55 protein-coding genes and 1 other RNA gene are annotated in these 57671 nt (G+C 33.9%); 42 read left to right on the top strand and 14 right to left on the bottom strand.

The window, feature by feature from the left end; all coding sequences use genetic code 11:
• Positions 1-243 precede the first annotated feature (243 nt).
• Together rnr and smpB are read left to right on the top strand one after the other, a co-directional pair.
• Positions 244-2391 carry a ribonuclease R gene (gene rnr, locus BM183_RS08085; RefSeq protein WP_091685968.1) on the top strand — a complete coding sequence of 716 codons (2148 nt, stop codon included), beginning with the start codon at positions 244-246 and terminating at the stop codon, positions 2389-2391.
• A 197-nt stretch (positions 2392-2588) separates the two neighbouring features.
• Positions 2589-3056 (top strand): SsrA-binding protein SmpB, encoded by a 468-nt coding sequence (smpB, locus tag BM183_RS08080; protein ID WP_091685966.1) that lies wholly within the window; start codon positions 2589-2591, stop codon positions 3054-3056.
• Between the two features lie 710 nt (positions 3057-3766).
• Here smpB and BM183_RS08075 read toward each other — a convergent pair.
• Positions 3767-4099, bottom strand: coding sequence for a hypothetical protein (locus BM183_RS08075; protein WP_091685965.1), 333 nt, complete (start codon positions 4097-4099; stop codon positions 3767-3769).
• Between the two features lie 172 nt (positions 4100-4271).
• Positions 4272-4856 carry a hypothetical protein gene (locus tag BM183_RS08070; RefSeq protein WP_091685963.1) on the bottom strand — a complete coding sequence of 195 codons (585 nt, stop codon included), beginning with the start codon at positions 4854-4856 and terminating at the stop codon, positions 4272-4274.
• A gap of 316 nt (positions 4857-5172) precedes the next feature.
• On the opposite strand from BM183_RS08070, the gene BM183_RS08065 reads away from it, so the two are divergent.
• The 22 genes from BM183_RS08065 to BM183_RS07965 all read left to right on the top strand — a co-directional run bounded on the left by BM183_RS08065 (position 5173) and on the right by BM183_RS07965 (position 26798).
• Positions 5173-5424 carry a hypothetical protein gene (locus BM183_RS08065; RefSeq protein ID WP_091685961.1) on the top strand — a complete coding sequence of 84 codons (252 nt, stop codon included), beginning with the start codon at positions 5173-5175 and terminating at the stop codon, positions 5422-5424.
• A gap of 130 nt (positions 5425-5554) precedes the next feature.
• Positions 5555-5901: a transfer-messenger RNA gene (gene ssrA, locus BM183_RS08060) on the top strand.
• A gap of 300 nt (positions 5902-6201) precedes the next feature.
• Entirely contained in the window at positions 6202-6324 is a 123-nt protein-coding gene (locus BM183_RS21235) for a hypothetical protein (RefSeq protein WP_276326324.1), read from the top strand.
• Between the two features lie 318 nt (positions 6325-6642).
• Positions 6643-7716, top strand: a complete 1074-nt coding sequence (locus BM183_RS08055; RefSeq protein ID WP_091685959.1) for a galactose ABC transporter substrate-binding protein — start codon at positions 6643-6645, stop codon at positions 7714-7716.
• A 182-nt stretch (positions 7717-7898) separates the two neighbouring features.
• Positions 7899-9395: a sugar ABC transporter ATP-binding protein gene (locus BM183_RS08050; RefSeq protein ID WP_091685958.1), complete on the top strand. Its 1497-nt coding sequence runs from the start codon at positions 7899-7901 to the stop codon at positions 9393-9395.
• A gap of 12 nt (positions 9396-9407) precedes the next feature.
• Positions 9408-10406, top strand: coding sequence for a galactose/methyl galactoside ABC transporter permease MglC (locus BM183_RS08045; RefSeq protein WP_091685956.1), 999 nt, complete (start codon positions 9408-9410; stop codon positions 10404-10406).
• A gap of 318 nt (positions 10407-10724) precedes the next feature.
• Positions 10725-12338: a response regulator gene (locus tag BM183_RS08040; protein ID WP_091685954.1), complete on the top strand. Its 1614-nt coding sequence runs from the start codon at positions 10725-10727 to the stop codon at positions 12336-12338.
• A gap of 83 nt (positions 12339-12421) precedes the next feature.
• Positions 12422-14233, top strand: coding sequence for a sensor histidine kinase (locus BM183_RS08035; protein WP_091685952.1), 1812 nt, complete (start codon positions 12422-12424; stop codon positions 14231-14233).
• Entirely contained in the window at positions 14230-15195 is a 966-nt protein-coding gene (locus BM183_RS08030) for a substrate-binding domain-containing protein (RefSeq protein WP_091685950.1), read from the top strand. The genes BM183_RS08035 and BM183_RS08030 overlap by 4 nt, the downstream gene beginning before the upstream one ends.
• A gap of 10 nt (positions 15196-15205) precedes the next feature.
• Complete coding sequence (locus BM183_RS08025; RefSeq protein WP_091685948.1) at positions 15206-16258, top strand: galactose ABC transporter substrate-binding protein; 1053 nt, start codon at positions 15206-15208, stop codon at positions 16256-16258.
• 304 nt (positions 16259-16562) lie between these two features.
• Positions 16563-17123, top strand: coding sequence for a hypothetical protein (locus BM183_RS08020; protein ID WP_091685946.1), 561 nt, complete (start codon positions 16563-16565; stop codon positions 17121-17123).
• A gap of 307 nt (positions 17124-17430) precedes the next feature.
• Positions 17431-18102 carry a response regulator transcription factor gene (locus BM183_RS08015; protein ID WP_091685945.1) on the top strand — a complete coding sequence of 224 codons (672 nt, stop codon included), beginning with the start codon at positions 17431-17433 and terminating at the stop codon, positions 18100-18102.
• A 20-nt stretch (positions 18103-18122) separates the two neighbouring features.
• Positions 18123-19670 (top strand): sensor histidine kinase, encoded by a 1548-nt coding sequence (locus tag BM183_RS08010; protein ID WP_091685943.1) that lies wholly within the window; start codon positions 18123-18125, stop codon positions 19668-19670.
• Positions 19671-19752: 82 nt separating this feature from the next.
• Positions 19753-20505, top strand: a complete 753-nt coding sequence (locus BM183_RS08005) for a hypothetical protein (RefSeq protein WP_091685942.1) — start codon at positions 19753-19755, stop codon at positions 20503-20505.
• A gap of 19 nt (positions 20506-20524) precedes the next feature.
• Complete coding sequence (locus tag BM183_RS08000; RefSeq protein ID WP_091685940.1) at positions 20525-20890, top strand: PH domain-containing protein; 366 nt, start codon at positions 20525-20527, stop codon at positions 20888-20890.
• A gap of 433 nt (positions 20891-21323) precedes the next feature.
• A complete protein-coding gene (locus BM183_RS07995) occupies positions 21324-22100 on the top strand; it encodes a threonine/serine exporter family protein (protein WP_091685939.1) in 777 nt (258 codons plus the stop codon).
• Positions 22097-22516, top strand: a complete 420-nt coding sequence (locus tag BM183_RS07990) for a threonine/serine exporter family protein (RefSeq protein WP_091685937.1) — start codon at positions 22097-22099, stop codon at positions 22514-22516. The genes BM183_RS07995 and BM183_RS07990 overlap by 4 nt, the downstream gene beginning before the upstream one ends.
• A 235-nt stretch (positions 22517-22751) precedes the next feature.
• Complete coding sequence (locus BM183_RS07985; RefSeq protein ID WP_091685935.1) at positions 22752-23303, top strand: histidine phosphatase family protein; 552 nt, start codon at positions 22752-22754, stop codon at positions 23301-23303.
• Positions 23300-23779 (top strand): 23S rRNA (pseudouridine(1915)-N(3))-methyltransferase RlmH, encoded by a 480-nt coding sequence (gene rlmH, locus BM183_RS07980; protein WP_091685933.1) that lies wholly within the window; start codon positions 23300-23302, stop codon positions 23777-23779. Before BM183_RS07985 ends, rlmH begins: the two co-directional genes overlap by 4 nt.
• 15 nt (positions 23780-23794) lie before the next feature.
• Positions 23795-24805 carry an aspartate--ammonia ligase gene (asnA, locus tag BM183_RS07975; RefSeq protein ID WP_091685931.1) on the top strand — a complete coding sequence of 337 codons (1011 nt, stop codon included), beginning with the start codon at positions 23795-23797 and terminating at the stop codon, positions 24803-24805.
• Between the two features lie 141 nt (positions 24806-24946).
• Positions 24947-25573 carry a histidine phosphatase family protein gene (locus tag BM183_RS07970; protein WP_091685929.1) on the top strand — a complete coding sequence of 209 codons (627 nt, stop codon included), beginning with the start codon at positions 24947-24949 and terminating at the stop codon, positions 25571-25573.
• Between the two features lie 235 nt (positions 25574-25808).
• The gene (locus BM183_RS07965; RefSeq protein WP_091685927.1) at positions 25809-26798 is read left to right on the top strand and encodes a DUF4349 domain-containing protein; all 990 of its coding nucleotides are present in this window, start codon (positions 25809-25811) and stop codon (positions 26796-26798) included.
• 139 nt (positions 26799-26937) lie between these two features.
• On the opposite strand, the gene BM183_RS07960 is transcribed toward BM183_RS07965, so the two are convergent.
• Positions 26938-27210, bottom strand: coding sequence for a hypothetical protein (locus tag BM183_RS07960; protein ID WP_091685925.1), 273 nt, complete (start codon positions 27208-27210; stop codon positions 26938-26940).
• On the bottom strand, positions 27203-28252 hold the full coding sequence (locus BM183_RS07955; protein ID WP_091685923.1) for an alpha/beta hydrolase: 1050 nt from the start codon (positions 28250-28252) through the stop codon (positions 27203-27205). The genes BM183_RS07960 and BM183_RS07955 overlap by 8 nt, the downstream gene beginning before the upstream one ends.
• Positions 28253-28463: 211 nt before the next feature.
• Between BM183_RS07955 and BM183_RS07950 the strand changes: the two genes are divergently transcribed.
• The 10 genes from BM183_RS07950 (at position 28464) to pflA (ending at position 40908) form a co-directional block, all read left to right on the top strand.
• Positions 28464-29249: a DUF4004 family protein gene (locus BM183_RS07950; RefSeq protein ID WP_091685921.1), complete on the top strand. Its 786-nt coding sequence runs from the start codon at positions 28464-28466 to the stop codon at positions 29247-29249.
• Complete coding sequence (locus BM183_RS07945) at positions 29246-30262, top strand: hypothetical protein (RefSeq protein WP_091685919.1); 1017 nt, start codon at positions 29246-29248, stop codon at positions 30260-30262. Before BM183_RS07950 ends, BM183_RS07945 begins: the two co-directional genes overlap by 4 nt.
• Positions 30263-30354: 92 nt before the next feature.
• On the top strand, positions 30355-31134 hold the full coding sequence (locus BM183_RS07940) for a hypothetical protein (protein ID WP_091685917.1): 780 nt from the start codon (positions 30355-30357) through the stop codon (positions 31132-31134).
• Complete coding sequence (locus BM183_RS07935) at positions 31118-32977, top strand: ABC transporter ATP-binding protein (protein ID WP_091685915.1); 1860 nt, start codon at positions 31118-31120, stop codon at positions 32975-32977. The genes BM183_RS07940 and BM183_RS07935 overlap by 17 nt, the downstream gene beginning before the upstream one ends.
• 17 nt (positions 32978-32994) lie before the next feature.
• Positions 32995-34848, top strand: coding sequence for an ABC transporter ATP-binding protein (locus BM183_RS07930; RefSeq protein WP_091685913.1), 1854 nt, complete (start codon positions 32995-32997; stop codon positions 34846-34848).
• Between the two features lie 120 nt (positions 34849-34968).
• The gene (locus BM183_RS07925) at positions 34969-35787 is read left to right on the top strand and encodes an ABC transporter substrate-binding protein (protein ID WP_242960919.1); all 819 of its coding nucleotides are present in this window, start codon (positions 34969-34971) and stop codon (positions 35785-35787) included.
• 308 nt (positions 35788-36095) lie between these two features.
• Positions 36096-36809, top strand: coding sequence for an amino acid ABC transporter permease (locus BM183_RS07920; protein WP_091685911.1), 714 nt, complete (start codon positions 36096-36098; stop codon positions 36807-36809).
• Entirely contained in the window at positions 36796-37518 is a 723-nt protein-coding gene (locus BM183_RS07915; protein ID WP_091685910.1) for an amino acid ABC transporter ATP-binding protein, read from the top strand. Before BM183_RS07920 ends, BM183_RS07915 begins: the two co-directional genes overlap by 14 nt.
• 375 nt (positions 37519-37893) lie before the next feature.
• A complete protein-coding gene (gene pflB / locus BM183_RS07910; RefSeq protein WP_091685908.1) occupies positions 37894-40119 on the top strand; it encodes a formate C-acetyltransferase in 2226 nt (741 codons plus the stop codon).
• Between the two features lie 36 nt (positions 40120-40155).
• The gene (pflA, locus tag BM183_RS07905) at positions 40156-40908 is read left to right on the top strand and encodes a pyruvate formate-lyase-activating protein (protein WP_091685906.1); all 753 of its coding nucleotides are present in this window, start codon (positions 40156-40158) and stop codon (positions 40906-40908) included.
• A gap of 231 nt (positions 40909-41139) precedes the next feature.
• Here the strand turns inward: pflA and BM183_RS07900 are convergent, their stop codons facing one another.
• The 6 genes from BM183_RS07900 to hflK all read right to left on the bottom strand — a co-directional run bounded on the left by BM183_RS07900 (position 41140) and on the right by hflK (position 45886).
• Entirely contained in the window at positions 41140-41661 is a 522-nt protein-coding gene (locus tag BM183_RS07900) for a flavodoxin family protein (protein ID WP_091685904.1), read from the bottom strand.
• A gap of 11 nt (positions 41662-41672) precedes the next feature.
• Complete coding sequence (locus tag BM183_RS07895) at positions 41673-42140, bottom strand: FMN-binding protein (protein WP_091685902.1); 468 nt, start codon at positions 42138-42140, stop codon at positions 41673-41675.
• Between the two features lie 146 nt (positions 42141-42286).
• Entirely contained in the window at positions 42287-42868 is a 582-nt protein-coding gene (locus BM183_RS07890; protein WP_091685901.1) for a TetR/AcrR family transcriptional regulator, read from the bottom strand.
• Positions 42869-43052: 184 nt separating this feature from the next.
• Positions 43053-43946, bottom strand: a complete 894-nt coding sequence (locus BM183_RS07885; protein WP_091685899.1) for a diguanylate cyclase — start codon at positions 43944-43946, stop codon at positions 43053-43055.
• 89 nt (positions 43947-44035) lie between these two features.
• A complete protein-coding gene (gene hflC, locus BM183_RS07880; protein ID WP_091685897.1) occupies positions 44036-44899 on the bottom strand; it encodes a protease modulator HflC in 864 nt (287 codons plus the stop codon).
• Entirely contained in the window at positions 44900-45886 is a 987-nt protein-coding gene (gene hflK, locus BM183_RS07875) for an FtsH protease activity modulator HflK (protein ID WP_308742536.1), read from the bottom strand. It lies immediately after the preceding gene.
• 296 nt (positions 45887-46182) lie between these two features.
• On the opposite strand from hflK, the gene BM183_RS07870 reads away from it, so the two are divergent.
• Both BM183_RS07870 and BM183_RS07865 read left to right on the top strand, forming a co-directional pair.
• Positions 46183-46788 (top strand): FMN-dependent NADH-azoreductase, encoded by a 606-nt coding sequence (locus tag BM183_RS07870; protein ID WP_091685895.1) that lies wholly within the window; start codon positions 46183-46185, stop codon positions 46786-46788.
• Between the two features lie 62 nt (positions 46789-46850).
• Entirely contained in the window at positions 46851-47795 is a 945-nt protein-coding gene (locus BM183_RS07865; RefSeq protein WP_091685893.1) for an alpha/beta hydrolase, read from the top strand.
• 331 nt (positions 47796-48126) lie between these two features.
• On the opposite strand, the gene BM183_RS07860 is transcribed toward BM183_RS07865, so the two are convergent.
• The 4 genes from BM183_RS07860 to BM183_RS07845 all read right to left on the bottom strand — a co-directional run bounded on the left by BM183_RS07860 (position 48127) and on the right by BM183_RS07845 (position 51394).
• Positions 48127-48447 (bottom strand): putative heavy metal-binding protein, encoded by a 321-nt coding sequence (locus BM183_RS07860; protein ID WP_091685891.1) that lies wholly within the window; start codon positions 48445-48447, stop codon positions 48127-48129.
• Between the two features lie 581 nt (positions 48448-49028).
• Complete coding sequence (locus BM183_RS07855; RefSeq protein WP_170847932.1) at positions 49029-50243, bottom strand: argininosuccinate synthase; 1215 nt, start codon at positions 50241-50243, stop codon at positions 49029-49031.
• Between the two features lie 193 nt (positions 50244-50436).
• A complete protein-coding gene (locus tag BM183_RS07850) occupies positions 50437-50886 on the bottom strand; it encodes a hypothetical protein (RefSeq protein ID WP_091685888.1) in 450 nt (149 codons plus the stop codon).
• A gap of 16 nt (positions 50887-50902) precedes the next feature.
• A complete protein-coding gene (locus BM183_RS07845) occupies positions 50903-51394 on the bottom strand; it encodes a hypothetical protein (RefSeq protein ID WP_091685886.1) in 492 nt (163 codons plus the stop codon).
• A 348-nt stretch (positions 51395-51742) separates the two neighbouring features.
• Between BM183_RS07845 and BM183_RS07840 the strand changes: the two genes are divergently transcribed.
• From BM183_RS07840 to BM183_RS07815, 6 genes are all read left to right on the top strand, one after another.
• Positions 51743-52336, top strand: a complete 594-nt coding sequence (locus BM183_RS07840) for a Maf family protein (protein WP_091685885.1) — start codon at positions 51743-51745, stop codon at positions 52334-52336.
• Between the two features lie 366 nt (positions 52337-52702).
• Positions 52703-53743 (top strand): N-acetyl-gamma-glutamyl-phosphate reductase, encoded by a 1041-nt coding sequence (argC, locus tag BM183_RS07835; protein WP_091685883.1) that lies wholly within the window; start codon positions 52703-52705, stop codon positions 53741-53743.
• A gap of 140 nt (positions 53744-53883) precedes the next feature.
• Complete coding sequence (argJ, locus tag BM183_RS07830) at positions 53884-55104, top strand: bifunctional glutamate N-acetyltransferase/amino-acid acetyltransferase ArgJ (RefSeq protein ID WP_091685881.1); 1221 nt, start codon at positions 53884-53886, stop codon at positions 55102-55104.
• A 95-nt stretch (positions 55105-55199) separates the two neighbouring features.
• Positions 55200-56084 (top strand): acetylglutamate kinase, encoded by an 885-nt coding sequence (argB, locus tag BM183_RS07825; protein WP_091686057.1) that lies wholly within the window; start codon positions 55200-55202, stop codon positions 56082-56084.
• An 11-nt stretch (positions 56085-56095) separates the two neighbouring features.
• Positions 56096-57280 carry an aspartate aminotransferase family protein gene (locus BM183_RS07820; RefSeq protein ID WP_091685880.1) on the top strand — a complete coding sequence of 395 codons (1185 nt, stop codon included), beginning with the start codon at positions 56096-56098 and terminating at the stop codon, positions 57278-57280.
• 195 nt (positions 57281-57475) lie between these two features.
• Positions 57476-57671 (top strand): hypothetical protein (locus BM183_RS07815; protein ID WP_422664685.1); only part of this gene is annotated, 196 nt, incomplete at its 3' end.

Raw genomic sequence — 57671 nt, 5'->3', positions numbered from 1 at the left:
GGAGTGCTTTTATTAATGGCTTTTAACCACTTATGAGGTGAAGTAGGAAGTAAAAAACATCACACCTGTTTAGTGACGGATGGTACTGATTACTTTAGAGTGGCTTTGGAAACTCTTTTTAAAATGGTTTAAAATATACTAAAGTATTTGTATTATTTATAGGAGAATTATGGTATACTACACTATAAACCTATAATTTTAAGAATATTTTTAAGTGTAACAACTTAAAGATTTGGAGGCTTTATGGACAGTTTCATACTTAACGAGAAAAAAAAGATTCTTTTAGAATTTATAAATAGCAAAGAGTACCAGCCTATGAAATTTAAAGAACTATGTAATATTTTGCAGGTACCTCGTTCGGAAAAGCAGGATTTAAAAGAAGTGCTGTTATCTTTACAAGATGAGGGTAAAATACTGGTGGATGTAAAAGGTAGATATAAGGCAGCAGAAGAGAATACCAAAACAGGAATATTCTCCGGCACCCAGAGAGGTTATGGATTTGTTATTGTGGAAGGGGAGGAAGATGATATATTTATTCCAGAAAACAGTACAAAAGGTGCACTTCACAATGACAAGGTAATGGTCAGTATAAAAGAAGAAAAAACAGGGAAAAGAAGAGAAGGAGAAATTATTCGTATAATTGAGAGGGGACATGCAACAATTGTTGGAACCTTTGAAAAAAGCAAGAACTTCGGCTTTGTAATTGCAGATAATCAAAAGTTGGGTAAAGATATATTTATTCCCATAGAACATACAAAAGGTGCAGTTACCGGCCATAAGGTGGTTGTTAAGATAACTGATTTTGGAAATCAGGAGAAGAATCCGGAAGGGAAAATAGTTGAAATTCTTGGACATATGAATGATCCTGGAGTAGATATTTTATCAGTAATTATGGCTTATGATCTGCCCGTTGAATTTCCGGAAGGAGTTATGAAGCAGGTGGAATCCGTTCCTGATGAAATTGATTCCAAGGATATGGCCGGAAGAAAAGATATCCGCCATCTGCAGACCGTTACCATTGATGGCGAAGATGCTAAAGATTTGGATGATGCCATAACCATATCCAAGGAAGGGAATCTATATCGGTTAGGAGTCCATATTGCTGATGTTACCAATTATGTTACGGAAGATTCTCCTATGGATAAAGAAGCCCTGAAACGAGGAACCAGTGTATACCTGGTAGATCGGGTAATTCCTATGCTTCCTCATAAATTATCCAACGGTATATGTTCTTTAAATCAAGGAACAGACCGTTTAGCCCTTAGTTGCTTTATGGATATTGATGAAAAGGGAAATGTCCTTGGTCATGAAATAGCAGAAACCGTTATCAACGTAGATAGAAGAATGACTTACACCAGCGTAAAGAAAATCTTGGAAGATCACGATGAAGAAGAAATGAAAGAATACGAAGAACTGGTTCCTATGTTCCTATTAATGAAAGAATTGGCGGATATTCTTCGTGAAAAAAGAAGAAAACGAGGCTCTATAGATTTTGATTTTCCGGAAAGTAAAATCCTACTAGATAAGAAGGGGCATCCAATTGAGATAAAGCCCTATGAAAGGAATACGGCAACTAAAATAATTGAAGATTTTATGCTGCTTGCAAATGAAACCATAGCAGAAAATTTCTTTTGGCAGGAACTTCCTTTCCTCTACCGCAGTCATGAAAATCCTGACTCTGAAAAAATTCAGCAATTAGGCATCTTCATTAACAATTTCGGATACCATATTAAAATCGGGCAAGATGAAATACATCCGAAGGAATTACAGAAATTATTAGCAAAAATAGATGGAACACCAGAAGAAGCATTGATCAGCCGATTAACCTTGCGTTCTATGAAACGGGCCAAATATACCACTGACAGTGACGGACACTTTGGATTGGCTACCCGGTATTATTGTCATTTTACTTCTCCAATCAGAAGATATCCTGATTTACAAATTCATCGAATCATAAAAGAGAATCTTCGCGGGGGCTTAAGGGAGAAGAGAATCAAACATTATAACAAAATCTTAGCTGACGTTGCCAGACAGACCAGTTTGACCGAACGCCGTGCTGATGATGCGGAACGTGATGTAGAGAAACTTAAGAAAGTAGAGTATATGAGTGGTTTTATAGGCCATACTTTTGAAGGAGTCATCTCCGGAATTACCTCCTGGGGGATGTATGTGGAGCTGCCTAATACGGTGGAAGGCATGATTAAAGTGGTTGATTTACAAGATGATTATTATATCTATGATGAAGGAACCTATTCCATGATTGGAGAACACACAAGGAAAACCTTCAAATTAGGTCAAAAGGTTACCGTAGAAGTTATAGGAACCGATATGCTTATGAAAACCATTGACTTTGCCTTGGTAGAAGAGAAAGAAATATTAGAAGAACCATAAGTTGGTTCGGGAAAATAAGTGATGACTCACCAAAAAACGGAATTATAATAGCAGAATAATAACATTGACAAATAAGAATAAAGAAAAAACAAAAGATGGAATGTAATTAACTTTATAATGGTTTAAAGCTTTTGTATAAAAGTTTATAAATTATTGTTATAAGCAATTAGTATATAGTCTAATTGTTGGGAGGATATATGTCAAAAGAAAGTATTAAAATGATTGCTAACAATAAAAAAGCAAGGTTTGACTATTTTATTGAAGATACCTATGAAGCAGGAATTGTCCTGCATGGTACCGAGGTAAAATCCTTGCGTATGGGAAAGTGCAGTATAAAGGAAGCCTATATCCGTATAGAAAATGGGGAAGTATACGTATATAACATGCACATCAGCCCATATGAAAAAGGTAATATATTTAATAAGGATCCTTTACGTATTAAAAAATTATTACTTCATAATTATGAAATAAATAAAATAATGGGTAAAATAGCCCAAAAAGGCTACACAGTAGTTCCCCTTACCGTATACCTAAAAGGCAGCCTGGTAAAAGTAGAAATTGGTTTGGCAAGAGGTAAAAAACTATACGATAAACGTGAAGACATAGCCAAGAAAGACCAGCGCAGAGAAGCAGAAAAAGATTTCAAAGTGAAGAATTTGTATTAAATTCAGTTTATTAAACGATAGGATGCTTTGCCCTGGTGTTTATTAAGAACTTCAGAGTTATTCATAGACTTTCATAATGTCTATGTTTATGATTACTAAGGATAACAGGTTGTGTTTTTTCCATGTGGTTACCCTCCTGGGGTATGTCTTTTAGACATACCTTCTTGGCAGGATTACGCCAAATAGAAAACGCACAACCTGTTTTCCTAATTTACATTTCTGAAGACATTATGAAAGCCTACGGATACCTTTCAAAGTTCAATTATATGTTAAAGCAAAGCTGCGTATTAATAATTTGTATTAAAAAATAATAATTCGTTAAGTACAGCATTGCTATAAAAATAATCTCTTTATAAGATAATTAAGTAAGTACATTTTATTTATACCTATAGCTCATACTAGTTTATAAAATAAATTTGCTAATAACAGCTTTGCTTCACTACATAAATTGATTAAGAAAGTGTTCATCAGCCTTTCATAATGACTCTCATAAACTAAATTAGGATAACAGGGTGTATATGATTAATTTTGCGTAATCCGGCCGACGAGGGTATCAGATGCTAAGCATCTGGGGTAGCAAAATTAATCATATCACCCTGTTATCCCTGAACACATAAATTACGTCATTATGAAAGCTTTAATGAGCACTTTCTGAGTTCCCACAACCTACAGAGCAAAGCATCCTACTAGGCATTTTTATTAGAAGTTTATCATTTGACACAATAGCCTGAAATAACCAGTGATTGAGCAGCAATTAAGATTTTAAACAGGTCATTTTTATTTAGTAGTTTGTCAATAGGGGTATGACATTTACAAGTGAATAATCCGGTTTCGCTGCATTGTTCACAATCTATGGTTTGAATGTGAATTCCATTTAGAAGGAAGTTACATTCATTTCCAAACTCAATAGTTCTTGCTTCAAAAGGCTTTAAACAGAACTCTTCTTTTTTAAATGTACAACCAACTTCTTCGCCTTTCCTAATTGACAACTCAACTTTTAATTTAAAACAGGTTTCATTTTTGAATTTTTTAATACCCTTCATGATATCAACTCCCGTCTGCCAAAATACAACTATATATTCAACAAAAATAATGATATGCTGTATAAAAACAAGTTAATTAATACATATATTAAAAATATAGTATTATAATTTTATTATATGTCGAATAATAAGAGAAGTGATAGGATTCAGACGGTTGTCGATAAAAATTCATCTAATGGTAAAATTGATTAATAAAGCCGTTCCATAGAATATCTGCTGTCATAAAAGAGTAGTATTCAATAAAATCATATTGAATAACATCTGCATAATATTGATTGGTTCTTCGTTTGTATATTTCATCGTTAAGCATATCTATGGTATTCTTAAAAATATTTTCTAATGTTTCTTGATTCCAATAAGGGTTTATACTGGAAAGTAATATTGAAAATTGCCCGGCAGCAGCACATAATGGAGTGTTTGCTTGATGAATCAGTGTATAGTCGGTAGTAGAGGGAGTAGTAAAAACCGTTGTTTTATAAGCATTAATAAGAGTTATTATAAGGGAATAGTAATTACGCAGGCTATTTTCAATTTCATTTCCTATGGCATCGCCATAATATAGACGAAATAAATTTCCAATATCGATGGCATTTTTGTATAATCGATCGGTTATAACTTCTATATCTCCCAATCCAGATATTATACTGATAATCAAGAATCTAGTCCAAAGACTTTGCTCGCTTAAAAGCTGTCTTAATAAATTCCTTAAGTCATCAGAAGTATAAAGTGGTTGGGCTGTATTGGGGTTACCGTCCATTTATAAAATCCTTTATTTTATTATATTGCTAAGATATGAATGATGAAAAATATTGATACAAAGCTTAAATCTATGGGATGAAAGAATTTTATAATAAAGCTGTTAAATTAAATCCTATCATAATGGTATTTATAAAAAAAATAATAAATTTTATATAAAAATTACAAAATATTGGAATAAAATATACAAATCCATCATATAATGAAAAGTAAGGTAGGCGTTATATCCTATGGGGTACGCCTGCTAGTTTTTTGTAAAAACTAGCACATATATCTTTTTGTTCTTATAGAGAATTAACCAGTCAGGAGGAGTAATAATGACATATGATGAATATAAGATGATAATCAGCCACTGCGTGGAGGATTATTGTAATAAGGGAGGTTCCTTATTAAAAATAGCTTTAAACATTTATGATAAAGAATACATATTTGAATATGACGAAGACTATACAGAGGATTACAAGAAATATCTTCTGGATAAAGCGTATAAAGCAATGGAAAAAGGAAAAGATTTGCCTAGAGGAATACGTTTATCTAAAGTTAATTTTAAACGAAATAGAAAAAAATAAATATTTATTAAAACGTCACATTTTAGACACAAATTTCGGTTATACTTAATTTGTAACTGAGATACACGTCTGCAAGCCAAGTATCTACTGCCTATGAAATAGCAGCGGCAGTATTCATCCGTAACTATACGGGGTTGTACTGGTTTCGACGGGGGTTTTGAAGTTGCGGAAGCCATTCGCGGACTAGGACCGCGTCAACAACTTAGAAATAAATATAAACGCAGACGAAAATTTAGCGTACGCTGCCTAGTGGCAGCTGTCGAACTTAAGCAACTTGCGGCTTAAGATCTCGGCATCAAATTAGCAAGGCACTTTGTCTACAAAGCTTTGAGTAGATAAAAGAATTTATGAAGCTACTAAAGTCAATAGCCTGTCAACCGGCGATTGATGGAGGGAATGTCAAATGATTGACTGTAATGGGAGATGCTGCAATGAATGGGCTTTCGGACAGGGGTTCGATTCCCCTCAGCTCCATTTTAAAAGATTAATAACATTTAGAAGTGCTTTGAACCTTGTAAAATATATGGTTTAAAGCATTTTTTGTTGTATATATAAAACCTAAAAATATAATTTTACATATTGTCTTACTTATGATGAACAGTCAGAGACAATTATGACACATTATATAAAGCTTGTGGAAAGATTACCTCATAGTGTGTAGGGGATGGGATGTGGTTCATTTATATTTTTTGATATAATTTCAGAATATAATAAATACTGTATATGTAAATATAGTATGGTATAATAAGTTCTAAAGATAAGAATTGGGGGGATAATATGAATATAGCAATATGGTGTATTGTGTTTGGAATAACACTGGGGGGAATATTATCAATAGCAAGATCTTCCAAGGATAAAGGAAGGAAAAATATTAAATTAAGGGTTAAAAAATTAAATTGAATATGTTATTAAAAAGTCATAGCAAGGTACTATGACTTTTTTTATACCCTAAATTACCACTTGGCGGCAACTTAAATATAACTATTTATAAAATATTGCTAAGCATAATATAATGAAGTGGATTATTCATTAAAAGATGCACAATAAAACAAATAAAACTACAGGAAAAATATAAATAGTTAATAAATTCTATGGTAGATAGAAGAAAATCGTATGTATTTTAAAAATTTAATTTGTTATTATTTTATTGTAATTAAAAACGTACCGTAATTTTATTGCGGAAAACAAAGTCTATACTTCAATGAAGGAGGATAAGTAATGAAAAAGTTTTTAGTTTTACTTCTTAGTTTAGTTATGTTAACTACACTATTGGCAGGTTGCGGGGGAAAAAAAGAGAAACCAACTGACTCAGGTAATACTACAACAGACGATACTGCAAAAGACAACGATGCGAAAGACGATACAAAAGACGATACTACAAAAGACGATCCTGCTACTGGATCAAAGACAGTTAAAGTTGGTATTACAATCTACAAATTCGATGACAACTTCATGACTCTATACAGAGAAGAACTAGAAAGATATTTTAAAGAAGAATTAAGTAATGACGAAGTTACATATGAAGTAACAGTAGTTGATGGTAAAAATGATCAGGCTGAACAGACAAATCAAATTCAGACATTCATTGCTGATAAGTATGATGTAATTATTGCTAACTTAGTACAATCATCGTCAGCTTCCACAGTAATTAATATGTGTAAAGATGCTAATATCCCTGTTATATTCATTAACCGTGAGCCTACCGCTGAAGACTTAGATCTTTGGGATAAAGTTGCATATGTTGGTGCAGATGCAAGACAGTCCGGCACAATGCAGGGCGAAATCATTTATGATTTAAAAGACCATGGTGATCTGAATGGTGATGGTAAAGTTAGCTACGTAATGGTAATTGGAGATCCTGAGAACGTTGATGCACAATATAGAACTGAGTTCTCTGTGAAAGCACTTACAGATAAAGGTATAGAGGTAGAAGAATTAGTTGCTCAACGTGGCGACTGGGATCAGGCAAAAGGTCAGGAAATCGTAGCAGCAGCTTTAACACAGTATGGTGATGCAATTGAAGTTGTATTCTGTAACAATGACGCTATGGCACTAGGTGCCCGTCAGGCAATTGAATCTGCTGGAAGAAAAGTTGGTGAGGACATTTACTTAGTAGGTGTTGATGCTCTTGATGAAGTAGTAGCTTGTGTTCAATCAGGTGAAATTACCGGTACCGTTTTGAATGACCACAATGGTCAGGCTCATACTGCTGCTGTAGTAGCTATTAAAGCTGTTAACGGCGAAGCATTAGATAAGAATTATACAGTTGACTACGTAAAAGTAACAAAGTAATAATATAATCCAAATTTTTAATGGGCTGTTACAAAACGTCAATAACAAAATTTCTACGATGCGTTTTGGACAGTCCATTATTGTAATAAAAGACAAGACATAAATTCCATTGCTATATGGAAAAAAATCCATTGAAACGTTGGAAAAATTCCATTAATACGTTGGAATAGGAGGTTGAACCAATGTCAGAGTATTTGTTGGAGATGAATGGTATAAGTAAAAGCTTCCCAGGTGTTAAAGCACTTGATCATGTAACATTAAAAGTCAGACCGGGTACTGTTCATGCTCTTGTAGGCGAAAATGGTGCCGGAAAGTCTACTTTAATGAAATGTTTGTTTGGAATTTATTCCAAAGATGAGGGAGAAATCATTATTGAAGGTAAACCGATACATATTGCGAATCCATATGATGCATTAACCAAGGGTATAGCCATGGTTCATCAGGAATTGCAACCAATTATGGAACGGAGTGTTGCTGAGAATATTTATTGTGGAAGGTTCCCTTTAAAGCATGGCCTATTTATAGATCATAAAAGAATGTATGAAGATACGGAACGATTGCTAAAAGAAGTAAAAATGAATTTTGATCCAAAGGTGAAACTTTCTACATTATCTGTTTCACAAATGCAGGCTATAGAAATTGCAAAAGCAGTTTCTGCCAATGCTAAAATAATTATTATGGATGAACCTACGTCCTCTTTAACACAGAACGAAGTGGACAATTTATTTGAAATTATAAACTCACTACGAAAAAAAGGAATTTCTATTATATATATATCACATAAAATGGATGAAATCCTCAGCATTTCTGATGATGTCACTATAATGCGGGATGGACAATATATTGGTACCTGGGAAGCAAAGGAATTAACCATTGATATGATAGTAACTAAGATGGTGGGTCGTGAGTTGAAAAACCTCTATCCGCCGAAAAGCAATATACCCGAGGAAGTAGTACTTGAAGTGAAAGGATTGACATCAATATCTGAGAAGTCTTTTAAAGATGTAAGCTTTCAGTTACGAAAGGGAGAAGTGTTAGGAATTGGGGGACTGGTTGGTGCCCAGCGCTCGGAACTTTTCGAAGCTGTCTTTGGTATCAGAGGTATTAAGAAAGGTACGATTACATACAAAGGGAAAGAACTTAAGATTAAACGTCCACATGATGCCATAAAGCAAGGTATCGCCCTTTTAACAGAGGATAGACGGGCAACTGGCATCTTTGGAGTTTTATCCATAGCTGAAAATATATCAGTAGCCTCCTTGGATAAATATGTAAAACTTGGATTTTTGAATGAACGGAAAGTAGAAAATCTGGTGCAGGAAAATGTCAAAAAATTAAGTATTAAAACGCCAAGCAGTAAAACAAAGATACAAACACTTTCCGGTGGTAATCAGCAGAAAGTAATTATCTCCCGCTGGCTGGCCAATGACCCTGATATATTTATCTTAGATGAGCCTACTCGTGGTATCGATGTTGGTGCAAAATATGAAATTTATACAATAATTGCAGATCTTGCTAAGCAGGGGAAGAGCATTATTATGATTTCATCCGAACTTCCTGAGCTTATTGGAATGTCAGACAGAGTATTAGTTATGTGTAACGGAAAAGTAAGCGGCGAAGTTTCAAAAGAAGATGCTACCCAAGAGAATATCATGAGTTTAGCTACTAAATTTGCATAAGGAGGGTAAAAAATGCAAAAATCATCGAAGATAAATAAAAAAGCAATATCTAGTTTCGTTCAAAATAATGCGATTATAATTATAATATTAATGATTATTATATTTGTAGGTATTAAAACAGATAATTTTTTATCCATGGATAACTTTAAAAATCTGGCAGTAAATACAGCTCCACGTTTTATTATTGCTTTAGGTGTCAGTGGATGCTTAATTACTAAGGGCACCGACTTGTCAGCCGGCCGTATTGTTGGACTTGGTGCATGTATTGCAGCTAGCTTATTACAAAGTTCAGATGCTTCAGGTAAAGTATATCCGAATCTTTCAGATCAGAATATCTTATTGGTATTTGCATTAACACTAGCAATTTGTGGTGTATTTGGTTTTATGAACGGTGCTATTATATCATTCCTTAAGGTTCCACCATTTATTACAACCTTAGGAATGCAGACACTAGTCTATGGTATCTGCCTTGTTTATACCGGATCTAAACCAATAGGTAGTTTACGAAAGGATTATACCAGAATTGCACAAGGTAGTATATTCAAAATTCCTTATTTATTAATATTTGCGGTTGTTTGTGGAGCTTTAATGTGGATTTTATACAATAAGACCCGACATGGCAAATATATGTATGCAATTGGTGGAAATGAAAGTGCAGCTGAAGTTGCAGGTGTTAATACAAGCAGAGTTAAGATTAAAATTTACACTTTAGCGGCTGTTCTTTATGGACTGGCTGGTATCTTGTTAGCGGCAAAGGCTGGTGGAACATCAGTCCAAATGGGTGGAGGCTATGAATTGGAAGCAATTGCTGCCTGTACCATCGGTGGTGTATCAACCAATGGTGGTGTTGGTAAGGTATCCGGTATCTTAATTGGTGTACTTGTGTTTGAATTATTAAAGATTTCTCTTCAGTTCTTAGGTGTAGAATCATCCTATACCTATATCGTTCAGGGTCTGGTAATTATCATTGCAGTTGCCCTTGACTTAAGAAAATATTTGGCTAAGAAATAATTTTGATAAGGAAAAAGGGATTATAATTACTAGGGTTCTATTACAGTGATTATACATCCCTTTATTTTGCAGTACATAAAATTTAAAATTTTAAAGTGTCATATATGGAAGATTGTGGTATAATGGATTATGGACAAAATGTATAACAATCTTAAAAGAATATAATGTATTTTGTATACTTTTAAAGAATAGCAAAACTAAGATGCCTTATTTTGTATTTGTATTATATGGTACAAGTTATGCTGTCTCGAAGTATTCTTTTTAAAATAAACTAACGGTAATATATCAGGCTAATTAAGTATTTAAAGGAGACAGGACATGAAGCGATACACCGTTATTCTGGTTGATGATGAAGAAGAAGTTCGTCAGGCGATTATTAATAAATTAGATTGGGAAGCCATCGGCTTTCAGGTAATCGGAGCTGCGGACAATGGAGAAGATGCTTTGGAACTTGCAGAGCGTTTACGTCCGGATGTTGTAATGACAGATATTAAAATGCCATTTATGGATGGCCTAACTCTATCAAATAAATTGAAACAGATTTCTAAAGATATTAAGATTATTGTTTTTTCTGGATTTGATGAATTTGAATATGCCCAAGAAGCAATTAAATTAGAAGTAGAAGAGTATATCTTAAAGCCAATAAATGCGGCTAAATTAAAAGCGGTATTTGCCAGAATTAAAGTAAAACTGGATAATGAAATTAATAGGAAACGTGATATAGAACAGTTGCGTAAATATTACTTAGAAAGTCTACCGGTAATGAAAGAACAATTTCTGATTGGTCTGCTGGAAGGAAGGTTATCCAAACAACGACTTGTTGAATTAATGAATTCTTATGAATTAAATCTGAATTATCCATATTACATGACGGGAATTGTTAACATCGATAAATCCTCCAAAAAAAATGCAGATATTCTTGAGACAGAGGGATTTATAACAGTATCATTAAAACAGATCGTAGATGAGAATCTATCCTCCTGCTGTGAGTTTTATAGCTGTATTTATCTGGAGTCAGTAGTTGTTATAGCATTACTTACAGATTTAAAACAAAGTAATGATTTCATACATACTATGGATCAAATTTGTAAAAGTGCATTTCGTATCCTTGAGAATAATACTTCAGCGGGAATAGGTTTTATCTGTAGTGATTTAATGGAATTAAGCCGTTCTTACCAAAGTGCCCAAAATGCCATTGATTACCGCATTCTATTTGAACCGAACCAGGTGATCTACATTCAGGACGTGGAGGCACAGGTAAATGACGGGAATATCTGGGACAGCAGTTATACGGAGAACATACTACGGGAGATTAAATTAGGAGAAGTGGAACATTTAGAAAAAGCCATTCAGGAGCTGATTGGATATATTAAAAAAACTGCCATTTCATTTCAACTTTTCCAGATATCCTTAATGGAAATGGTTACAGAAATATATAAACTTGGCCGTACCTATCAAATAGACATGGACAAGGTGTTTGGAATGGACTTTAATTTCAATGATAAGATTTATCAATTTAAATCTTCCGAAGCACTTAAACAATGGCTGATAGATATCTGCATGAAAGTAAGAGGGAGTATCCGCAGGGAGCGAATTGATTCTGCCAAATTACTGATTGAAAAGGCAGTAGAATATATTGACCAGCATTATCAAAATAGTGATTTGTCAGTGGATACCTTATGCAATTACTTGAATGTCAGTGCCACCTATTTCTCAACTCTCTTTAAGAGAGAAATGGGTATGAGTTTTGTTAATTACCTTACCAAAGTACGGTTGGATAAAGCTCTGCAATTGTTAAACACAACGGATGAGAAAACCTATAATATTTCCACAATGGTTGGATATATGGAACCGAATTATTTTAGTTATGTTTTCAAAAAGCAATATGGTGTCTCACCTTCTAATTATCGTAAAAAATATTCCGCTAAATAAATTTATACTCAATGAAAAGGAATTGAAGCATGAAAGCAGAACAAATAGGTATTTCGGTTAGAGATATGAAAGGTTAACAAATCATGAAAGCAAAAATTATCAAACTCCTGCAAAGAGCAGTGCATTATTATAGGCATAAAAGCATTCAGTTTACGCTATCCATTTCCTTTACCTTAGTAGCGTTAACTGGTATGGGCTTTATGGGCACTATAATTTATTCCCGCTTTATTTCTTCCACAAAGGAAATTATCATAGGGAATAATAAACAGGTAATTGAGCAGGTTAATCTGAATTTAAATATATACCTTAGGAATATGATGAGAATTTCCAATGCAATGTATTATAGTGTGATTAAAAAGATAGATTTGTCTAACGAGAGTTTGGATAAAGAAATGAATCTTCTTTATGAAGCGAATAAGGATAATCTGGTAAGTATCGTCTGTTTTCGTAGTAACGGCTCTTTAGTAGCAGCTACACCAATTAACAATCTTAAGAAAAATCTTCATGTGACTAAGCAGAACTGGTTTGTCAAAGCCAATCAGGAGATAGAAAATCTGCACTTTTCTACACCCCATGTTCAAAATCTTTTTCATGACAGCAGCTTTAATTATCATTGGGTCATTTCACTTAGCAGGGTGGTTGAACTAACTTACAATGGTAATATTAACAGGGGTATTCTGCTGGTAGATATGAATTATAGCGGTATAGAGCAGATATTTGCCAAGGTGAATTCTAATAATTCAGGCTATGTATATTTAATAGACAGTAATGGTGAGATTATTTATCACCCGAAACAGAATCTTATAAACTCCAGCTTGCTCCATGAAAATAATAAAGTTGCTGCCACCTATAAAGATGGTACACATGAAGAAGATTTTGAAGATGAGGAACGAATTGTTACTGTAAGAACGGTTGGTTATACCGGATGGAAAATCGTGAATGTCACACCGGCAAAAGAATTTTATATGAGTTATAATCAGATGAAATTTTTTACCGGAATGATTATTGCACTAACCATCTTTCTTATTACCTTTGCGATTCAGTTTGTATCCTATCTGATTAGTAATCCGCTAAAAAAACTGGACGACTCCGTAAAAGATCTGGAATATGGTAAGCTGGACTTAAATATATATATCGGTGGCTCATACGAGATTCAGCATCTGGGCAGGACCATTACTTCTGTTGTATTACAGATGCATGAGTTAATGAAAGAAATTGTTATAGAACAAGAGAAGAAGAGAAAGAGTGAATTCGAATCACTCCAAGCTCAGATCAACCCACATTTCCTTTATAATACATTAGATTCCATCGTATGGATGGTGGAAAGTGAAAGGTACCAGGAGGCAATTTCTATGGTTACCGCATTGGCAAGCCTTTTTCGAATTAGTCTTAGTAAGGGCAAGAATATTATAACCATACAGGAAGAAATTGAACATGCACAGAATTACTTATATATTCAGAAAATCCGCTATAAAAACCGTTTTCAAGTAAAAATAGATATTGCTTCAGAGATTTATGAATGCAGTACCATTAAGCTGATTGTGCAGCCCTTATTGGAGAACGCAATCTATCATGGAGTGGAATACATGGACGGTGAAGGAGAGATAACAATTAAAGGTTACTTAAAAGACGAAGATATCTATATTGATGTCATAGACAATGGTCTTGGTATGCCGGAGGAAGAAATAAATTTAATATTAAGGGATAACACACGGGTTCACAAGAAAGGATCCGGTATTGGGTTAAGTAATGTTCATCAGAGGATTCAGCTTTATTTTGGTCCGAAATATGGACTTTTGATTGACAGTGAACTGGATGAAGGTACAACGGTTCATATACATCTGCCCCGTGTTAAGTATAATGGGAATACTCTGAATGGGGAGGAAGACTCATGATTAAAAATAAGAAATTCGTCATGGTAATGGCACTTCTGTTCTGTTTGTTCGGATTATTGTTTATCAGTACATATTTATATATCAATGATACCAATAAAAAAGAAACAAGAACAAGGATATCTGTAATTGTATATGGAAGCAACAGTGACCGGTGGACGACTTTAAAGCAGGGGATTGATCAGGCCACAGAGGATTTTGGGGCAGAAGTGAATTTCTGCCTGATGTCTTCTGAAACTGATGCAAAGGAACAGACACTATTGTTGGAGCGGGAAATTGAAAATGGCTCCAAGGGTATTATTATAGCAGTTACAGACAGTAGGAATATGGCGGAAACTATTCAGGAAGCTTCACTGAAAGTGCCGGTCATTATGGTTGAAACCAAGGCTGATGATGTGGATAATATTATCTACATTTCTGCAGATAATTACAGTATGGGATTGAATATTGGAAGATCTGTTTATCTTAATAGTAAAAAGAATAGTAAAGTTGCAGTTTATGTTAAAAAGATGCAGCGCAGCAGTGTTTATGAAAGATATCAGGGGTTCATGGATAGCTTTAAATATACGGAAAATAAAATAACTGGCTGGGAACTGGCAAAGGATGATGATCCTGCTGAGTATCTGAAGAGAATGATAAAAGAAGACCCGGTGGATGTGATAGTTGCATTGGATGATATGAGTTTAGAGGAGGTTATCGATGCTGTTCAAGGTACTGCAACCTCTTTAGAAGTTTATGGAATTGGCAGTACGAGTAAAATCGTACATAATCTTGATTATGGAGTGATTAATTCTATTGTTTTTCAGAATGAATTTAATATGGGTTATTTAAGTTTACAGGAAGTGCTTAGTAATATTCACCACAACGGTGGTGTACCGGATATTGAAGTTGAGTTTCGAACAGTAAACAGGGAAACCATGTATTTACCGAAAAATCAAAGACTGGTGTTCCCAATTGTACAATAAGGAGGGCCTTATGACTTCTAAAAAAACCATATTACCGGTGATTATTGTATTTATTATTATCAGTATTCTTCTGATTCATTATTGGAATGGTAATAGTGAGGGTAAAGAAGATTCTGATCAGAAAACAAGTATGAAAATTGGAGTAAGTATCTATAATCAATATGATACCTTTATTTCCGGTCTGGTAGATTATTTGATAGAAGCGGCGAAACTCAAGGAACAGGAAGAAGGAATCTCAATAACACTAGACATAGCAAATGCCGGTGGAAGTCAGGTATCCCAGAATTATCAGGTGGAGAATTTTATTAAGGAAGACTATGATATCCTTTGCATCAATCTGGTTGATAGAACAGATGCTTCCGTAGCAATTGATATGGCAATGAATGCTGGTATTCCAATCATTTTCTTCAACAGGGAATTAGTAGAAAAGGATTTGCAGCGCTGGGATAAATTATTCTACGTTGGTGCAGTAGCCTTTGAATCTGGAATCATGCAGGGGCAGATTGTAGTAGATGCTTGTACTAAGGATTTTAATTCAATAGATAAAAACGGTGATGGCATATTGCAATATGTTATCCTGGAAGGTGAACCGGGACATCAAGATGCATTAATACGAACAGAATATGTGATAAAAACAATCACAGAGGCCGGTATTAAAGTAGAAAAGTTAGGCGATGAAATTGCTAATTGGTTTCGGGCTCAGGGAGAGACTAGAATGTCGAAACTGCTTGAGAACTATAACGGTGAGATAGAGATTGTCATAGCGAATAATGATGATATGGCGTTAGGAGCAATTGATGCCATTAAAAAAAGTATGATAGAGGATGCTCCGGCAGTGGTTGGAATTGATGGCACAACAGTTGGTCTGGAAGCTGTAAGGAATGGAGATATGATAGGAACGGTTTTAAACGACAGTAAGGGGCAGGCATTTGGAATTATTGACTTGGCTTATCCGTTGGTATTTGATAAAAAGCTTCCTGAGGATTTGATTGATGGCAAGTACATTCGTAAGCCCTATATTATTGTAACAAAAGATAATGTTGAAGAGATTATCGGTCAATAAGTTACTGGAACATGTAAAATGGGAAAATAGTACCATTTATCAACATATATGGTGATAATCCCTTTTCTGTACCTTTATCCATAACATCAGATGATACTGGCTTTTCATAAGAATTAAAGAATAAAGGCATTGTTAATTTAGTACTCTAGTAGGAAACTATACTATTTTACGTATATGGGAAGTATTACATAATTGAAATGGATATGGTATAATTTTTATAGTACATTTACCATAGTTGTTAAATATGGTAGTGAATATTCCGATGTATTATATTAGTACATGAAATTAGCAAAGAGGTGAGAATATGGGAGAAAGCCAGAATCAAGTAAATGGATTTATCTTTAATACCAACGAGGACTTTAGCAGAGCAAAGGAAGAACAAGAGGTAATTGATCACTTTAAAACGAAAGTAGATTTATCTGATCCAAATGATACTCTAAAACTATATAATAGATTTATTGAAAAAAACACTTTCCAAACACCTGTGGGATATCTGTTCTTAAAGGAATTGCAGGAGAGCATTTTAAAATCCGGTATTATTAAACCGGAGGAAATGCAGAAAATTAACTATATTTCTCAGAATCCAAGTACAAAGACAGTGAAAAAAGAAGTAGATTCTTTGGCTTTGAATAAATACAAAGAAATGGTGCAGAACTTAAAAATAAAACTGCGAAATTCAAGAATTATTAATCTGTTTTTTCTAGTCATTGTGATTGCTATGATTATTATTGCAATCTATAGTGATAAAACTGTTTTCACTAATTTTGAGAATGAAGTTATTGATCATTATGCAAGCTGGGAAGAAGAATTAAAGTTGAAAGAAAAGGAGCTAGAGGAAAGAGAAGCCAAGCTTAACAAAGAATAGTAAAGTATATAATTAATAAGTATAAGGTATATGACTAAGAAATAAAATACAAAGTGCAAAAAATAAAATACAAGAAAAAAATGATACAATTAAGTAAACATAGTATAAATCAAAAAATTTTCACAATTATAGTATATAGTATAAAATAAATAAGCAATCATTGGTTATGTTATTTAAGGATAGTATTATCAGTTTTGTATTATATGTTCTTTAGTTTACTTTTATTTAGATAATACTTATTCGCTGTAATTACATCATAATTAACCTGTAACTTGCTGTTATATTATATGGAATTGAGGGATGCACTATGGATAGATTAAAAATATTAGTGGTTGATGATGAGAGCAGAATGCGAAAATTAGTAAAGGACTTTCTAACCAAACAGAACTTTGAAGTAATAGAAGCAGAAAATGGAGAACAGGCTGTTGATATCTTTTTCTCCGTAAAAGATATTGCATTAATTATTTTAGATGTGATGATGCCAAAAATGGATGGCTGGCAGGTGTGCCGTGAAATTAGGCAATATTCCAAGGTACCTATAATTATGTTGACAGCAAAAAGTGATGAGAAAGATGAATTACTTGGTTTTGAATTAGGGGTGGATGAATATATTTCTAAGCCCTTTAGTCCAAAGATTTTGGTAGCCAGAGTGGAAGCAATTTTAAGGAGAACCAATTCTTTAGAAGAAGAAGTTACTGAGGTGGGAGGCATTATCTTAGATAAAGCAGCTCATCAGGTAAGGATAGAAGGTGAAATTATTGATTTAAGTATTAAAGAATTTGAATTGTTATCCTACTTTATTGCAAATCAAGGAGTGGCATTATCCAGAGAAAGAATATTGAATAATGTATGGAATTATGATTATTTTGGAGATGCCAGAACCATTGATACCCATGTTAAAAAGTTAAGAAGTAAAATGGGTTCAAAAGGTGATTACATTAAAACTATATGGGGGATGGGATATAAATTCGAGGTATAATAGACAGGAGCAAGTTTAAAATGAAATATATTTTTCGTAAACCAATAATAAAATTTAAAGCCTATTGTTCAAGTCTTAGAGATAATAGAATTTTTAATCCTTATTCCTTAAGAGTAAAGTTAACCTCTATATTGACAGCATTAGTTTTTATAACTATTTTTGCTATATGGATATTTAACAGAACATTTCTGGTTGATTATTATCTTCATAGTAAAATGAATACCTTAGGTAAAACCTTTGATGAAATCGGTGCCATATATAAAGATAATAAAATATCAGAATCGGAGCTGATTCAAATAGAAAGAATCTGCGAAAATAGAAACTTAAGTATATATGTTATTACGGATAAGTTTATTGTAGAATATCCTCCAAGCGAGAATAGCGAAAAGGTATTAAGCAGAATTGACTTTTTGATAAAAAATTATATTTTTAACAGCAAACAAGGAGCCATTAAAAGTACCGCTGATTATACTATTTATAAGTCCTATGATCAGCATATAGGGTCTAATTATGTTGATCTGTTTGGTACCATTGAAAATGGACATATTGTTTATCTGCGTACGAACCTGGAGAGCATGCAGGAAAGTGTAGTTATTGCAAATAAGTTCCTGGCTTATGTAGGTATTATGTCTGTCATTATCGGTACATTAATTATGTTCTATGTAAGCAAGAGATTTACCAAACCCATTCATCAATTAGCTGGTATAGCAAAGAAAATGAGTGACCTGGATTTTGATATTAAATATGATGTAATTGGTCATGACGAAATAGGGGAACTGGGCTGCAGCATTAACAGCCTGTCAGAGAAGTTGGAGAAAACCATTTCTGAGTTAAAAAGTGCTAATAATGAGCTGCTTTCTGATATTCAGAATAAAACACAGATTGACGAGATGAGAAAAGACTTCTTATCTAATGTATCTCATGAATTGAAAACTCCCATTGCTCTTATTCAAGGATATGCGGAAGGCTTAAAGGATAATGTTAATGAGGATGAAGAAAGCAGGGAGTTTTACTGTGATGTCATTATTGATGAAGCAAAAAAGATGAATACTATGGTTCAAAAATTGATTTCACTGAATAAGTTGGAATTTGGCGGCAATCAAGTGAATATTGAACGATTTGATGTTGTTGCTTTAATTAAAACAGTGCTAAATTCTACAGAGATCTTATTCCAGCAAAAGGATGTAATACTACATTTTGAAGAATATAGTCCGATATATGTATGGGCAGACGAATATTTGGTAGAAGAAGTTTTGACCAATTATATCAGTAATGCCTTGAATCATGTGGATGGGGAAAAGATTATAGAAATCAAATTAATTCAGGAGCAGGATGTTGTAAGAATCGCTGTATTTAACACAGGAGCCAATATCCCGGAAGAGGAATTAGATAAAATCTGGGTAAAATTTTATAAAGTTGATAAAGCAAGAACCAGGGAGTATGGCGGCAGCGGTATTGGATTATCCATAGTAAAAGCTATTATGGACTCTCTAAATAGAGAATGTGGTGTTATGAACCGGGAAACAGGCGTAGAGTTCTGGTTTGAACTGGATACAAAAATGAATTAAATTTGTATTATTATAATTCTTATTGCCGAAATTCACAAATAGTGGTACTATGTAAATGGATAAAAAACATGGGAGGTATGTAATGTTTAAGAAACTAAAGATGATAGGCCTGATGATTTTCTGCGGGGGAATGCTGACAGGCTGTATGCAGACAGTAGACATGACAGGTCAGGAAAGTAATATGATTGCAGAATCAATGGCAGGTATATTATTAAAATACGATAAAACTTATGAAGGTGATTTGATTTATCAAGAATCAAAAGATTTAAGAGCAGAAATAGAGTCCAAAGAAAAAAAATCTAAGGATCTGGAAGTGACAACCCTAACTACCGGCGGACAAAAAGCAAACAAAGACAAGAATAAATCAAACTCCGATGATATGGTCACTTCTGGAAAAAAAGCAGGAAAAACAGGTAAGAGTTATAATCTAAATGAAACCATAGGGAATAAGGATTTTAAAGTATCTTTTCAAAAATATGAAACCAGTAAAAGCTATCATGGAAATATAAGCAATCAAGCTTTTTCTATTGATGCATCTGATAAGAATCAGTTGCTGATAGCTTATTTTGATATAACCAATTTAACAAAGACAAGCCAAAACTTTAATTTAATCAATTCGGGCCTTGAATATCATTTACAGGTAGATAAAGAAACCACCTACAAGCCATTAATAACCTTATTAGTAAACGATATACAATACATTAATCTGGACTTTGCGGCCAAAGAAACAAAGGAAGCGGTTATTCTTTTTGAAATACCCAAAGATATTGATTTATCTAATGTAGAAATGATAGTAAGTAACAAAGATAACTCATTAAATGTCAACATGAAATAAATTTATAAGGAGCAAAGAAATGATTTATGTAGAAAGGAAAAGAACCAAGTTTCTGGCTTTGCCTATTTGTTTTACAACTTATACAATATCGGATGAAAAGATTACGATTACAAGCGGTTTTCTTAGTATTACAGTAGATGACGCATTTATGTATAAGGTTCAGGATGTAAAATTAACAAGAAGTTTGATGGAGAGAATATTCAAGTTAGGAACTATTACCTGCTATACCGGTGATACCACTCATCCGGAACTGAAACTTCTACATATTAAAAGGTCAAGTGAAATAAAAGATTTTCTTCTGGTGGCCTCGGAAGAAGCCAGAAGAAAGAGAAGAACCATTCATAATATGGATATCGATAATTTTGATATTGAGGACAATGAGTGAGTAATTTATTAATGGTTATCAATCTATCATGTAGGGATAAAATCAAAGAAGCTGTTGCCAAACAATAACTGTTATTCTTAAGAGCAGCTTGAGGAATCTAATTTATAAGTGAGATTCTTCGAACGAAATTCAGCATAGCTGAATTAGTGCTTAGAATGACAGGTTTGCAACAGCTCCTACTTTTGTTCAAAAATATGCGAATATTTTCAATTATATAGGGTAATACAATAAAAAGAGAAAGGCCAGTTACAAAACAATTTGTAAAAGACCTTCTCAATCTATTATAAAATTAGAGGGGAGGAGAAAGTGAAACTATATCACTAGCTTACCTCTATTATAAAATTCATATGTGAGTAAAGTATGAAGATAATTAGAATAATTTGTTAACAATTTAGTTCATATTTAAAATGCTTAAAAGGAGAAATTTTCCCGAATGAATTACAAACTTTTAGTTGATACAGCGATGTTAGCAGGTGAAATAATGTTAGTTAGCGGAGCGGAGACATATCGCGTAGAAGATACCATGAGCAGAATACTAAAGACTTCCGGTCTGGAAAAAACAGAAACCTTTGTTACTCCAACTGGAATTTTTCTTACCTTAGGAGATACCAGTATTGATAACATAACCTTAATAAAGAGGATAGAAACAAGAATCACAGATCTTTCCAAAATTTATGAAGTGAATAATGTATCCCGTGCATTATGTAATAATTCCATATCTTTAACTGAAGCCTATGAGATGTTAAAAAATATTAATCAAGCTAAAAAATACAATATTACTATTTATAACATTTGTATCGTCTTAGGTTCAGCCGCTTTTACTATTTTGCTTGGGGGCAAGTGGATTGACTGTTTTATTGCTAGTATAAACGGTGGTTTTATAGCGCTTATTTTTATGCTTACGAAAACAACCAAAATTAAAAGTTTTATTAAAAATATGATTTGTTCTATCGTTATCGCATTTACCAGTGTTGCAATAACACATTTCTTTGATATAGGAATACAGAGGGATATACTAATCAGTGGTTCTGCCATGCCCTTGCTTCCCGGTGTGGCAATTACCAATGCAATCAGGGATATTCTTCAGGGAGATTATCTTTCAGGCGGAGCCCGTGCCATTGAAGCTTTTGTATCTGCGGCAACCATTGCAGCAGGTATTGGTGTTGGATTATTTTGCTTCTCCTTAATAATAGGAGGTGGAGTGCTATGATGATTCAGGTTATGGGTGCTTTTATAGCGGTTATATCCATTGCTGTTACCTTCGGCGTTCCTAAGAAGTTTTTAATACATGCAGGAACGGTTGGGGCGGTTGGCTGGTTGGTTCATTTAATTCTAAGCTCCATGGGGTTGCCTATTGTTACCAGCATGTTTTTTGCAGCTTTAACAATAGCACTTTTATCCCATAGTTATGCACGTATATTAAAAACACCAGTTACTTTATTCTTAATTACCGGTATATTGCCATTAGTACCGGGAGTAGGAATGTATCAGATTGTATACTATCTGATTACCGATGATCAAAAGCTATCCGGTTATTACTTTAATCAAACTATGCAAATAGCTGGAATGATTGCTTTGGCAATCTTTATTATTGATACTGTTTTTCGATTTTTTCAAAAGAAATAGTACCTATTTTATAAAAAAAGTTGCAATTATTTATAAAAAAAGTTACAATAGTTATTAAAAAAAATATGGTAAAGTGAAAAATAGCTTGTAATACATTTGAAATACAAATATTTTTCACGATACTTATTTATTTTATTCATAATGAAACATACAGCAGAATCACATAGGATTATTACTATGAGGTTCTTTTACCTTTTACATTTATACATATAAGGTTAGAGATTCGGGAGATAAGATGAGAATTGGATTATTAAGACACTTTAAGGTAAACTGTCCACATAAAAAAATCATGACTTCTCAGGAATTCAGGGAATGGTCTGAGAGGTATGAAAGGTCAAAAGTAATTAAAAAGCCGGTTGAAATGTATGGTATTGAGTGGGATATCTGCTATGTCAGTGATATGCCAAGAGCAATTACCACTGCAAAAGAGGTGTATAGCGGTAATCTTCAGATAGATAAATTATTAAGAGAAGTTGACAATGCACCCTTCATGCGTTCGGATAGAATTAAATTGCCCTTTGAAATTTGGCATGTGTGCGGGAGACTGGCTTGGTTTTTTAAGTCCAAAAGCCAACCGGAAACCGTTGAGGGTACCAGAAGAAGAATTAATAAATTTTTGGACAGAATAGATTGGTCAAAAGAAAATATATTAATTGTATGCCATGGGTTTATGATTTATAATTTTCAGAAAGAATTGCGCAGAAGGGGATTTAAAGGAGAAAAATTAAAAGTTGTAAAAAATGGTGTATTATATCAATATATAGGAGAAAAGAAAAAGAAATCATGAAAATTACAATCATTGGAGTAGGGAAGATAAAAGAAAAATATTTTACTCTTGCAATCGATGAATATAGGAAAAGATTAAGCCGTTACTGCAAATTGGAAATTATAGAAGTAAACGATGAAAAGACTCCGGATCAGGCAAGTGAAGCAGAAGAAAACCAGATAAAAAAAGTAGAAGGTGAAAGGATATTAAAACATATTAAAAATGATGGATATGTAATTGCCTTAGCCATTGAAGGAACTATGTTATCTTCTACTGATCTTGCAGATAAAGTGGAACAATTAGGCGTAGATGGCGCTAGCCATCTTATTTTTATTATTGGCGGATCATTAGGACTTAGCAGTGAGGTTTTATCTAAAGCAGATTACAAATTAAGCTTTTCTAAAATGACCTTTCCCCACCAGTTGATGAGAGTGGTTTTATTAGAGCAGATATACCGGGCATTTCGTATCAATACGAACCAGCCTTATCATAAATAATGAAGGAGAAATACAATGGAGCATTTAATTATACCAGAGGGATATAAGTCAGCACTAGGAATTAAAGAAACTGAAATTGGTATTAAACTTGTAAAAGACTTTTTTGAAAGGGAACTGGCAAAACAATTGAATCTTACCAGAGTTTCCGCACCTTTATTTGTTAAGCCGGAAACCGGTTTGAATGATAATCTGAACGGAGTAGAGCGGCCTGTAAGTTTTGGCATTAAGGAACAAAATGATGCAGAAGTAGAAATTGTCCATTCTCTTGCAAAATGGAAAAGGATGGCTCTTAAAAGATATGGATTCGTACACGGGGAAGGACTTTATACGGATATGAATGCCATTCGCCGTGATGAAGATACTGATAACATCCACTCTATTTTTGTTGACCAGTGGGATTGGGAAAAGATAATCCTTAAAGAAGAGCGTAATGAAGAAACATTGAAGGATATTGTCAGAAAGGTATATGCGGCCTTAAAGAATACGGAGAAGTATATTGCCCATGAATATAATTTCATAGAAGAATTTTTACCTGAGGAAATCACCTTTGTTACTTCACAGGAATTAGAAGATGCATATCCGGATTGTACACCGAAAGAAAGAGAACATAAGATTGCAAAATTAAAAGGTGCTGTATTTATTATGCAAATTGGCGGGGTATTGGCTTCTGGAGAAAGACACGATGGAAGAGCACCGGATTATGATGATTGGAAGTTAAATGGGGATATTATTGTATATTATCCGGTTTTGGATATATCTTTGGAATTGTCCTCTATGGGTATTCGTGTAGATGAAGAAACTTTAAGGAAGCAGTTAGAAATCAGCCGCTGTCCGGAAAGAGCAGAGTTACCTTTCCAAAAATCACTTTTAAATCACGAATTGCCATACACAATAGGCGGTGGTATAGGACAATCCAGAATCTGTATGTTTTTCTTAAGAAAAGCCCATATTGGTGAGGTACAGTCCTCTGTATGGCCGGAAGAAATTGTAGACTTCGCGGAAACTCATGGATTACATTTGTTATAATAATACAAGTGCTACCGTACCTCTGCTGTTTTCCTGATATATCCATATGAAAACCGTATATAACTATGGTGGATCAGTAATAATGGATTATAAGATAATTTAGAATGAATATCTACATTAGAAAAGGAGAAAGGTAGTCCTATGAATATTTATCTAATTAGACATGGCAGGCAGAGCAGTCAGTTATGTAATGTGAATGTGAGTCTTGCAGAAGAAGGCAGAAGACAGGCTGAACTTCTGGGAAAGCGTTTAAGTGGATATCGTATTGACGGATTATATTCCAGTCATCTGATACGGGCTACAGAGACAGCCCAAATTGTAAATAAATATATTAAGCAGGAACATATTATTCGGGGAGATTTAAGGGAAATATCCTTTGGTATTCTGGAAGGCTATTCAGATGAATATATTCAGGAACATTTTGGAGATTTTAAATTAGAGCAAATGAAACTGGAAGATGATATTCCTTATCCGGGTGGAGAATGCGGCAGTGATGTATTTAAGAGAGCAATGGTTACCATGGATGAAATAAGAAAAAGCGGTAAACACAATGTAGCGGTCATTACCCACGGGGGAGTGATTCGGTCTTTATTAGCTGGTTTATTGGAAGTCAATATGAGTAAAAAACTTTTATTTGCAGTCTCCTTAGAAAATTGCAGTATTACCCAATTAATTTATGATCAGGAGTATAAAAGATTTTATTTGCAGAGATTTAATGATTATGGCCATTTAGAAGGAGAGCCATCTTTATTACGAAGAAATTGGTAAAGTGATGCTTTTTCATAGGCAGTTAGAGAGTAAGTTTTGGGCGTGCTTTCTAACTGTTTTTTATTTTGGCTCCGTAGAAAATGAAGCATTGTAATCCAAAATATTCATGATATAATGAAAACGTAATAGTGTTGCCGCTAACCATCCGCTCCTTGGAGATTATCAATGCAACCCTTCTAGTTGTATTGTCGTCTAATATATAAATAATATATGTATAAGGAAAGGGAGGAGTTTTATGCAAAGAAAAAGATCTTTTTACATGGTATTACTGCTGGCTTTTATCATGTTATTAGCTGCCTGTAGTAAGAAGGACCATGCAACAGAAAAAGGGAAATACGGTTATGAAGATACTGGCTGGACTGATTCTAACAGCACGGAACCAGCACTTCCGGAAGAAGCAGCTGGAGAAAGTAAATCTAATGAAAGTATAACAAACACTTCTTCTATCAATATGAATAATCCTTTGAATAATTCTCAGGATAAAATTATCAGACGTGTAAATTTGGAAGTGGAAACCCAGGAATTTGATAAATTTATTTCTTCCATTGACACACATATTAATCAACTGGGCGGTTATGTAGAAAACTCTAATATGACTGGAAGAAGTTATTACAGTAACAATTCCGTCCGTTATGGCAGTATTGTTGCCCGGATTCCAAAAGCCAGATTAAATGAGTTTTTAAACACTGTAGATGATATCTCTAATGTTGTAACCAGAAACGAAACAACAGAAAATGTGACTATAAAATACGTGGATGTAGAAAGTCACAAAAAGGCTTTGGAAATTGAGCAGGAACGTTTGCTTGTACTTCTTGAAAAGGTGGAGACCTTAGAAGATATTATAACTTTGGAAGGGCGTTTAAGTACTGTCCGCTATGAATTAGAAAGTTACGAAGCACAGCTTAGAACTTATGACAATCTTGTTGAATACAGCACTGTAACAATGAACATACAGGAAGTGGAACGAATGACTGCAGTTGCAGAGAAGAAACTGTCTGTTTGGGAGCGAATTAGAATCGGTTTTGGAAATACTATGTTTAACATTGGAGAGGGACTTCAGAATTTCTTTGTATGGTTTATTGTTAACTTGCCATATCTTTTAATTTGGGCGGTAATTATTGCTATGATTGCGATTATTAGCAGAAGATATGTTAAGAAAGGTAAAATAAAAAGTACTGCAAAGGATGAGCCTATACTAAAGGAAGATAAGCCAAAGCAAGAATAAAATTTGTCGCAGTAGGACGCTTTGCTCTGTAGTTTGAAGAAACTCAGAAAGTGCTAAGTAGGTCTTCGTTAATGACCCACTTAACACTTTTTGAGTTCTTCATATAACATAGGGCAAAGCGTCCTTTAATACTAAAATTTTATCTATATTTGCGAATAATCAGCAAAGCTCCATATAGCAGGAAAGCAACTCCTGCAGCAATCAGAATTCTTACAATATACTTCATGTATTTTGCATTTTTATATTCAGTCATTTTATCTAAAAGGAAGTTTAGCAAAAAATATAGTATCCCCAACCAAGCTGGTGACAACATTAACCATATATGAGTTGTTGAGAGTAACAGAACAAACCAGGCGGGTATGAATACAAAAATTGATGTTATAATTAATCCCTTCCTTATTTCTTTACTCATACTTTACCTCCTGTAAATATTTATTTACATTTTCAAGAACTTCTTTATTTCCCCAGAAAAAATTATGTTTTATGCCATTTAAAGAATGAAGGATAGAGCCATTGGGAAAGGTATCAGCGAGAAGAATTGAAGATTCATACGGTATTATTTCATCTGCTTTTGATACCAGTAATAATGGTTGTATGTCAACGGATTTTGCATATTTAACGGATTCAAATTTATTCCTTACTAAGTATTTTAAAGGTCCGTGAAATATATTAAGCATACTATTATATAAACTAATGCCTTCATCATAAGGCGCCATTAATATTAAACCACGGATATTTCGCTGGGAGGCAAGATAAGTAGCCACTCCGGTACCTATACTATAACCCATTAATACTATATTATCTGAATTTACATCCTCCCGGGTTATGGCATAATCATAGCACATTAGAGCCATATCAAACATAGACTCATCACTTGGAGTCCCCTTGCTATTACCATATCCGGGATAATCAATCATCATAAAATTATAGCCCTCAAAATAATCCCAATCATTAGACTTTTTATTCGTATGAAACCTTCTGGCAGAACATTCGCCATTTCCGCCAAAATATATGACTAAAGGTGCTCTGCCCTTTTCATTCTTTAATAACCAGCCCGAGAACTCTTTATTATCTTTATTAAAATGGATTTCTTCATAATTAATAAACTTCTGATTTTCTTCATAGGATTCTCTATCATGATTCGGATAAAAAAACATTTCATTTGAGAAAAGTAAAATAGTAGCAGAGAAGGCTATTGTTAAGTTAACAAGTAGGATGAAAAGAAATAAAAAACCCTTTATGGTCTTACAAATCTTACTGGTTCCTTTTATCCCTTTACTGACTAATAAACGAAATGACACATTGATTATGAATAACAAAACAGCCATTAATAAAAATCCCAGAGCTAAACTTTCCATTTCAGCAAGATAGAGAAAGATTAGCAGTGTGATTACGCACATAAGACAGGTTGGCAACAAATATCTTTTTAAAACATTCCCGGTTTTTCCTCCCATGCAGAACCCCTTTTTACCAATTATATTTTATAATACGGTTCTATTATAGTACTAAATAGAGTAGAAATCTACCATTATATGTATAAAGATACAGTTAATATGACAAATGTAATATTTTAATTTTTTTATTTAACCTTTGTTGACAGCGTAACAATGTTATGTTACACTGATTTTAGAATCAATGTAACAATGTTACGGAGGAGGGAAAAGGATGTTGATATCAAAAAAAGAACTGCTGGCACAGACGGGAATATCTTACGGTCAACTATACCGTTGGAAGAGAGAACGATTGATTCCCGAAGAATGGTTTATGAAACAATCCTCTTATACCGGACAAGAAACATTTTTCCCTAAAGAGCAGATTTTAAATAGAATCAAAATGATACAGGAATTAAAAGATAATTATTCTCTTGAAGAACTGGCTAAAATGTTATCACCGGAATCTACAGAAGTAGGATTTGACCTTGAAGATTTAAAAGAGATTGAAGAAATTAACAGTGATATGTTACCCATATTCCAAACCATATTAGATAAAAAGACATATTCCTATATAGATGTTTTGATGTTTGTAATATTATCTAAGTTAAAGGAAGAACTGAATTTAAATGAAAAGCAGACGGGTACTTTATTAGAAGGATTGAAGATGCATTTAGAAGGAATGAAGACTACCGATTATATATTGATTATTTTCAATCAGGAAACGAATTATTTTGCAGTAATATCTCAAGAGCAATCGCCAATTTATTTAGACACCAGGTTTGAAATTGTAAAGAAAATACGCATGAACGAGGTTTCCAATCAAATTAAATTTAAATATAGTAAAGTATTTAATTCTGATATGGAAAATAAGAATGGGGATTCCTCTAAAGGAGCATCTGATCCATCTTACTCAGATAGGCAAGCTTCATCAGAAGGAGAAAATAATCGCTCAAATAGTAAAAAGAAAGAAAATGAAGATATATTTTTAAAATTTAATAATTGGGAGGTGCGGTTATGAGAAGAAACATCTTATCTTTTACAAGTAAAACCATTACCGGTGAAATAGGTAAAATTCTTGCAGCAGGTGATGTAAATATTTCAAATGCAGATGTTGAAAAATTAACCGGAGCAGGAGATGTGAATATAGAAAGCAGCTATATAGCTGAAACCAAATTGGCAGGAGATTTAACGGCTTCGGACAGTAGTTTCGGAAACCTTAACATGGCTGGAGAAGTAAGGCTTTTAGGAAACTGCAAAGGTGATACCCTTATTATAATTGGGAAGCTGGAAGCGGAATCCCTTGAAGCAAGAATCTTGCGTAATTTCAGCGTAAAGAATAATGTGAAAATATACGGTAATATAGATAAAGACGTTAATATTGATTTTAATAATAATTGGGACCTGAATATTAATCAGAAAGAATATAGAAAAGAAAAGGTGAATATTCAGTTTAATTTAGGATCGAAAAATAAGAAATTTCAATATGGCAGAAATGAAATTAACCACATGCAAGACAGTATTTACAAAGGCAAAATAAAAGCAGAAACTTTTGAAAATCTATGCGACTTTCATTTGAATTTTGCTTATGAATTCAAAAATATCCTCAGTATCGGTTCCTTGCATGGGGAAGGTGTCCTGGAGTGTGAAGAACTTTATAGCTTTGGTAATATAAACATGGAAGAAATCAATGCAGAAGTTGTTTATATCCATCCGGATTCTAGATCTAAGGTGAAACAGGTCATGGGTAGTGATATAAGAATCACAGAAAGTTTTCTGATGGATCAGACATTTTTATCGTTACCAAAGTCAGCTGATAACAAAATATATAAAAAAGAAGCTTCAAAATCAGCAACTATTATGGAATTGGATAGCATAGAAGGTGATGATATTGTATTGGATCATGTCCATGCTAAACGTGTTAGTGGGGATCATGTAGTTATTGGAGATCATTGTGTAATAGATTGTGTTGAATATAAAAATAATATAGAGATTTCATCAAAATCAGTAGTAAAAAATAAAATTAAAATATAGAGATATGTGGGGTTGTATTAAATGCTGCAAATATGTAAATTCGATTAGAGAGGACATTTGGGATTGATAAGTTAGTATCACAAAAAGCATCAATGAAAGAAGGAAGAAAGATATCAATAATCATTCTTTCAAAGGTTGAAGAAAATAAATTAAGAAAGGACACCACAAAACTCTTCTTTCAACCGGATATTAGTGGTGGTATTACATCTTTAAATGATGTGGAATGGGTGTTAAATATGAGAAATATAACTATAGAAGGACTTGGTAAAATCAGCGGTGGAGAATATGACATTATTAGCGTAGAAGGGGTAGGTGATCTTACCGGAGATATTAAAGCTTCCAAATTGATGGTGGAAGGTGTCTTAAAGTGTAACGGTTCCGTTGAATCTGATGAAATGAATATAGAAGGGGTTATTACTCTTAATAAATCGGTTAGAGTAAAAGACTTAAAAATAGAGGGTGTAGTGAATCAGAAAAAAGAAAAAATTGAAGCTGACTATATATATTGTGAAGGTGTACTAAACTCAGAGGGTGAAATATCGGCAGATAAGATTGAAGTGGAAGGTTATATATCCGCACCGGAGATCTATGGTGAATACATTAAAATCGTTAATTATAAGCATTTGCTAGATAGAGATGTGCATTTTAATATATTCGGCTTTGGCTTTCATAATAGAAAAGGAAAAGGACGTTCCTCTGTGGATCTGATGGAGGCTACTACCATTGAACTTAGTAATGTAAAAGCAGGATCGGTAAGAGGGAATAATGTAACCATCGGAGCAAACTGTGTTATTGAAGAAGTCGAATGCGATGGTAACTTATCCATTGACCCCAGTGCAAAGGTAGGTAAGGTGAATGGGCAGGCATATTGATGAAACTGAAAAGAGATCCTATTCAACCTGGAATAATATAAAATATATTATTTCTCATAGTTGGAAATACGATAAATCCTTATTTGGGATATTCATAGTGTTTACTATTTCAGGTGGAATACTTCCCTTTATAGGTATCCTGTTCCCTAAATATATATTAGATGAATTGACGGGTAGTCAGGATAAAAACAGACTGATTCTATTATTGATAAGTTTCTTTTTATCATCAGCTGTTGTTGGATATATTGTAACATTTATTAAAAATTCCTACCTGCCTAAGATGGTAGATATCCGCTTTCAATTTATTCATATGTTGAGTATAAAATGTATGACTACAGATTATAAAAATACAGAAGATCCTTCCTTCTTGAATTCGGTAGAAACCGCATTTCGTGCTTTACAAAGTAATATAAACGGACTGGAAGGCATCCTTCATAAGTTATTTGTTTTAGGAGGAAATATAATTGTACTCATAGGCTATATACTGATTATCGGTAGGCTGAATATATTTATTTTGCTATATTTAATAGCCAACATAGGCATCGTTTATTATTTTACCTTTTCCGTAAAAAAATATGAATATAATAAGGCAGATGAATTATCAGATATAGACCGCCACTCAAAATATTCCTATGATTTAATGTATAATTTTGCATATGGTAAAGATATGAGAATCTACAGTCTGACAGATTGGATTGGAAGCTTATTTCAGAAATTTAAGAAACAGCGTTTTGATATAGAGAAGAAAATTAAATACAAATATTTCAGAGTAGGAGTAAGTGAAGTAATTTTCTTAATTATAAGAGAAGGTATTGTCTATGCTTACCTAATATACCAGGTAATAAATAATGGTTTGAGTATTGGCAGTTTTACCATGTATTTTGCGGCAGTTGCAAGTTTTGCAAATGCAATGAAGGTAATTATGGATGATATGGCACATATTCGTGCACAAAGTCTGTACGTAAGTGACTTTAGAGTATTTCTGGAGAAGAAGGAAGAAAAAGAACCGGATCATCCAAGACCATTGCCGGATGGACCATATGAAATAGAATTTAAGAATGTAACTTTCAGGTATCCGGGAAGTGAAAAATACGTTTATAAAGACATATCTTTTCATATAAAACCGGGTCAAAAATTAGCTATTGTAGGTCACAACGGAGCAGGAAAAACTACCTTTATAAAATTGCTATGCCGAATGTATGAACCGGAATCCGGGGAAATCCTGTTGAATGGAATTAATATTCAGGAATTCTCAAAAAGGGATTATTACACCCTGTTCTCAGCGGTATTTCAAGAAATTAAAACTCTGGCTTTTTCCGTAGCTGAAAATATTGCGGTATCAGAAGGTAGTTTGCAAGAAGGTAAAGTACTTTGGTGTCTCGAAAAGGCAGATATGAAGGAAAAGGTATTGAAAATGAGAAATGGAATTCATACAGGTATGCAAAAAATACTGGATGATGAAGGGGTGGAGTTTTCCGGCGGGGAAACACAAAGAATTATACTGGCCAGAGCATTGTATAAAGATGCAGGCATAGTTATACTTGACGAACCCACCGCAGCCTTGGATGCCATTGCAGAACGCAGTATTTATGAAAAGTTTAATGAAATGGTGGAGGGTAAAACTTCAATATTTATTTCCCATAGATTAGCAAGTACTTCTTTTTGTGATGTGATTGCCATGTTTGAAGAAGGAGAATTAATTGAGTATGGCACTCATGAGGAATTGCTGGATAAAAATCAGAAGTATGCAGAGATGTTTCAGGTACAGGCACAATATTACAAAGAAGATGAAGTTGCGGTTACAGAAGACGTGGCTGCGGATGGCCTATTACAGTATGACTAGAGGAGGGAGGAAAAAATATGAACCATAAGAAAAATCATAAGGAAAAAGAAGAGAAGTCTGAAAATAATCCTTCCGTTGAAGAAAAAAGATCTTTAAAAGATGATGTTATAGTGGCCATTTACTTTTTAAAACTTGTTTTTAAGATACAAAAAAGCTATATTCCTCTTATGTTAGTGTCCGCTATTTTTCAGGCTGCCACGCCTTTCTTTGGAATTATTATTCCCAAGTATATCATTGAAGAGTTAATGGAGCAGAAAAGAATTAAGATGCTTATTCTATATGTAGGCATATTAATAATAGGAAATGGATGCCTGAATCTGATTAATAAGTTTTTCACAACAAAAGTAGAATTGGCAAATATCAGATTAATCAATGGGTTTGAACTTCATCTTGGTAAACATATTATGAATATGGATCTTGAAAAGTTAGAGGATCCTAAGATTCTGGATATGAAGGAACAGGCAATTTTTCCGATTTATAATCAGGATGCTTTGCGAAATATGATAGAGAGCTTAATTGCGGTGATTCGAATATCAATAACCATATTGGGACTTGCAGCTATTATAGCAATATTAAATCCACTTATTATAGCTTTAATCATTTCTATTGTTCTAATTAATGGTATTATAAGCAAGAAAGCCCAGCGTATTACCTTTCGTTTTTTCCAGCAGTTAATTCCTTTAAATCGAAAATTTGGATATTATGCCAGCCTAGTAACTGACTTTTCCATGGCAAAGGACATTAGAATCTATAATATGGCTCCCTACATCGGTAAGAAAATACGCGACTATACGGAAGAATCCATAGAAAGCATGTCAAAAAGTATGAATACAACGGCAAAATATTTTGGACTGAACAGTGTAACTTTGCCACTGGAAATGCTATTAATCTATGGATATATGGTTTATCAGGTTATCCTTGGAAGTATTAGTATAGGGGAATTCTCCATGTATATTTCAGCAGGTAATAATTTCACAAACTATATTACGGAATTTATACAAAATGTAGTACAATTAAGACAGATGTGTTTATATCTGGATATCTACCTGAAATTTGAAAAGATACCATCAAAAAGGAAAACAGGTACAAAAAGTGTGGAATCTATTTTAAATTGTTATTCAAATACCATTGAGTTTAAACATGTATATTTTAAGTATCCCAGAAGTGAAGAATACACTTTAAAGGATGTGAATATAACTATTCATAGCGGGGAAAAATTATCGGTAGTAGGGCCAAACGGTGCAGGCAAAACTACATTTATTAAACTATTATGCAGACTATATACCCCTGATAAAGGAGAGATTCTTCTTAATGGTGTAAATATAAATGAATATTCCTACGATGAGTACATGAAGTTATTATCCGTTGTATTTCAGGACTATAAATTATTTTCTTTCACTATTAAAGAGAACATTGTATTTGATAAAGGGCTTCAGGTACCGGATGAGACAGTCAATAAGGCTCTAGAAAAGGTTGGACTGCTGGAGGGAATAGAAGAATTGGAAAAAGGTATTCATACTTCTCTTTATAAAAATTTTGATAAGAATGGAATTGAATTATCCGGAGGCCAGGCTCAAAAATTAGCTATTGCAAGAGCTGTTTATAAAAATTCACCTATAGTTGTTCTGGATGAACCGACAGCAGCATTGGACCCATATGCAGAATATGAAATATATACTTCTTTTAACAAATTAATTGGTGACCATACTGCCATCTATATATCACACCGGTTGTCCAGCTGTAAGTTCTGCAATAAAATCGCGGTATTCGATGATGGAGAATTAAAAGAATATGGAACTCATCAGGAGCTAGTGAATAAAAATGGAATGTACACTAAGCTTTGGACAGCCCAAGCACAATATTATGTGTAAAAAAATACATAAAGAATGAAAAAAAATAAAATTTATACTTGATATTTTTTGAAAAAGTGATACAATACTAGCATTAAAATAAATGTTTGTTAATAAATATAAATTGTGGAGGAGATCATTATGAAAAAAATATTAAGTATAATCTTTATTATGGTTATGGCAATTTCTCTGGCTGCCTGTGGAACCAAAAAAGATGGAACTAATGGTAAAGGAAAAGATACTACAGCTGAAAAGGAAAATACAGAAGGAAAAGATACTTCGACTGGAACAAAAGAAAAGCTAATAGTTGGAACAGAACCCGGATTTGCACCTTATGAATATATGGAAGGTGACAAGGTTGTTGGTATAGACATGGATATCGCAAAGGCAATTGCAGATGCTATGGGCAAAGAACTTGAAATCAAAACTATGGATTTTGACGGCGCTTTGCTTGCTGTACAACAGGGTAAAGTGGATTTCGTTGCAGCAGGTGTATCTGTAGATGAAGATCGTCTAAAGGTTATGGATTTTTCCGTTGATTATGTAAACTCTACTGAGGTTGTTGTTACATTAAAAGATAATGCAAAAGTTGCAAGTGTGGATGATCTGAATGATAAGGTAATTGGTGTTCAACAGGGTAATATTGCAGATATCTATGTATCAAATCCAGAAAATATAACGGCTAAAGAAGTAAAACGTTATAAGAAATTTGCTCAAGCGTCAGAAGATTTAAAGAATGGTAAGATTGATTGTATCGTAATGGATTTATATCCGGCTGAAGAATTAGCAGCAGCCAATGATAATTTAGTAATTCTTGACGGCGTATTATTTGAAGACAAATATGCAATTGCTGTAAAAAAAGGAAACCAGGAATTATTAGACCAAATCAATGAGGTAATTAACCAATTGATTGAAGATGGTAAGATTGAAGAATTTACAGCTAATCATACCGCTAAATAGTTATAACATATCTTGTAATCTACTTTTATCTTATATTTTTTCATAAGCAGCAGGCAATCAGTTGTCTGCTGCTTATTTGCTGCCTGGTAAGAAATCAAATACAATATAATGTACTTGAAAATGCATATTCATGTATATAGAAATGTACATTAATATATTTGAATATTTATAAAAGTGTATACAATTTAGAAAATTATTTCTATTTGATTAAAAATTAAATTTGTCTAATATTTATACTTCCTAGTTGATAAAAAATATGGTATTATAAATAATATCTTATTCATAGAGGAAGACAAAGGAGAGAAAAAGTGGAAGGATTAATTAACTGGTTTGTGTCCATAGGCAACCGTTATTATGATGCATTTATTGCAGGAGACAGATACAGAACATATTTTAAAGGACTCTGGGTTACCATAGAGATTTCTTTTATAGCTATCATAATAGGTATTCTAATTGGTGTAACCGTGGCAATATTAAAAGTAACTGCTAGTAATTATAAAAAATTAAAGTGGTTAGGTGTTTTATGTAATGGCTATATTAATATAATCAGGGGTACCCCTGTTATGTTGCAGTTACTTATTATTTATAATTTGATTTTTACTGCTAGAGATACCAGTGAAATTCTGGTGGCAGGACTTTGTTTTGGTATTAACTCCGGTGCATATGTGGCAGAAATTGTCCGTGCAGGTATTGAATCCATTGATAAAGGTCAAAGTGAAGCCGGCCGTTCTTTAGGATTTAATGCAAATCAAACTATGGTTTATATTATTATGCCTCAGGCTATTAGAAATATTTTACCGGCTTTGGGTAATGAATTTATTGTTTTGATCAAAGAAACATCCGTTGCAAGTATTATTGCAGTAGTTGATTTATTACAGGCGGCACAGTTTGTCGGATCCCGTACATGGGATATTCTTCCTCCATTAATTATTGCAGCAGTATTCTATCTGGTAATGGTATTAGGCTTATCCAAATTATTAGGTATGTTTGAAAGGAGGATGAATCAAGGTGATCGTAACTAAGAACTTGAAAAAAACATTTGGTGATCATGTAGTGCTGAATGGTATTGATGAAACCATTCAAAAAGGGGAAAAAGTCGTAATTATCGGGCCTTCCGGCTCAGGTAAATCCACTTTTTTAAGATGCCTAAATCTATTGGAGACTCCTACAGAAGGAGAGATATGGTTTGAAGGAAATAATATTACTGACTCCAAAACAGATATTAATAAATTAAGACAGAAGATGGGAATGGTATTTCAACAATTTAATCTTTTCCCACATTTAACAGTTCAAAAAAATATTACATTAGCACCGGTAAAGTTGGGCCTTATGACACAAGAAGAGGCTGATAAAAAGGCAAAAGAATTATTAAACCGAATAGGTCTGGAAGACAAGGCTATGGCTTATCCAAGACAATTATCCGGGGGACAAAAACAGCGTATTGCAATTATCCGGGCTTTAGCAATGAATCCAGATGTTATGTTATTCGATGAACCCACATCAGCCCTGGATCCTGAGATGGTTGGAGAGGTGCTGGAACTTATGAAGGAATTAGCAGAAGATGGTATGACTATGGTTGTGGTAACACATGAAATGGGATTTGCCAGAGAAGTTGCTAACAGGATACTATTTATAGATCAGGGGCAGATCCAAGAACAGAATTCACCAAAAGAATTTTTTGATAATCCTCAAAATCCAAGATTAAAAGATTTCTTATCTAAAGTATTATAGTGCCGGAAAGGAAATTGGCACAATATACAACATATGTCATTTTGAGCCAATGCGAATATCTCCCTGCTTTATACTTGGGGATGTTTCGTCAGTTCAATTCGTTGAACTTTGCTCAGAATGGCATATTTTTAGTTTTACTAATTAAAATAAAGTATCTTGTAACCTAAAAAGTGTTGCTTATGAATCTTATTGAGAATTATTATTAATTAGTCTATTGACTTATACTTCTTATTTATTTAGTATGAAAGCATAAAAACACTTACTGTTCAAATTTATCAGATTTTGAAGCAGAGTTGTGTTTTTATGGTTACTAGTTTACAAAAGCTTAGACAAGAAGACAAGTTGAGGCGCTAAAGCGCCGGAATCGAGGTTATTATGAGACAGGAATGGTATGATTTTAACCCAGGAAGCTGGACTACTGATATTGATGTAAGAAACTTTATTCAAACTAATTATACCCCATATGAAGGGGATGACAGGTTCTTGACCGGCCCTACCGGAAGAACAACGGAATTATGGAATGAAGTATTAAAATTAATGAAAATAGAGACTGAAAAAGGTATTCTTGATGCAGAGACAAAGAAACCATCAACGATTACTACCTTTGGTCCTGGTTATATTGATAAAGAAAAGGAAGTAATTGTAGGTTTTCAAACAGATAAGCCCCTCAAAAGAGGTATTATGCCAAATGGCGGTGTTCGTGTTGTGCAAAAGGCTTTAGAGGCTTATGGTTATGAATTGGATAAAACTACAGAAGAAATCTATACGAATAACAGAAAGACTCATAATGATGGCGTATTTGATGCTTATACGGAGGCTATGAGAAAAGCCAGACATACCGGAATTATTACCGGTCTTCCAGATGCCTATGGCAGAGGCCGTATTATAGGCGATTACAGACGTGTAGCTTTATATGGTGTGGATTATCTTATTGAAGAAAGAAAAGAACAAAAGAAATTATTAGAGATTCCGGTGCTGCAATCACCTGACATACGATTACGTGAAGAACTATCGGAACAAATTAAAGCATTAAATCAATTAAAAGAAATGGCAGGTTCCTATGGTTTTGATATTAGCCAACCTGCAAAAAATGCAGTAGAAGCTACTCAATGGACTTATTTTGGATATTTAGGAGCCATTAAAGAGCAGGATGGTGCTGCCATGAGTTTAGGCCGTGTATCTACTTTCCTTGATATCTACTTTGAACGGGATATAAAGAACGGCAATCTGACAGAAGAAGAAGCACAGGAGATCATGGATCAATTTGTTATGAAATTAAGAATGGTTCGTTTCTTAAGAACACCTTCTTATAATGACTTATTCTCCGGAGATCCCACTTGGGTTACTGAGTCCATCGGTGGTATGGGATTGGATGGAAGAACCTTGGTAACAAAGAGTAGCTTTAGAATTCTTCATACTCTTTACAATCTTGGACCTGCTCCGGAACCAAACTTAACAGTATTATGGTCAAATCAATTGCCGGAAGAATTTAAAAAATTCTGTGCCAAAGTTTCTATCGATACCAGTTCCATTCAATATGAAAGTGATGATATTATGAGAGATGTATGGGGCGACGATTATGGTATTGCTTGCTGTGTATCTGCTATGCGAATCGGAAAGCAGATGCAATTCTTTGGAGCACGTGCAAATCTGGCAAAAGCATTATTATATGCAATTAATGGAGGAAAAGATGAGAAAACCGGAGAACAGGTTGGACCATTATTTGCACCGGTAACCGGTGACTATTTAGAGTATGATGATGTGATTTCTAAGTTTGATCAAACTTTGGATTGGTTATCTGAACTCTACATTAATACTTTAAATATCATCCACTATATGCATGACAAATACAACTACGAAAGATTGCAGATGGCACTTCACGACATATCCATACTTCGTACGGAAGCATGCGGTATAGCCGGTCTGTCAGTAGTTGCGGACTCCTTATCAGCTATCAAATACGCAAAGGTTAAGATCATTAGAAATGAAGCAGGTTTGGCTGTTGATTATGAAATCGAAGGAGACTATCCTGCATTTGGCAACAATGATGACAGAGTAGATAACATTGCAATTGAAATCGTAGAACGTTTTATGAATAAGCTTCGTAAAGTAAAGACTTACCGTAAGGCGAAACAAACCTTATCTATATTAACCATTACTTCCAATGTTGTATATGGAAAGAAAACCGGAAGCACTCCAGATGGACGTAAGGCAGGAGAACCATTTGCACCCGGTGCTAACCCAATGCACGGCAGGGATAAGAATGGTGCAGTTGCATCTATGGCATCTGTTGCTAAATTACCTTATAAACATGCAGAAGATGGTATTTCTTATACCTTCTCTATAGTTCCAAAAGCTTTAGGAAAGAGTATGGAAGAAAGGGTCAATAACTTAGCAGGCCTGCTGGACGGATATTTTTGTGATAATGGACATCATATTAATGTAAATGTCTTTGATCGTGAGACTTTACTGGATGCTATGGACCATCCTGAGAAATATCCTCAGCTTACAATTCGTGTATCCGGTTATGCAGTTAATTTTGTGAAGTTAAACCGCGAACAGCAATTAGATGTGATTCACCGTACTTTCCATGAAAGATAAGGGAATGTACTATAAGACGCCTGATTGGAGGCTGATATGATGAAGGATAATAAAATAATTGGCAGAATACATTCTTTAGAAAGCTGCGGTACCGTTGATGGACCCGGTATCAGATTCGTTGTGTTTATGCAAGGCTGTGTCTTAAGATGCAGGTATTGCCATAATCCCGATACATGGGAAATCAATAAGGGTAAGGAATACACTCCACAGGAATTAATGGCAGAGATACGAAAGTATAAATCCTATATGAAATTCTCTGGAGGGGGTGTAACCTTCACGGGAGGAGAACCCCTTGTTCAGGCAGATTTTGTTGCAGAGGTAAGCAAAATGTGCAAAGAAGAGGGAATCTCCGTAGCCATAGATACTTCTGGATTTATATGGAATAGTGCAGTACAAAGGGCATTGGATTACACGGATATTATACTTTTGGATATTAAGAATTTTGATCCCATGGTATATAAGGAAGTTGCAGGAGTACCTTTAGACCCTACCCTCCGCCTTATGGATTACCTGAGAGAAAAAGATATAAATACCTGGATTCGATACGTACTGGTTCCTAATCTTACGGATAACTTAGAAAGTATAGAGGAACTGTCAAAATACTTAGCTGAATATTCCAATGTATCCAAAATAGAACTCTTGGGATTTCATAAAATGGGAGAGTATAAGTGGGAGGAGTTAGGCTTGGAGTACACCTTATCAGATACAAAGGAGCCTGCTAAAGAAATGTTAATACAAGTAAAAGAAATATTTGACAGAAGTGGAAAGAATGTTTCTTTAAATTCATAATGAGTATAGTACTAACCATCTAATATTAATGGAAATTTTCTATTACAACAGCCGTCACAGTAATCAATTGAACCTCTTTCCTTTGACTGTTTTTATCTGACAAAAAGGGTTTAATTCAAAAGTGGCGGCTTTTTTGTACTGATAAGAATACAGGGCCATGATAATAAGGCCTCTAATCCTATTCTGTTATTAGAAGGCCTTTAAAAATGATTATAGTCAGCTGTTAAAAATTTAGAGAATTTTATTAATTCTTTCAATTGCAAGATTTGTCAGTATCTTTATATCTGTTTCATTAATTCTGTAAAAAGAGGTTTCTTTTCGCGTAACTTGGTGGTTTGAAGGAAATAACAGGGCTATGTGCTGGTCAACCAATAATTGGGGATGTTTTCCCGTTCTTTGCAGAAGTTCATCAGATAGTTTATGATTTCCACCATCAGCTCCGCCGCTTATGGATAAAAAGCCATAAGGCATTGGGTTTTGTTTAAGATAATTTAAATATGCCCGAAGGGGTGAAGCCACCTGACCCATCCAGATTGGTCCAAAAAAAAGTACCAAGTCATATTTCTGCAGAATGTACGGAAAAGGCTGCACCTTTGGTACTCTGGCAAAAATCATATCCATTATGAGAGTACTCATCTTGAAGGGTTTGAGTGTGGTTATTCGGATATGTTCCCCTGACAATTTCTTAGTAACACTTTCAGCCAAAGCCTCATTGTTACCTGTAAAAGAATAGGATAGAACTGCTATATTCATGTAGACCTCCTTTAAATTTTTCTATTTTTAATCGCCTGTTTCAGCGCGTTTTCTAATGCTTTCAAGTGGGCTTTGGAAGTAAGTGTTGCTCCACTGATTGTATCAACCTGTAGTGATTGGGCTCCAATTACCTTCTGAAATAAATCAACCATTGTCATGCCACCGGTCATTTTCACAGGATTACCATTACCGTCCAAAGCACCTTTTAGAATTCTTATATCTGTAATCTTACCAGTGGATATGGTTACCTCCAGAGTTACATCTCTGAAATGATTTTTTCTTCCTTTGTATTCTCCAACATAGATTCCATCCTGTAGATTTGTAAAATCTATCCTTTCAATTGTCAGGATTTTTAGTTTTTGTCTTTCGGGGGTATCTGCAAGAAGTGCAATAATTGCACCTAAAATACCCAAGCCCAGTATAATCAGAATAATATGCCATACTCGAATCCTATTACCGCTAGATTTAGATGTTCCCATTTACATTTCTCCAATCTCTTAAAATTAAATACATTCAAGTCTTTTAACTCCGAAGTAATTGTTATATACTCATTTTATCTTTTAAAACATGAATGAATAAAAAAATATTCGTTCATTATTTTGTAAAAAACACTGCCCCTTTTATGTTATTTGGAGCAGTTCATCAAGCTTTCCATAATTAATTCTGTCATATTCTCCAAAAGTTCCGGAAAATATTCAAGCCCAATTTCTTCTTTGTGTGTATCAATGTTTATAATTGCTGCGAAAATCATCATAATCATTTTGCTGTCTATATCTTTTCGCATTTTTCCCTGAGCCTGCCATTGAGTTATTAACTCAAGAAAATTGTCGTACAAAAAATCTACCGAATTAACTCCATTTTCTTCTAGATAAACTTGCTCAAGCTTTTCAAAAACACTTTTGTTATACCACTCTTTTAAAATGGGATTTGCTTTCATACCCTTCACGTTGAGTATCAGCATTTGCTTAACCACCATCAGGGGTATTTGATTAAGGTCAAGAGAATGAAAACAGGTTTGTTTCAGTTTTGTGTTTTCCTCTAAGAAAATATCCATAAAAAGTTTTTCCTTGGAGGGGTAGTAGTTATAAAAAGTTCCTACGGCCATTCCGGCTTTTTTTGTTATCTCCGAAATGTTGGTATCCTTAAATCCCTTTGCGCTGAATAATTCCTTTGCACAGTAGTAGATTAAAGCCTTTTTGTCTTCCATGGTTGTACCTCCAGATTCCGCAGGTAATATGAATAAAAAAAATATTATTCATTTGTATTATATGAATTAAAATCTGATTTGTCAATATTATTTATATTAAATTATTTCCTTCAATTGGCCATCAATCTTGTTTTGTTACTTGAGTAGTTTCTTATATATGAAGCCTTCTATTATAATCCTTGGACTATGCTAATATACAACAATTCTTTCCGCTGGATTTACCGGTATATAAGGCGAAATCAATTTTGGTAATATTTCTGTCTACCGGCAATTTAGCCTCATACTCAGCAATGCCGCCAGTTATGGTACAATGAAAGGTGTTATCTTCATATTGAAATTCGAATTTACTAACTTCCAAACGTAATTTTTCAGCAACTTTGAAAGCTTCTTCTACTGCCATATTAGGGAGGCATATCATAAATTCTTCTCCTCCCCATCTGCTTATAATATCTTCTTCACGAAGAATCAATTTAAAGATTTGTGAAAGCCCGGTTAATACTAAATCACCAGCATTATGGCCATAGGTATCATTAATAGATTTAAAATAATCTACATCAAATAAAATAAGAGAGAAGATAGTATCCATTTTAACAAGGTCATTAATTTTATCAAGAAAATACCTGCGGTTATATAACTTTGTCAAAGAATCCGTAATTGCCAATTCACGTAATTCTTCCATCAATATTTGTAATTTGCGCTGATTCTTAATATTTTGCATATGTACTTTAACCCGTGCTTTCAGTTCTTCTGCAATAAAAGGCTTTGATACATAATCAGCTGCACCAACCTCAAAGCCTTTTAATAAAGAATTGGAATCATTGTTACCGGTTATAAAAATGATCGGTATATCTTTGGTTTCTTCATCTTTCTTCAGAATCTTACAGGTTTCGTACCCATCCATACCATACATAATAATGTCCAGTAATATAAGTGTTGGCCGAAGTTCCCTAGCCATTCGGATACCCTTTTCTCCGGTATGAGCAATTTCGATATGTAAATCAGGAGACTCTAATATATCTTTAATAATACTACATATAATCTCACTATCATCCACTAATAAAATAGTATCTCTTTCCATAAAAGTTCTCCTCTAAAAATAATCTATTACCCATCTCTTATAATAGTACTTTTGGCCTAAAAATTCAATGATATATTGATTCTTAATAATCATTTCCCTAAGAAAATTTGGGAAATAGGAGAATCGGCAGGGAGGATAAGTGTTTTATTATTTCCTTGTAAGGAACTTTTCGCTGCATCTAAAGAACGGACGAAGGAATAAAATTCCGTACGGGAATTGTCAGCATAAGCCTCCGCTAATATTTTCATGTATTCTGCTTCACCTTCTGCAATAATACGTTCTGCTTCTGCTTTTGCAGTTGAAAGACTAATAGATATTTCTTTGTCTGTTGTGTTCTTAATAACTTGAGCTTCAGAATTACCTTCTGCTATGTAAGTAGCTGCAATCTTATCACGTTCGGAAATCATCCGCTGGTATACAGAAGACTTATTATCAGCAGGAAGGTCCAGACGTTTGGTTTCTACGGCAAGAATAGTCAAACCATATTGGTCCATGGAGTTACCGAGATTTTCCATAATTGCTTCTGCTATTTTATCATCTCTTTCATTAATGATTTCAGTTTGAGAATTACTGCTTATAACGTTCTTAAGAGCGTTATAGACCACGGTGTCGATCCTGTTTTCTGCATTTGTAACTGAGGAATTAAGTGATTGGGCAAATTTAAGGGGATCTGTAATTCTCCATAATACATAACTGTCACTAATCATTGTTTTTTTATCCATAGTTATAACATCGGAGGGTGCTAAATCATAAAGAAGGATTTCTTTTGGTAAAGTATCTGCTGTTTGGATAAATGGAACGATTAAACTAATTCCCGGTTTATCAATAACATTTTGTACCTTCCCGAATTCCCGAACTAATTTATATTCATTCTCATTAGTAATTATAATGGAAGAGAATAATAAAATAATTGCAAAAATCAAAATTATACTAAAACCTATTTTCTTTTTCATTTATTCATCCCCCTTTTTGGAATTTGTATCTGTGTCAGTAGAAGTTTCATTATTTTTTACTTCAAAAAATGACTTGATTGGAAGAACCTTATCTATGCCGTCAGTTCCGTCAATAATAACTTCAAGCTCAGGAAGTACTTCTTCCATGGCTTCGTAAAACATTCTTTCTTTTGTAATTACCGGATTTTTTTTGTATTCTTTATACATGGAATTAAATCTTGCTACCTGACCATTTGCCTCATTAATACGTTCTTCTTTTTGTGCTTCTGCGGATTTTATAATTTTATCCACTTCTGCTTCTGCGGCAGGAAGTTTTTCATTGCGGTATTTATTTGCATTATTGATTGCGGTTTCTTTATCCTGTTTTGCAGTTTCTACAGCTTTGAAAGATTCCATAACTTCCTTGGTTGGTGGTTCAGAGTCTTGAATGGTTATACTAATTAACTGTATACCTATATCATAAAAATCTAATTGTTCCAAGATTTTCTCTTTAATTACACTTTGAATCTCATTTTTACCTGTGGTTAAAACACTATCTACATCATAGCTTCCAATGACAGTACGGATACAACTTTGTGCAAGGTTATTTAAAATAGATACCGGTTCCTGGGAAGCATATACTGCTTTTACCGGATCAATCACTTTGTACTCTACAAAAAAATCCACATCCACAAAGTTAAAGTCAGATGTAATCATAACCGCTTCTTCTTCCGTGGTTTCATTGGAAGCTGTATCGTAACCAATAGAAAAACCATTAATGGTGGTATTCACCTTTTGTACCTTTTGAATAAAAGGGATCTTAAAATGCAAACCTGGTTCAGCTACTGTTTTTGCAACACCAAATGTAGTTAATACAGCTTGCTCTTGTTCATTAATGGTGTATGCAGATGAAAATGACATTAGGATTGCTACTATTACTAATAAAATCAAACCTATGTGTTTCAAAGGCTTTCTAGCCTTGTTCTTAAAATCTTCGTACATATTCATACATTACTCCAATCTGCGCATTAGCGCTATTAAATAAAATTGGCGGATAAAAGATAAAACCTCATAATTCCCTTTTCTTCCACTATTTTCACATATTATAGCATTGAGATTTTCGTAAGTAAATAAGTGAGAAGGGATTCTAATCATTTTTTAACATATCTTAACTGCTCTTTAGAAATTGAAAAGATTTCTTTAAGAATTTACTTTTCCTTTCATTATATGAAGCTTTTCTTGAATAAAACCAATAAGAATATGAGATTGTATAGATATATAAGTAAAAAGAATGGAGAAAAAATATGAGTAAAATACTGTATGTGAAAGCAAATGCAAAAGAAGATTCAGAATCCAGAACCTTCAAAATTTCAGAAATATTTATGGAAGAGTATAAAAAGAATCATCCTCAAGATGAAATAATCACGTTAGACTTATATAAAGAGAATATTGAATTTCTACCCTTTGGTCATTTGGATGAACTACATGGAGCAGAAACGAAAAAAGACAGAGAACATCCAATATTAAAATATGCCTATCAATTTTTAGAATCAGACAAATACGTAATAGCCGCTCCTTTATGGAATTTAAGTATTCCTGCCATTTTAAAAGCCTATATTGATTATATTACAGTACCGGGAGTTACCTTTAATTACACTGCCAATGGTCCCGTTGGGTTATGTCATAATAAGAAAGGTGTTCATATAGTAACAAGAGGCGGCAGCTATTCACAACCTCCTCTCAGTGAATACGAGATGGGAGACCGATATATTCGAACCATATTCGGCTTTTTGGGAATCACTGATTTTAATACGGTTGCAGCAGAAAATCTTGATGTAATTGAAGTTGACAAAGAAGCAGAAATGAAAAAGGCAATGGATCAAGCTTTAGAATTAGCGAAAAACTTCTAGTAAAGACATATTATCAGTTAACAAAATATTTTTGGTTCAGAAAAAACTAAGAGGAATTTAATATGTGGTTAACTATAGCAGAGATATTTTTAATATTAATGATCATCTTGATTAACATCGCTTGGTTTTTATCAAATATTATATTAAAACCAAAAATTCTTGATTATGAATCTTTGTACAATAGAGAAATGGGAAATGGACGCCTTAATGAGGTACTTTACCAAAATTGGATAAAAGAAGATTATCGTATTAAATCCAGATACGGTTATGATTTATCCTGCCAGGTCATTAATAATGAAATTAGTAAAAAACAGTGGGAAGTGCCTTATGAGAAAAGAAAAATAGCTATCATATGTCATGGTTATACTTGTGCTAAATGCAGCAGTATGATATATGCAGACTTATTTATAAAAAGGGGTATTACTGTAATTACCTATGATCATCGAAATCATGGTTTCAGTGGAAAAGCATATACATCATTGGGATATTATGAAAAGGATGACCTTCAAACTGTTATTGACTGGTGTTATCAAAAGTTTGGAGAGAACCTGGCTATTATTACCCATGGTGAGTCAATGGGAGCGGCAACAGTGTTATCCCATCTGTCCATTGACGATAGGGTATTATGCACTATTGCAGATTGTGCTTATTCCAGTGTAAATGATCTGATTAAAATAATAATAAAGAAAAACTTTCACATTCCCTTATTCCCATTGGTACACCTAGCAAAACTGATCATTAAACTAAGAGCAGGATTTTGGCTGGGCGATATCCTTCCAAAGCAAGGAGCAGCCAGCAAGACACCCATACTATTTATACATGGATTAGAAGATGAATTAATTCCTTATGATATGTCAAAAGAAATGTTTGGAGCAAAAGAAGATAAGAAAGAACTGTATTTGGCTCCCCATGCCAAACATGCTGAATCCTGCTTAAAAAATCATGAGGAATACGAAAAAGTAATGAATCAATTTCTCGATAAATATTATTTTAATTGTATTAAATAATAGATGCAGACCTAATTGGTAATAAAAAGGTATAATTATAATAAGCCAATAAAAGAATAGAATTTAGAAAATATGATGGAATAAGTATCTTAACTTGTTTAAGACTACTTATTCCTTTTTAATAATTTAAAATATTAAAAACAGATATAAAAGTAATTGCTATCAAAAATTTACTAACAATTAGATTGCATGCAATTGTTCTCATGTTCGTAGGCGGAATGAGAGAGGATTCATATCAAAAATTGAAAATGAGGAAAAAATTATAGCAGAGCAAAACACTCTGCTACAAATTTAGTATTTACATTATTAAGACAATCAAAAAATAAGTAAATTACATATAAACTACGGCGGTACCGCATGCAGTTACCATAAGCATGCCATTGCCGGATCCAAGTACTTCATAATCAACATCCACACCAACAACTGCATTTGCGCCTAAATGTCTAGCACGGTCTTCCATTTCTCTAAGAGCATTTTCTCTGGCTTGGATCAATTCATCTTCATAACTGCCTGAACGTCCGCCAAAGAAGTTAGATAAACCTGCTGCAAAGTCCTTAACAAAATTAACACCTGCAACAACTTCACCAAAAACAATACCTCTGTATTCCGTAATCGTTTTTCCCTCGATACTTGGGGTTGTAGTAATAATCATAGCCTATCTCCTTCTCATATTAAATCTAATAAATATAGTGTTCTCATTATATAATACAATTAAATATATAGAAATAGTTTTAAAATATTTTTAATGTAAATTTAAATTGTTTATAATTCTTAAAAAATAGAAAAGCTTCTGTAGAAGGTAAATTTAAATGAAATTAGGGTTGCATATTAAAGTAAAATAAGCTAGTTAGTTTATTAAATGAAAGAAAACAGTTTAAGAAAAAAATAAAGATAAAAATGGTATTATTATCACTTCAAAAAAGGGATTTTACACCATATAATACATTCAACAACCAGCTTTGCCCCTCAATAAGTAAATAGACTTTCGAGAGTGGGGGATGTGTGATTTATGTGACTTTGGAAGAATTCGTTATGGTCCTTATACTATAGGAATTGCGCCTATATTTAGAAATTGTGATGTTTGAGGAGGGGTGTAACCCCGACGAGTTCGCAATTTCTTAATATTCTTTAAGCAATTACTATAGTATTAGAACCATAGAATTCTCCAAGCGGAACATAAAACACACATCCCCCCTACTCCCGAAAGTTTCAACACCTAAAAGGCAAAGCGTCCTATTGGTTTTTTACAACTTCCGCCATCTTCATAGCACGAACCTTTAAAGAAAGCCCAAATAAATTAATAAAACCTTCTGCATCATGATGATTATAAAGATCACCTGTAGTAAAGGAAGCAATGCTTTCATTATATAGGGAATAAGGAGAAGTAGTACCTTGCTTAATAATGTTTCCCTTATATAACTTTAATTTTACTTCACCAGTTACATATTCCTGGGTGGAATCTATAAAAGCCTGCAAAGCTTCACGAAGGGGAGTAAACCATTTTCCTTCGTAAACAATGTCAGCAAATTTATTACCGATACCTTTCTTATAAGTAAAAGTATCACGGTCTAAGATTAGTTCTTCTAATTGGTTGTGAGCTTCCATAAGGATAGTACCCCCGGGAGTTTCATATACACCACGGGATTTCATACCTACAACACGGTTTTCTACAATATCAACAATACCAATTCCATGTTTTCCGCCTAGAGTATTAAGTTCCGTTATAATATGGGAAACTTTCATGGATTTTCCATTTAATTTTGTGGGGATGCCTTTTTCGAAGGATAAAGTAATGGTCTCCCCTTCTTCAGGAGCATTCTCCGGAGAAACACTTAGCACTAATAGATGGTCATAATTTGGAGGGACAGCAGGATTTTCTAATTCTAATCCCTCATGGCTGATATGCCATAGATTTCTGTCCCGGCTATAGCTGTTATTTGCAGAGAAGGGTAAGTCAATACCGTGACTTTTACAATATTCGATTTCTTCTTCTCTGGAGGATACATTCCAGATTCTCCATGGAGCAATTATTTTTAAGTCAGGGGCAAGTGCTTTAATGGATAATTCAAAACGAACCTGATCATTACCTTTACCGGTTGCACCATGGCATATAGCAGTAGCATGTTCCAATCTTGCTATTTCTACTAATCTTTTGGCAATAACCGGCCTTGCCATGGAAGTACCTAATAGATATTTATTCTCATAAACAGCACCTGCTTTTACGCAAGGCATAACATAATCATCCACAAATTCATCTACTACGTCTTCTATGTATAATTTTACAGCTCCAGATAATTTTGCTCTTTCTTCCAGGCCATCCAGTTCATTTCCCTGACCAACATTAATACATACACATACAACATCGTAATCATAATTCTCCTTTAACCAAGGTATAATCATGGTAGTATCCAATCCGCCTGAATAAGCTAATATAACCTTTTCTTTCATAATAATTCCTCCTTATAATGTTACTTCATTTTTTTTATTATTATAAATATACATCATAATGTTAATTTATGCAATAAGAAATTGAAAAAACAGCCCAGTATTTTTGCTGAGCTGTGTTCTCGTTATGAAGTAAAATTAAGAAACCTCTAAACACTTCTATTTATCGTAGATTAATATATTTAGAATAATTCAATTATTTCTTTTCATGGCAATTAGGGTATTTTTCAGGTTTGTAAAAGAAAACTTTTATAACGTAATCTTTTTCGGATTCAACTCCAAATAAGAATTGACCACATTCATCAGTAAATGTAAAAGTTACTGGGATTAAATCACAGTCTTTATCAAAACATTTGTCGTATCCTTTGTCATAACCTTTTTCAAATTTTTCATATTCTTTTTCGTATTTTTCTTCACATTTTTCTTCATATTTCTTTTCGCATTTTGATTCATAAGATTTATATTCTTTATTTTTCTTGAAAAGTTTAACTACAGCACCTTCAACTGGTTTTCCGTTAGGGAATTTAACAACACCGTGAATTGCAGCTCTGAATTCTTTTTCTAATTCGATACAAAGATCAATTTCTTCATTAGGTTTAATTTGATGACATCCGGTTAAGTCGATTCTGCTTAATTTCCAGCCCATATATTCACCTCCTTTCTTATGTATCAAGAGGCTTTATATTTACTTCCAATTCTAATAGACTACTACTATCAGATAAAGTGAGCGGTTCTTTGCTGCTATATTGTGTTTCTTTTCCAAAGAAATCTTTTGACACTATAGTTATAATTTCATATTCGACTAAGGATGTATCTTCCTCATAATTTTTCTCTGTGTTTATATTATTAATAATTGCATCTCTAAAGAAAGGGTTTTGGTCATAAGCTTCAAAAATGACAGGTTCTAAATCTCCTCTTAAATATTCCATTATTTTTTCTTCATGTGATTTTTTATCATCTTCTCCCACATAATAATTGATAATTGCTTTTGCAACAGATTCAGGGCAGAATTCAAACGCTTTGTAAGCTCTTAAAGTGGGTACGTCTTCTTTTACATCTGTTGATAAAACCAATGCATTGTTATTGTTATAAAACAATTGAATTCCTAAGCTGTCACATATTAATTTTAAATAGTCAATCATCTTTATACCCATTGCATATCACACTTTCTTTTTTATGTGATGTAGCCACAAAAAATCAGGTTGAAAGAAGCATTTGTGGCATCCTTTCTATTAGATTATTTTCTTTCAACCTTACCCTTTTTGTCTTATTTAATTTCTTATTTTTCTTCTTTGGGGTTTTTCTATTTCATTTGCTTTTCATAGTAATATATTATTCGGTAAAATAAAAATTGTGACATTATTCGATTCAAAAAAATAAAAAATGTCAACAAAAATCTAAATTAGATAAAAAAATCTGTTTTATGGAGACTATAAATGCGTTATAATAAGGTATTATAATACTATTACAGAAGGCGCTAGTGCGCCAGAATCGAGGTTATCATGTACAAGATTATTCTGGCATCAGGGTCACCCAGAAGGAAAGAGATATTTGAGCAGATAGGAATAGATTTTAGTGTAGTAATAAGTGAGGATGAAGAAGTGATTCAAAAGTCCAGACCGGATGAAATCGTAGAAGAACTGGCAACCAAAAAAGCATGTAGTGTAGCTGCTGACATGGAAGAGGGAACAATTGTAATCGGTGCCGATACCATGGTTGCTCTGGATGGACAAGTAATGGGTAAACCAAAAAATGAGCAGGATGCCAAAGATATGATTGGAAAGCTGCAAGGTAAAAAGCATCAGGTATATACCGGAGTTTGTGCAGTAATTAAGGAAATCGGCAAAGAGGAAAGAATAATTCGTTTTGTCCAATGCACTGATGTATGGGTATATCCAATGACAGAAGAACAGATAGATGCATATGTTGCCACAGGAGAACCTATGGACAAGGCAGGAGCATATGGAATTCAAGGAAAGTTTGCGGTTCATATTGAGAAAGTGGAAGGTGAATATTTAAATATCGTAGGATTTCCCATATCCAAACTCTATCAGACATTAATGAAAGAGGGAATTGATTTATTATCCTTTAAATAATAACATTAAAAAATATAACTACAAAATGTATTTTTATAAAACTGAATATATTTTATATTAGAAGACTGTTGCAAAACTGTCATTCTGAGCATTGAACCGGATATGCAGAATTTAAAGAAAAAACTCATTGATAAAATGGACTTTTTATAGATAAATCGGTGCTTGAGATGACAAGTCTATTGTTTTGCAGCAGTCTTTTTTAGTTCTTAAATATACAGATAAAATATTGGTTTTAATTTTTAGTTTAGAAAAATTTTAAAATGAGGTATTGAATAATATTTAATTTGGATGTATAATTATAAAAAATTAATAATGAAGAAGGGAATGCTTCATTTTTGATAAAACGGAGGATAGGGAGGATTACATATGATTAAAGCAGGTATTATTGGTGCAACTGGATATGCCGGACAGGAATTAGTCAGAATTTTGTTACAGCATAGAGAAGCAGAAATTATTTGGTACGGCTCCAAAAGTTACATAGATAAAAAATATTATGAAGTATTTCAAAATATGTTTCAGTTAGTAGATGCTGATTGTATGGCTGATAATATGGAAGAACTGGCAGATAGGGCAGATGTGATATTTACGGCCACACCTCAGGGATTTTGTGCTTCCTTAATAAATGAGAAGATACTTTCCAAGGTCAGGGTGATTGATCTTAGTGCTGATTTTAGAATAAAAAATGTAAATACATATGAAGAATGGTATGGTATAGAACATAGAAGCCCTGATTTCATAGAAGAAGCAGTTTATGGATTATGTGAAATCAATCGGGAAAGGATTAGAAAGGCAAGGCTGGTAGCAAATCCAGGCTGTTATCCCACCTGTTCCATCTTATCTGTATATCCACTTTTAAAGGAAGGAATTCTTGAACCGGATTCTATTATTATAGACGCAAAATCGGGAACTTCAGGTGGGGGAAGGAGTGCTAAAGTCAACAATTTGTATTGTGAAGTCAATGAAAATATAAAAGCTTATGGTGTTGCCAAACACAGACATACACCGGAGATTGAGGAGCAGTTATCCTATGCTGCCAGAGAAAATATTTATTTGAATTTTACTCCTCATTTAGTTCCTATGAACAGAGGAATATTAGTAACTTGTTACAGCAACTTGTTAAAAGAAGTTACTTATGAGGAAGTAAAAGCAATTTATGATAAATACTATAAGAATGAATATTTTATTCGTGTGTTGGATAAGGGGATCTGCCCGGAAACCAGATGGGTTGAAGGCAGCAATTTTGTGGATGTAAATTTTGTCATTGATAAGAGAACAAACCGTATTATCATAATGGGTGCTATGGATAATCTGATAAAAGGAGCAGCCGGTCAGGCTGTGCAAAATATGAATCTACTCTTTGACTTAAAGGAAACAGAAGGACTACAAGCAGTTCCCATGTTTCCATAAAGAATAGATATAATAAAGTCCTTTATAACATTAATTTTTCTGTAAGTTTTAAAGATAAAGTACCGAATCCAGTTGGCAATTTGTATCGCCAAGGTTTGTTATTATTAAGAGGCGCTGATGCGACCAGAATCGAGGTTAATATGGATATTATAAAAGGCGGAGTTACTGCTGCAAAAGGATTTAAGGCAGCAGGTGTATATGCAGGAATAAAGAGAAAAAGAAAAGATATGGCTTTGGTTTATAGTGTAGTTCCCGCAAAATCAGCAGGAACCTTTACCACTAACATTGTAAAAGCTGCTCCTGTAAAATGGGATATGAAGATGATCAAAGAAAATGAAACAGCGGTTGCAGTTGTTCTAAACAGCGGCGTTGCCAATGCCTGCACCGGTGAAGAGGGGGAAATAAATAATTATAAGATGGCAGAAGCGGTAGCGGTTAATTTAGATATAGCAACCAATACAGTACTTACCTGTTCAACAGGTGTTATCGGCAAGCAGCTTCCTATTGATGTGATTATAGAAGGTGCAAAATTATTAGCCGAAAATATGGAGGAAAGCCTTGATGCAGGCGCTGCAGCAGCCGAAGCCATTATGACAACCGATACCTATTCCAAAGAATATGCAGTGGCTATCAGGATAGAGGATAAGATAATTACCATTGGGGGAATGTCAAAAGGTTCCGGTATGATTCATCCCAACATGGCAACTATGCTTGGTGTGGTTACAACGGATATAGCCATCAGCAAAGAATTGTTACAGGAAGCGATCAGTAACAATGTAAAGGAAACCTTTAATATGATATCCGTTGATCGTGATACTTCAACCAATGACTCTTTAATTATTCTTGCAAATGGATTAGCAGGTAATAAAGAGATTACAGAAAAGAATAAAGATTATGATACTTTTTGTGAAGGACTAAAAGCGGTAACGGCCAATCTTTCTAAGAAAATGGCAGCAGATGGAGAAGGTGCCACAAAATTATTTGAAACGGTAGTAATTGGTGCAGAAAGCAAAGAACAAGCAGTTAGCTTAAGTAAATCCGTTATCACAAGCAATCTTGTAAAGACAGCAGTATTCGGTAACGATGCAAACTGGGGAAGAATTCTATGTGCAATGGGTTACTCCGGAGCTGATTTTGATCCGGATAAGGTAGATTTATATATAGAAAGTTCAGAAGGTAAATTAAAGTTAGTTGAAAACGGTATGGCAACCCAATATAGTGAAGAATATGCAACAAAAATTTTATCTGCTAAAGAAGTGAGGGCTATTGCAGACGTAAAGATGGGAAATGAGACAGCAACTGCCTGGGGCTGTGATTTAACTTTTGATTATGTAAAAATAAATGCGGATTACCGTTCCTGATTTATTGATATTGTTGTTGGTGGAATAAAATTTTGCCGTCATTCTGAGCCGGAATAGCAAAGAGGGTATAATAGGAGGAAACAAGAATGGAACAAATGGATCAGCTTCTGATAAAAGCTCAGACTCTAATAGAAGCATTACCATACATACAAAAATTCAACAATAAAAAGGTGGTAGTAAAATATGGCGGAAGTGCCATGTTAGACGAAGAACTTCAATTAAATGTAATCAAAGACGTAGCATTGCTAAAATTAGTAGGCATGCAGCCAATCATTGTTCATGGTGGTGGTAAGGAAATCAGTAAATGGGTAGGACTTCTTGGTCATGAATCAAAGTTTGTGGAAGGCTTACGGGTAACAGATGAAGAAACCATGGAAGTAGCTGAAATGGTTCTTGGAAAAGTGAATAAGGGATTGGTCCAGAAAGTGGAGCAGTTAGGAGTAAAAGCAGTTGGTATAAGCGGAAAAGATGGTGCAACCATTAAAGTAGAGAAGAAACTGGTGAACGGACAGGATATTGGCTATGTTGGTAATATCATTGATATAAACGTTGATTTAATCAATACTTTGATTGATAACAACTTTATTCCTGTCATTGCACCTATTGGTCTGGATGAGAGCTTTCATGCTTACAATATTAATGCGGATGATGTGGCCTGTGCAATAGCTACAGCGGTTGGGGCAGAAAAATTAGCATTTCTGACAGATACGGAAGGGGTGTATAAAGATCCGGAGGATAAAAGGACTTTAATATCGGTGCTATCTTTAGAACAAGCTGACGAACTTATTGAGGGAGGCTATATTGAAGGAGGGATGCTTCCAAAAATAAAAAATTGTATTGATGCAGTAAGGAATGGTGTATCAAGAGTTCACATTTTGGATGGAAGGATGGAGCATTGCTTATTACTGGAGTTCTTTACAAACCGGGGAATTGGAACTGCTATCATTAATTACGAAAGATTATTTGAACATGAAAAGTAGGAGGTAATTAGATGTTAATGGAAGACTATATTGATAAAGCAGAAAAGGTCTTAATGCATACCTATAGCAGATATAAAATCCTTCTTGATAAAGGAGAAGGTGTGTATCTTTATGATATGAACGGAAAAAAATATCTGGACTTTGCAGCAGGAATTGCCGTATTTGCATTAGGATATGGGAATAAGGAGTATAATAATGCATTAAAAAGTCAAATCGATAAGCTTTTGCATACTTCTAATTATTATTATAATGTTCCGGCTATTGAAGCAGCAGCCAAACTTTCAAAAGCCTCCGGTATGGACCGTATATTTTTTACCAATAGCGGAACGGAGGCAATGGAAGGTGCTGTTAAGCTGGCTCGGAAATATTTTTATAAAAATAAGAATTTTGCCGGTGGTGAAATAATCTCTATGAATCACTCCTTCCACGGAAGAACCATGGGGGCGTTATCCGTTACCGGTAATGTAAAATACAGGGAGCCATTTGAACCATTGGTGGGAGGGGCGGTATTTGCAGAATTCAATAATCTGGACAGCGTAAAAGAAAAAGTAAATGAAAATACCTGTGCCATTATTGTGGAACCTATTCAAGGAGAAGGGGGGCTTTATCCTGCAGATTCAAAATTCCTTATAGGGTTAAGAAAACTATGTGATGAAAAAGATATTGTTCTTATATTTGATGAGATACAATGTGGTATGGGAAGAACCGGTACCATGTTTGCTTATCAAGGTTATGGTGTAAAACCTGATATTATTACAACAGCAAAAGCGTTAGGCTGTGGTGTTCCTGTTGGAGCTTTTGCAGCAGTGGAAAGCATAGCCGGTGCATTTGAACCCGGTGACCACGGAACTACCTATGGGGGGAATCCATTTGCAACAACTGGGGTAAGCAAAGTCTTTGATTTATTCCAAAGTGAGAACATACTTGACCACGTAAATGAAGTCTCTGGTTACTTAGAAGAAAAGTTGGAGGAATTAGTGAATAAATATGACTTTATCCTGGAACGCAGAGGTAAAGGCCTGATGCAAGGCTTAGAGTTTAATAAGCCTGTAAAAGATACTATTTTAGCAGCTATGGATAAAGGATTAATAATTATTAATGCAGGAGTAAATATTCTTCGTTTTGTTCCGCCATTAATTATTACGAAAGAAAATATTGATGAAATGATTCATATATTAGAAAGTTGTTTGAAATAAACAAGTCAAAATATTTAAGTAAGTGATATAAAAATTTGTCGCAGTAGGACGCTCAATGTCGTCAACTTAAGGACACTACCGTCATATTGTATATTTATTTATAGGTGTTTTGGTTAAAATGCGAATTGACAAACAAATGTTCCCTTCAAAATTTTATTAGATACATTTTATCTATTAAATTTTGGAGGGATTTTTATGTCTATTCGTAATAACTTAAAGGATTTTTTTCAAGAAATGAATACTCTTCTTACTTCTAGTGAGTTTATTGAACAACACAGAGTAAACAACTCAGCATTTTCAAGAACGAGGAAGTTAGCTTTTACAGATATTATTCACTTTCTTTTAACACTTCCTCAAAAATCATTGTCCATATCTTTGGGAGAGTTTTTTG

The organism is Anaerocolumna aminovalerica, from assembly GCF_900115365.1.
Classification (GTDB): domain Bacteria; phylum Bacillota; class Clostridia; order Lachnospirales; family Lachnospiraceae; genus Anaerocolumna; species Anaerocolumna aminovalerica.
The sequence above is the reverse complement of the archived record's forward strand: the minus strand, read 5'-3'. Positions and strand labels throughout refer to the sequence as shown.

What these genes read in the sequence shown, in the direction of transcription:
- BM183_RS07945 (WP_091685919.1), top strand. Translation starts at nt 29,246, where the DNA reads ATGAGAAGAAACATCTTATCTTTTACAAGTAAAACCATTACCGGTGAA.
- BM183_RS07935 (WP_091685915.1), top strand. Translation starts at nt 31,118, where the DNA reads ATGGGCAGGCATATTGATGAAACTGAAAAGAGATCCTATTCAACCTGG.
- asnA (WP_091685931.1), top strand. Translation starts at nt 23,795, where the DNA reads ATGGAGCATTTAATTATACCAGAGGGATATAAGTCAGCACTAGGAATT.
- argB (WP_091686057.1), top strand. Translation starts at nt 55,200, where the DNA reads ATGGATCAGCTTCTGATAAAAGCTCAGACTCTAATAGAAGCATTACCA.
- smpB (WP_091685966.1), top strand. Translation starts at nt 2,589, where the DNA reads ATGTCAAAAGAAAGTATTAAAATGATTGCTAACAATAAAAAAGCAAGG.
- pflB (WP_091685908.1), top strand. Translation starts at nt 37,894, where the DNA reads ATGAGACAGGAATGGTATGATTTTAACCCAGGAAGCTGGACTACTGAT.
- BM183_RS08065 (WP_091685961.1), top strand. Translation starts at nt 5,173, where the DNA reads ATGACATATGATGAATATAAGATGATAATCAGCCACTGCGTGGAGGAT.
- BM183_RS07890 (WP_091685901.1), bottom strand. Translation starts at nt 42,868, where the DNA reads ATGGAAGACAAAAAGGCTTTAATCTACTACTGTGCAAAGGAATTATTC.
- BM183_RS07845 (WP_091685886.1), bottom strand. Translation starts at nt 51,394, where the DNA reads ATGGGTATAAAGATGATTGACTATTTAAAATTAATATGTGACAGCTTA.
- BM183_RS07895 (WP_091685902.1), bottom strand. Translation starts at nt 42,140, where the DNA reads ATGGGAACATCTAAATCTAGCGGTAATAGGATTCGAGTATGGCATATT.
- argJ (WP_091685881.1), top strand. Translation starts at nt 53,884, where the DNA reads ATGGATATTATAAAAGGCGGAGTTACTGCTGCAAAAGGATTTAAGGCA.
- BM183_RS08010 (WP_091685943.1), top strand. Translation starts at nt 18,123, where the DNA reads ATGAAATATATTTTTCGTAAACCAATAATAAAATTTAAAGCCTATTGT.
- BM183_RS07990 (WP_091685937.1), top strand. Translation starts at nt 22,097, where the DNA reads ATGATGATTCAGGTTATGGGTGCTTTTATAGCGGTTATATCCATTGCT.
- BM183_RS08075 (WP_091685965.1), bottom strand. Translation starts at nt 4,099, where the DNA reads ATGAAGGGTATTAAAAAATTCAAAAATGAAACCTGTTTTAAATTAAAA.
- BM183_RS07870 (WP_091685895.1), top strand. Translation starts at nt 46,183, where the DNA reads ATGAGTAAAATACTGTATGTGAAAGCAAATGCAAAAGAAGATTCAGAA.
- BM183_RS07965 (WP_091685927.1), top strand. Translation starts at nt 25,809, where the DNA reads ATGCAAAGAAAAAGATCTTTTTACATGGTATTACTGCTGGCTTTTATC.
- BM183_RS07900 (WP_091685904.1), bottom strand. Translation starts at nt 41,661, where the DNA reads ATGAATATAGCAGTTCTATCCTATTCTTTTACAGGTAACAATGAGGCT.
- BM183_RS08040 (WP_091685954.1), top strand. Translation starts at nt 10,725, where the DNA reads ATGAAGCGATACACCGTTATTCTGGTTGATGATGAAGAAGAAGTTCGT.
- BM183_RS08000 (WP_091685940.1), top strand. Translation starts at nt 20,525, where the DNA reads ATGATTTATGTAGAAAGGAAAAGAACCAAGTTTCTGGCTTTGCCTATT.
- BM183_RS08005 (WP_091685942.1), top strand. Translation starts at nt 19,753, where the DNA reads ATGTTTAAGAAACTAAAGATGATAGGCCTGATGATTTTCTGCGGGGGA.
- BM183_RS07995 (WP_091685939.1), top strand. Translation starts at nt 21,324, where the DNA reads ATGAATTACAAACTTTTAGTTGATACAGCGATGTTAGCAGGTGAAATA.
- BM183_RS07855 (WP_170847932.1), bottom strand. Translation starts at nt 50,243, where the DNA reads ATGAAAGAAAAGGTTATATTAGCTTATTCAGGCGGATTGGATACTACC.
- BM183_RS08030 (WP_091685950.1), top strand. Translation starts at nt 14,230, where the DNA reads ATGATTAAAAATAAGAAATTCGTCATGGTAATGGCACTTCTGTTCTGT.
- argC (WP_091685883.1), top strand. Translation starts at nt 52,703, where the DNA reads ATGATTAAAGCAGGTATTATTGGTGCAACTGGATATGCCGGACAGGAA.
- pflA (WP_091685906.1), top strand. Translation starts at nt 40,156, where the DNA reads ATGATGAAGGATAATAAAATAATTGGCAGAATACATTCTTTAGAAAGC.
- BM183_RS07950 (WP_091685921.1), top strand. Translation starts at nt 28,464, where the DNA reads ATGTTGATATCAAAAAAAGAACTGCTGGCACAGACGGGAATATCTTAC.
- BM183_RS08055 (WP_091685959.1), top strand. Translation starts at nt 6,643, where the DNA reads ATGAAAAAGTTTTTAGTTTTACTTCTTAGTTTAGTTATGTTAACTACA.
- BM183_RS08045 (WP_091685956.1), top strand. Translation starts at nt 9,408, where the DNA reads ATGCAAAAATCATCGAAGATAAATAAAAAAGCAATATCTAGTTTCGTT.
- BM183_RS07840 (WP_091685885.1), top strand. Translation starts at nt 51,743, where the DNA reads ATGTACAAGATTATTCTGGCATCAGGGTCACCCAGAAGGAAAGAGATA.
- BM183_RS08050 (WP_091685958.1), top strand. Translation starts at nt 7,899, where the DNA reads ATGTCAGAGTATTTGTTGGAGATGAATGGTATAAGTAAAAGCTTCCCA.
- BM183_RS07985 (WP_091685935.1), top strand. Translation starts at nt 22,752, where the DNA reads ATGAGAATTGGATTATTAAGACACTTTAAGGTAAACTGTCCACATAAA.
- BM183_RS07850 (WP_091685888.1), bottom strand. Translation starts at nt 50,886, where the DNA reads ATGGGCTGGAAATTAAGCAGAATCGACTTAACCGGATGTCATCAAATT.
- BM183_RS07820 (WP_091685880.1), top strand. Translation starts at nt 56,096, where the DNA reads ATGTTAATGGAAGACTATATTGATAAAGCAGAAAAGGTCTTAATGCAT.
- hflC (WP_091685897.1), bottom strand. Translation starts at nt 44,899, where the DNA reads ATGAAAAAGAAAATAGGTTTTAGTATAATTTTGATTTTTGCAATTATT.
- BM183_RS08020 (WP_091685946.1), top strand. Translation starts at nt 16,563, where the DNA reads ATGGGAGAAAGCCAGAATCAAGTAAATGGATTTATCTTTAATACCAAC.
- BM183_RS07955 (WP_091685923.1), bottom strand. Translation starts at nt 28,252, where the DNA reads ATGGGAGGAAAAACCGGGAATGTTTTAAAAAGATATTTGTTGCCAACC.
- BM183_RS21235 (WP_276326324.1), top strand. Translation starts at nt 6,202, where the DNA reads ATGAATATAGCAATATGGTGTATTGTGTTTGGAATAACACTGGGGGGA.
- hflK (WP_308742536.1), bottom strand. Translation starts at nt 45,886, where the DNA reads ATGAATATGTACGAAGATTTTAAGAACAAGGCTAGAAAGCCTTTGAAA.
- BM183_RS08035 (WP_091685952.1), top strand. Translation starts at nt 12,422, where the DNA reads ATGAAAGCAAAAATTATCAAACTCCTGCAAAGAGCAGTGCATTATTAT.
- BM183_RS08015 (WP_091685945.1), top strand. Translation starts at nt 17,431, where the DNA reads ATGGATAGATTAAAAATATTAGTGGTTGATGATGAGAGCAGAATGCGA.
- BM183_RS07925 (WP_242960919.1), top strand. Translation starts at nt 34,969, where the DNA reads ATGAAAAAAATATTAAGTATAATCTTTATTATGGTTATGGCAATTTCT.
- BM183_RS07940 (WP_091685917.1), top strand. Translation starts at nt 30,355, where the DNA reads ATGAAAGAAGGAAGAAAGATATCAATAATCATTCTTTCAAAGGTTGAA.
- BM183_RS07960 (WP_091685925.1), bottom strand. Translation starts at nt 27,210, where the DNA reads ATGAGTAAAGAAATAAGGAAGGGATTAATTATAACATCAATTTTTGTA.
- BM183_RS07860 (WP_091685891.1), bottom strand. Translation starts at nt 48,447, where the DNA reads ATGATTATTACTACAACCCCAAGTATCGAGGGAAAAACGATTACGGAA.
- BM183_RS07865 (WP_091685893.1), top strand. Translation starts at nt 46,851, where the DNA reads ATGTGGTTAACTATAGCAGAGATATTTTTAATATTAATGATCATCTTG.
- BM183_RS08070 (WP_091685963.1), bottom strand. Translation starts at nt 4,856, where the DNA reads ATGGACGGTAACCCCAATACAGCCCAACCACTTTATACTTCTGATGAC.
- BM183_RS07930 (WP_091685913.1), top strand. Translation starts at nt 32,995, where the DNA reads ATGAACCATAAGAAAAATCATAAGGAAAAAGAAGAGAAGTCTGAAAAT.
- BM183_RS07970 (WP_091685929.1), top strand. Translation starts at nt 24,947, where the DNA reads ATGAATATTTATCTAATTAGACATGGCAGGCAGAGCAGTCAGTTATGT.
- BM183_RS07885 (WP_091685899.1), bottom strand. Translation starts at nt 43,946, where the DNA reads ATGGAAAGAGATACTATTTTATTAGTGGATGATAGTGAGATTATATGT.
- rnr (WP_091685968.1), top strand. Translation starts at nt 244, where the DNA reads ATGGACAGTTTCATACTTAACGAGAAAAAAAAGATTCTTTTAGAATTT.
- BM183_RS08025 (WP_091685948.1), top strand. Translation starts at nt 15,206, where the DNA reads ATGACTTCTAAAAAAACCATATTACCGGTGATTATTGTATTTATTATT.
- rlmH (WP_091685933.1), top strand. Translation starts at nt 23,300, where the DNA reads ATGAAAATTACAATCATTGGAGTAGGGAAGATAAAAGAAAAATATTTT.